Raw genomic sequence first — 57136 nt, 5'->3', positions numbered from 1 at the left:
GTCGTCGAGCGAGATCTGCACGAAATCGCCGGTCAGCGGGAAGCCGTCCTCGCGGCGCAGCGTGAGGTTGCGCGCGCCGACCGTGAAGCGTCCGCCGGTCGCCATCGCGTCGCGCGCGTTGACCGCGAGGTTGATCACCGCGAGCTCGAGCTCCGCGACGTCGACGCGGACCGGCCAGACGCCCGGCTCGATCGCGACGACCAGCGACGACTTCGACCCGAGCGACGTCTTCAGCAGCTCGCGACACGTGCCGAGCCATTGCCCGATGTCGATCGTTTCGTTGTGCAGCGGCTGCTTGCGCGCGACGCCGAGCAACTGGCGCGTGAGCGACTGCCCGTTCTTCAGCGCGCGTTCGATCGCGCCGAGCTCCTTGTCGAGATGCTGGACGCCGCGCCGCCGCGCGATCTGCACGTTGCTCGAGATGATCATCAGCAGGTTGTTGAAATCGTGCGCGACGCTGCCCACGAGATTGCCGAGCGCCTGCATCTTGCGCGACTGCCGGTACGCCGATTCGATCGAGCGCCGCATCGACGCTTCCGCCTGCCAGCGGTCCCACGCCTCCTCTTCCGCCTTCAGCCGCTTGAGCGACAGCCAGATCACGGACCACAGCGCGACCGACGGCGCGAACATCGAGATGAACAGCACGCTCAGGTGTTCGTACCATTCATGCCAGATCGCCGACGTGCGATATGCGCACGTCACGTAGACGGGATAGCTGCCGACCTGGCGATACGCGACGATCTCGCTGCTCGTGCCGTCGTGGCCCACGCGCACGATGCCGGCGCGCGGATCGTTGTGCGCGTTGCCGAACGTGAGCGAGCGATCGGTGTGCGCCAGCGACGGCGGCGGCGGGTACGATGCGATCACCGCGCCGTCCGAGCGCGCGAGCGCCATCGTCATCGGCGTGCTCGCGCCGCCGAGCAGGTCGCGGTAGAACGCGTTGAAATACGACGATTTCAGCGCGATCGACACCATGCCGGCGAACGACCCGTCGCTATGGCGTCGCGCGACGCCCGTGTTGAATACGGGGATGTTCTCGAGCTTGAGCGGCCCCATCATCAGCTTCGAGATATGTTCGATGACCTTGCCGTCGCGGATGCCGGCGAAGTCGTCGCGGTTCGCGATCGACGCATACGGCGCCGGGTAGTAGAGGCTGTTGGCGAGCAGCATCCCGCTCGCGCCGAAGATCGACACGGCGGCCACTTGCGGATAGCCGCCGCCGATCGTGTTCAGCGCCTCGTGGATGTCCGATTCCCTGCTGCGCACGGTCGCGTCGTCCATGTCCTGCACGAGATCGACGATGCGCGCATCGAGCGTTTCGCTCAGGTCGAACACCTTGAGCGCGTGCTCCTCGGCCACGCGCACCGTGCGCATCGTCACGTCGCTCGCGGCGGCCTCGCGCGCCTTCAGGTCGTTGTACGCCATCACCACCACGTAGATGCACGGCAGCACGATCGCCGCGACGAGCAGCACGATCAGCGTCACGCGGCGCACCGCGAAATCGTGCTCGGGTGCGCCGGACGCGTAGCTGCCGTCGTCCTGCCAGTCGTCGGCGGGCGGGGGCGCGGGAGTGCGGGAGTCGGCAGGCCGTTCGGACGTCATCGAGGAAAGCGGGTGAGGCAGAGGTATTTGCCATCATAAACGAGTTGCCACGGGCCGCCGCGCGGCGCCGTACGTGCGCGATCCTGGGGCCCGTACAGGCGCGCTCCTGCCGTATATGACAGCGGTAAACCGTCAGATTGAAAACGCGACGAATCCGGCAGCGCAAACGTACACAAGGAAAAATTTTGCGTACTTATCTCGAAAATGGTCGAGGCTGTTTTCGGAATCGCGTTCGATCGGACCAATTCTGTTCGAAATGGTGAAAATGGCGAGTTGCATTGCCTCCGGTTTACTCCGAGAATCGCGCCTTGCTTTCCCTATGACAGATACATGCGCCCGCCGGCGATTGCCGCGCGGTGCGTCGCGCGCACCTGCGTCGCGGCGCCCGTGCGCGGCCGCAAGGCGGTTGCCCGCGCCGAAACGCATGGCCCTAAAGAAATGCGCCGCGCGGTCGTTAACGCGAGAGAGACCATTCCGTATACCGCATCGCCCCATGCCTTTGCCAATTGTAATTGCCGACGATTCGCTGCTCGCTCGCAAACTGCTGACAAAGGCGCTGCCGGGAGATTGGGACATCGACATCGCGTATGCAGCGAATGGTCGCGAGGCCTTGGCGCTCTATCGTGACGGCAAAGCTTCCGTGATGTTTCTGGATCTGACGATGCCCGACATGAGCGGATATCAGGTCCTGGAAACACTGCGCCACGAAGATCTGAACACGTTCGTGATCGTGGTATCCGCCGATATTCAGCCGCAGGCGCAAGCACGCGTGCGCGAATTGGGCGCGATCGCATTCGTTGCCAAGCCCGTGACGTCGGAGGCATTGCTGCCCATTCTCAAGGAGTATGGGTTGTATGCCTGAATCGGTGTTCACGGCGGAGCAACGCGACGCGTTGCAGGAAATCGCCAACCTTGCAATGGGCCGCGCCGCCGCGCGGCTTGCATTGCTGCTCGGGCACTTCATCGAGCTGTCGGTGCCGCGCGTGCGCGTCGTGAAAGCGGCCGACGCGAGCGATGCGCTGCGCGAGATGACGGGCATCCACGACAACGTGACCGCCGTGCGCCAGGGCTTTCGCTCCGACATCAAGGGCGAGGCGATCGTGCTGTGCCGCACGGCGGGCGTCGCGCGGCTCATGTCGGTCGTCGACCGCACGTTCGGCGACGGTGTGTACGGCGGCATGGCGACGCCGGACGAGCTCGTGTTCGACGTCGCGAACGTGCTGATGGGCGCCTGCGTCGCGTCGATCCTCGACGAACTCGGCCGCAAGCCCGTGTTCTTCCCGCCGGGGCTGCTCGGCGCGAACGTGTCGTTCGACGACGTCTTCCAGCCGAACGAACTGGGATGGAGCGTCGCGCTGCTGCTCGAGGTGAACTTCGGGCTCGAGAACCACATGTTCCGCGCGCATTTCGTGATGCTGATGGCCGAGGATTCGATCCGGCTGATGGGCGACGCGCTCGACGCGTTGCTGTCCGCGCTATGACGGCCGCCGCTCCGTCGCTGAGCGACCTCGTGATCGAGCGGGTCGGCTTCGGCCTGTTCGTGCTCGACCGTTCGATGACCGTCCTGATGTGGAATCGCTTCATGCAGGACCACAGCGGGATCCCGGCCGCCGACGTGATCGGCCGCAACATCTTCGACCGCTTTCCCGACCTGCCGCGCGCGTGGCTGTCGCGCAAGCTCGAGAGCGTGTTCCAGCTCGGCAGCTTCGCGTTCAGCTCGTGGGAGCAGCGGCCCTACCTGTTCCGCTTCGAGCACGACCGGCCGATCACGGGCGGCGTCGACTACATGCAGCAGGACTGCACGTTCATGCCGCTCACGCGCGGCCGCGACGTCGAGGCCGTGTGCGTGACGATCTCGGACGTCACGCATGTGAGCGTGATGCAGCGAGAGCGTGAGGAAGCGGTCGCGAAGCTGCGCGAGCACGCGAATCTCGACGGGCTGACCGGCATCGCGAACCGGCGCTTTTTCGAGGTGCGGCTCGGCGACGAATTCGCGCGCTGGCAGCGCTACGGCGGCGACCTGTCGGTGCTGCTGTTCGACCTCGATCATTTCAAGACGATCAACGACCGCTTCGGGCATGCGGTGGGCGACGCCGTGCTGCGCGAGACGGCGCGCCGCGTCGCGTCGATCGTGCGCGCGCAGGATACGTTCGGCCGGTTCGGCGGCGAGGAATTCGCGTTGCTGCTGCCGTGCACGAATCTCGACGAGGCGATGCGGGTGGCCGACAAGGTGCGCGAGGCGATCGGCAGCACACCGGTCGATGCGGAGGGTGTCAGCGTGCCGGTCACGGCGAGCGTCGGCGGCACGTGCGCGAAAGCCGGCGCGCTGACCGCCGACGTGCTCGTGAACGAGGCCGACGCCGCGCTCTATCGTGCGAAGCGGCTCGGGCGCGATCGATCGGTCGCGTACGCCTGACCGACCGCCCCCGCTGCGCTCAGATTTTCGCGATGTCGGCGAGCACGCCGGCCAGCACGGCCGGCTGCGACATGAACGGCGAGTGGCTGCTGTCGAGCTGGTGCACGTGGGTCGGGTTGCCGGGCGCGAACGCGTCGGCTTCGTCGATGAAGCGCTGCTGCAGCGCGGGCAGGATCACGCGATCGGCCAGACACTTGATGTAGTGACGGTCGATCGCGCCCCAGCGTGCGGCGGTCGTCGGGATCGCGGTCGCGAACGGCGTGGCCGGCACGTCGCAGCTCATCAGGTTCGTGACCGCGTCGAAGTCGGCCTGCGGCACGTCTTCGTACAGCGCGCGCTTCATCGATTCGCGATACGCGGCGTCGCCGCTGTGCGGATCGACGCGCAGCGCACCGGCCACGCGCGGGCTCGCGAGCATCAGCGGGCCGAGCAGCTCGCCGTTGTTTTCCGGCGCGCGTACGTAGTCGAGGCCCGGCACGCCCGACGCGGGCATGAAGGCCGCGAGATAGACGATCTTCGCGATCTTCTCCGGGGCGCGTTCGGCGGCCGCCGTGATCGCGAGGCCGCCCATGCTGTGCCCGACCAGCACGACCTTGCCGCGGCCGAGCGCGTACGCGTCGTCGACGGCCTGCATCACCTGGGTCGCGTAATCGTCGAGCGTCGTGTTCGCGACCGGCGACGGCTCGGCGCCGAACGCGTCCTTGTCGAGCGGCCGGGCGAGATACGACGCGGGAAAGCGCGCATGGATGCCGTGCGCGGGCAGGTCGCGCGCGATCGACAGGTAGCCGCGCGCGGCCAGCGCGGCCGCCACGTGGGCATAGCACCACGCGCCGTGCCACGCGCCATGCACGAGCACGAAAACGGGATGATCGGACTGCGGGGTGGCGGGGGCGTTCGTCTCCATGGTGTCCGTATTTTTTCGAGAAAGGTGTCATCTTAGACGAACGCGCCGCCATCGCGACGTGCTCGCGCGGAGCGTTTCTTGACCGGCAACGATCCGTCCCTTTGTATCGCACAGGCCACATTTCGTCCGGATCCGATTTGAATTTGTGCCGAAGCGCGCTAATTTGTTGCTTTGCCTGCGATTGCGCCCCATGAACGTCGATTATCTCTTCTACCGGAAGCCGAACAAACCCGGCCCCTATTCGCTCGACGACCTGGGCGACGTCGCTCCGCCGATCGGCCCGGGCGACGTGGTGCGCGCCGGGATCGCGCGCGTATTCGAGGAGATCGACTGGCAGGAATCGCCCGATGTGCCGGGCGCGTGGTTCGGCACGGGCGGCGCGGTTTTCCAGTTCACCGCCGAGCCCGACGGCCGCGTGACGAGCTTCATGGGCTCGCGCCTCGAGCGCCGCTCGATGCTGCAGCTCACGCGGGAAATGGGACTCATCGCGCTCGATCTGCAGCGCGACATCGTCTACGGCTGACGCGCGTTCGGGCGACCGTTCGCAAAGTCCGGCCGCACCGGCCCGCCGGCGGCGCTCGACACCCCGCCGGACATGGCGCGCGTCCGCCATCGAACTTCAAAGATTGCTATACTTTCGCCCAATTCCGGCTTCCGGCCGGTAATTTGTGCCTGTCTGCGTCGATCGTTCGCATATCTCGCACGCATTCGACGCCCTGACCATCCCAGCCGGGCATGGCTTCTTCAATCGCCCCGCGTGGGTGTCTCCGTGGAGCTTCGTCTTGGCCGTTTCCCATTCCGTCGTGGACGAACAAGAAACCGACGCCGCTGCCGTCACATCGGGCAGCTCCTTCTATCTGGCGATGCGCATCCTGCCGGCCGTGCAGCGCGATGCGATGTTCCAGGTCTACGCGTTTTGCCGCGCGGTCGACGACATCGCCGACAGCGATCTGCCGCGCGCCGAGCGCACCGCGGGCTTGAATCGCTGGCGCGCGGACATCGACGCCTGCTTCGCCGGCCGCCCGCCGCGCCACCTGGCCGCGCTCGATCGCGAGATTCGCGCGTTCAACCTGCAGCGCGACGATTTCCACGCGATGATCGACGGGATGGCGATGGACGCGGTGGAAGACATCTGCGCGCCCGACGAGCCGACGCTCGACCTCTTCTGCGATCGCGTGGCGAGCGCGGCCGGCCGGCTGTCGGTGAGGATTTTCGGGATGCCGGAAGCCGAAGGGATCACGCTGTCGCACCACCTCGGCCGCGCGCTGCAACTGACGAACATCCTGCGCGACATCGACGACGACGCGGCGATCAACCGGTGCTACCTGCCGCGCGAGCTGCTCGCGCGCGAAGGCATCGCGATCACCGATCCGGCGACGATCGTGCGCGATCCGGCGCTGCCGCGCGTGTGCGCGACGCTCGTCGAGCGCGCGCTCGAGCACTTCCGCCAGGCCGACGCGGTGATGGATACCTGCCCGCGTGCGCAGGTGAAGGCGCCGCGCATCATGTCGGGCGCGTATCGCTGCATTCTCGAGGCCGCGATCGCCCGCGGCTTTGCCGCGCCGCGCGCGCCGCTGCGCAAGCCGAAGGCGCGCATGCTGATGATCGCCGCGCGCTACGCGCTGTTCTGAGTCGATCGACGCGATGCCCAGAACCGTCCACGTGATCGGCGCAGGACTCGCGGGCCTGTCGGCCGCGGTCGAGCTGCAACGTCGCGGGCGGCGCATCGTGCTGCACGACGCGCATGCGCACGCGGGCGGCCGCTGCCGCTCGTGGTTCGACGGGACGCTGAACACGACGCTCGACAGCGGGCTGCACACGGTTTTCGCGGGACAGCCCGCGACGCAGCGCTACCTGCGCGCGATCGGCGCGGCCGATCAGCTCGCGGGGCCCGCGCTGGCTGAATGCCCGGTCATGGACATCGCGTCGCGGCAGCGCTGGACGCTGCGTTTCGGCAACGGCCGCTGGCCGTCGTGGCTGTTCGATGCCGCATCGCGCGCGCCGGGCACGACGCCGCTCGACTATCTCGCGCTGGCCCCGCTCGCGTTCGCCCGCACGGGCCGCTCGCTCGCGCAGACGATGCGATGCGACGGCGTGCTGTGGGATCGCTGGCTGCGACCGTATTTCCTCGGCGTGCTGAATATCGAGCCGCGCCACGCGAGCGCCGAGCTCGCGCGCGCCGCGCTGTTCGGCACGTTTGCCGCGGGCGGCCCCGGTTGCCGCCCGCTCGTCGCGCGCCGCGGGCTCTGCAGCGCGTTCGTCGAACCGGCGCTGCGGATGCTGCAATACGGCGGCGCGCAGATCCGGCTGAATTCGCGGCTCGACGCGTTCGAATTCGGCGCGCACGGCAATGCGGTCGATGCGGTGTCGGTCGGCGGCGAGCGCATCGATCTCGCGCCGGGCGACGCGGTCGTGCTGGCCGTGCCGCCCGAAGTCGCGCAGCCGCTCGTGCCCGAACTCGCCGCGCCCGACACGTTCAGCGCGGTCGCGACCGCGTATTTCGCGGTCGAATCGCCGGCCGGCAATCCGCTGCAGACGACCGTCGTCAACGGCGTCGTCGATGCGGTGCGGACCGGCGACGGCCTGCTCGCGGCGACGATCCGCGATGCGGGCCGCTGGCTCGACATGCCGCGCGACATGCTCGCGCGGCGCATCTGGGAAGACGTCGCGCGCGTGACCGGCGCGAACCCGGAAACCATCCCCGCGTGGCAACTCGTCGTCGAGCCGCGCGCGGGCTTCGCGGCGGTGCCGTCGCAGGAAATGAAACGTCCGGCCGTGCGTACGCGCTGGACCAATCTTGTACTCGCGGGCGACTGGATTGCCACCGGCCTGCCCGCCACGATCGAGGGCGCGATCCGTTCCGGCCAGCTGGCCGCGGACGTGCTCCAGACGCAATAAAGAGAGGGACCGATGAACGATCTCACCGAAATGGCTACCTTGTCCGCCGGCGCCGTGCCGGCCGACGTCGACGCGGCCGTCGCGCGCGCGACCGATGCGCTGCTGGCCGCGCAGCAGGCGGACGGACACTGGGTCTACGAACTCGAAGCGGACTCGACGATTCCCGCCGAATACGTGCTGCTCGTCCACTATCTGGGCGAGACGCCGAACCTCGAGCTCGAACAGAAGATCGGCAAGTATCTGCGCCGCATCCAGCAGGCCGACGGCGGCTGGCCGCTGTTCACCGACGGCGCACCGAACATCAGCGCGAGCGTGAAGGCGTATTTCGCGCTGAAGGTGATCGGCGACGACGAGAACGCCGAGCACATGCAGCGCGCGCGCCGCGCCATCCATGCGATGGGCGGCGCCGAGATGTCGAACGTGTTCACGCGCATCCAGCTCGCGCTGTACGGTGCGATTCCGTGGCGCGCGGTGCCGATGATGCCGGTCGAGATCATGCTGCTGCCGCAGTGGTTCCCGTTCCACCTGTCGAAGGTGTCATACTGGGCGCGCACGGTGATCGTGCCGCTGCTCGTGCTGAATGCGAAGCGTCCGCTCGCGAAGAACCCGCGCGGCGTGCGCATCGACGAGCTGTTCATCGACCCGCCCGTCAACGCCGGGCTGCTGCCGCGCCAGGGGCACCAGAGTGCCGGCTGGTTCGCGTTCTTTCGCGTGGTCGACCATGCGCTGCGCGCGGTCGACGGCCTGTTCCCGAGCTACACGCGCGAACGCGCGATCCGCCAGGCCGTGTCGTTCGTCGACGAGCGCCTGAACGGCGAGGACGGCCTCGGCGCGATCTATCCGGCGATGGCCAACGCAGTGATGATGTACGACGTGCTCGGCTACGCGGAAGATCATCCGAACCGCGCGCTCGCGCGCAAGTCGGTCGAGAAGCTGCTCGTCGTGCACGACGACGAAGCGTATTGCCAGCCGTGCCTGTCGCCCGTGTGGGACACGTCGCTCGTCGCGCATGCGCTGCTCGAGACCGGCGACGCCCGTGCCGAGCAAGCCGTGCTGCGCGGCCTCGAATGGCTGCGCCCGCTGCAGATTCTCGACGTGCGCGGCGACTGGATCTCGCGCCGCCCGAACGTGCGGCCCGGCGGCTGGGCGTTCCAGTACGCGAACGCGCACTACCCGGACGTCGACGATACGGCCGTGGTCGTGATGGCGATGGATCGCGCGCAGAAGCTCACGCAGTCGGACACGTATCGCGAATCGATGGCGCGTGCGCGCGAATGGGTCGTCGGCATGCAGAGCAGCGACGGCGGCTGGGGCGCGTTCGAACCGGAAAACACGCAGTACTACCTGAACAACATCCCGTTCTCCGATCACGGCGCGCTGCTCGATCCGCCGACGGCCGACGTGTCGGGCCGCTGCCTGTCGATGCTGTCGCAACTCGGCGAGACGCCGCTGAACAGCGAGCCGGCCCGCCGCGCGCTCGACTACATGCTGAAGGAGCAGGAGCCGGACGGCAGCTGGTACGGCCGCTGGGGGATGAACTACGTGTACGGCACGTGGACGGCCCTGTGCTCGCTGAACGCGGCCGGCCTGACGCCGGACGATCCGCGCATGAAGCGCGCGGCGCAGTGGCTGCTGTCGATCCAGAACAAGGACGGCGGCTGGGGCGAGGACGGCGACAGCTACAAGCTCAATTACCGCGGTTACGAGCAGGCGCCGAGCACGGCGTCGCAGACGGCCTGGGCGCTGCTCGGCCTGATGGCGGCCGGCGAGGTGAACAACCCGGCCGTGGCGCGCGGCGTCGACTACCTGGTCGCCCAGCAGAACGAAGAAGGCCTGTGGGACGAGACGCGCTTCACGGCGACGGGCTTCCCGCGCGTGTTCTACCTGCGCTACCACGGCTATCGCAAGTTCTTCCCGCTGTGGGCGCTCGCGCGCTACCGCACCCTGAAGCGCGCGAACGCGACGCGCGTGACGGTCGGGATGTAACGCGTGGCGACGACGCAGCACAACGGCGCATTGCCCGTCATCGCGGTGACGGGAATGGCGTTCGAGGCGCGCATCGCGCGCGGCGACGGCGTCGAAGCCGTGTTCGCCGCGCGGGCCGACCGGCTCGAGCGCGCGCTGGCCGAAGCGACCGCGCGCGGTTGCGCGGGCATCGTCAGCTTCGGCACGGCCGGCGGGCTCGCGCCCGACCTCGCGCCGGGCGCGCTCGTGATCGCGGACGCGATCGACGGGCCGTTCGGCCGCGTGCAGACCGATGCGGGCTGGAACGCGCGGCTCGTCGCCGCGCTGCACGACACGCCGGTGTGGGCGCGGGTCACGCGCGGCACGATGGCGGCGGTCGGCGCGCCGGTGGTCGGCGAGCAGGAAAAGACGTCGCTGCATCGTGCGAAGGGCGCGCTCGCCGTCGACATGGAATCGCATATCGCGGCGGCCTTCGCGGCCGCGCGCGGCGTGCCGTTCGCGGTGTGCCGCGCGATCGTCGATCCGGCGTGGCGCACGCTGCCGCGCGCGGCGACGGCCGGCCTGCGCGACGACGGCAGCACGGCGATCCTGCCGATCCTGCGCGAACTGCTGAAGCAGCCGTCGCAGCTCGGCCCGCTGCTGCAGGTCGCGGGCGATGCGCGGGCGGCGCGCACGACCCTGATTCAGGCCCGGCACGCGTTCGAGCGGGCGGGCGCGATGCGGATCGTCTGAGCGGCATTCGCCGCTGTCCTCGCCCCGTCCCGGTTTGCCGTTTCGTGCGGACAAAAAAAGAGCGCTGCATCGTGCAGCGCTCTTTGCTTTCGCGCGGCCGCCGTTGTGGCGTTACTGCGCGGCCGGGCTGCTCGCCGGCAGCGTCGGCATTGCCGGCGCGATCGGTGCACCGTTGGCGGCCGGCGCTGTCGTGGCGCCCGACGATGCGGGGGCCGATGCCGATGCGGCAGCCGGCGCGCTCGCCGGCATCGCATTGTCCGCACCCGGGTCGTCGTACTGCGGCAACCCCGGCGCGGCCGGCGCATTGTTCGGCGCCGCGCCCGATGCGCCGCCCGACTCGCCCGGATCCTCATAGTTCGGCAAGCCGCCCGGCGTGGCCGGCGTAGCCGCCGGCACCGCGCCGGCTTCACCCGGCTCCGCGTAGTTCGGCGCCGCGGCCGATGCCGACTGGCCGTGATACGTCAACGACTTGCGCTGCTGCAGATACGCGTCGCGCACGAACGAATACGGATCGAGCGCGGCCTGTTTCAGCAGGTCGGTCGCGCCGAGCAGGTCCGAACGCGCGCTGATGAACTGCGCGATGTACATCGGGTTGCGCGCGGCCGGCTCGATGTAGTTCAGCAGGTTGAAGCGCACGTCCACCGCGCGGCCGACGCCGTCGCGGATCGTGCTCGGCCCGAACACCGGCAGCACGAGGTACGGGCCGGACGGCATGCCCCAGCGCGCCATCGTCAGCCCGAAATCCTGGTGATGCTTCGGCAGCCCGGCCGGCGTCGCGATGTCGATCAGGCCGGCGACGCCGAACAGCGAGTTCATCGCCACGCGCATCAGATCCTGCGTCGCATCGGTGATGCGCAACTGCAGCAGGTTGTTCGCCATGTTGCCGAGATCGCCGAGGTTCGAGAAGAAGTTGCTGATCGCGGTGCGCACCGGCGTCGGCGTGACCTTCTGGTAACCCTTCGCGATCGGCTGCGCGATGTTCGTGTCGACCGTGTCGTTGAACTTGTACATCGCCCGGTTCATCGGCTCGAGCGGGTCGTTGGGATTGCGGTTCGGTCCCGTCGCGCAGCCGGTCAGCATCGCGCTGGCGGCGACGGTCGCCGCAATGATTCGCACCTTATTCATTGATTCCTTGCGATTGGTTCTTGGCGCGGTTGACGCGCGGTTTGCCCATCAGGACGGGCTGGAACACCACGGCGCCGATCAGCGTACAGGTCAGGGCCAGCGCGAGCAGCTTGCCCATGCTCGACGTGCCCGGATGGTGCGACAGCCACAGGCTGCCGAAGGCGGTCGCCGTCGTCGCGGCGCTGAACAGCACGGCGTGCGTGAGGCTCGAATGCAGCAGCCCCGTCTGCCCCGCGCGCCACGCCATCACGAAATACACCTTGAACGCGACGCCGACGCCGAGCATCAGCGGCAGCGCGATGATGTTCGCGAAGTTCAGCGACATGCCGAGCACGACGCACATCTCGAGCGTCACGATGCCCGACACGAGCAGCGGCACCAGCGTGCGCAGCACGTCGCCGAAGCGGCGCAGCGTGACCCACAGCAGGACCGTGATCGAGATGATCGACCACAGCGCCGCGTGCAGGAACGCGTTGATGATCGTGTCGGCCGAATGCAGGATCGAGATCGGCCCGCCGGTCGCACCCGGTTCCGCGGCCTTCACGGCCTTGGCGAAACGGCGCAGCATCGTGTCGTCGTTCGGATCGACGCCCTTCGGCACCTTCGGCGAGATTTGCACGAGCGCGTGGCCGTCCGGCGCGACCCAGTCGCGCACGATCTGCGGCGGCAGCGATTCGCGCGTGATGTCCTGCGGCTGCAGCAGCGCGGCGAGCTGGTTGAGCGCGATGCGCAGCGTATCGGAGAACGCGCGTTCGGCACGGTCGCGCGTCGCGCTGTCGGCGGCGGCGAGCTTCGCGAGCGACGCGGACAGGTGCTGCGCGGCCGCGGCGCCCGGGCCCGGGTGATCCTCGGCCGCATAGCCGAGCAGGTCGGACACGCGCTTGAGCGCGGCCACGCGTTGCGCGTCGGTCGCGGGCGGCGCGGCCGGCTGCGTGAGCGCGGGCAGCAGTTCGCTCGCGGCCGCGGCGATTGCCGCGCGCTTGGCCGGCTGGTCGGCGGGAATGAAGGTCGACAGCGTGGTCGTGCGGCCGACTTCGGGCAGCGCATCGAGGCGCTTCGCGGCCACATCGGCTTGCGCGAGCGATGGCGCGAGCAGCGTGACGTCGTTGACGGCCGCTTCCGGCGAATCCTTCAGTGCGAGCAGCGTCGCCATCGATTCGCTGTTCGGATCCTTCAGGTGCAGCGGGTTGAAGTCGAAATGCAGGAACGCGAGCAGCGGCAGCGCGCCGATCACGACCGCGAGCGTGCCGATCAGGATCGGCTTGCGATGGCGATCGAGGTAATCGTCGACCGGCGCGAGCCACGGGAAGCCGGGCGTCTTCGATTCGCCCGGCGGCGCGAACAGGCGCAGCAGCGCGGGCAGCAGCGTGAGCGTGGTCAGCAGCGCGACGAACATCCCGACGCCCGCGATCAGGCCGAGCTCGGACACGCCGCGATACGCGGTGGGGATGAACGAGAAGAAGCTCGCGGCGACGGCCGCGGTGGCGAGCGCGAGCGGCATGCCCATCGAATGCGCGGCGCCGATCAGCGCGTGATCGATGCGCTCGTCGCGGAAGCGTTCCTCGCGGTACTTCACGCCGTACTGGATCGAGAAGTCGACGCCGAGCCCCACGAACAGCACCATGAACGCGACCGAGATCATGTTCAGCGAGCCGACCATCGCGAGGCCGAGCGCGGCCGTCACGACGAGGCCGACGAACAGCGTGACGAGCACTGAGGCGATCATCCGCTTCGAGCGCAGCGCCAGCCACAGGATGACGAGCACGGCGAGCAGCGTGAGCACGCCATTGAGCGCGGCGCCGTCTTCGACCGACGCGAATTCGTCGTCGGCGAGCGGTTGTTCGCCGGTCAGGCGTACGGCCGCGCCGTAGCGCTTTTCGAGATCGAGCGAGCGGGCCGCGTCGCGGATCACCTGGCTCGTTGCCGCGCCGGCCTTCAGCGCACCGTAGTTGACCACCGGCTGCACGGTGACGAACGCGCGCGCGGGCTGCCGCGCGGCGTCGTTGTCGACCAGCGTGCGCCACGAGAACGCGGCCGGCTTGCCGGCCAGCACGTCGTCGACCGTCGCCGCGCTGCGCGCGAGCAGCTTCGCCATCGCGGGCAGCTTTACCTGGCCGGTCAGCAGCGGCTGGCCGAGCGTGGTGGACAGCGTGGTGGCGAGCCCGGTGAGGCTCGGGTTCTTTGCGAGTTCGTTGACGAGCGGGCGCGCGCTCGCGAGCTGCGCGGTCGTATCGGAGACTTCCTGCGGCGACAGGAACAGCAGCCCGTTGTGCTCGAAGAACGGCCCGCCGCCCGGTTCGGCGACCGGGCCGATGCGGCCGGCATCGGCGTCTTTCTGCAGCGCTTCGGTCAGCGCATGCGCGGCGGCAGTCGCGAATTCGGGCGCGGGCGCCTCGACGACCGCGAGGATCGTGCCGTTGCGTTGCGGGAACGCCTTGTCGATGGCCTGGCCGAGCGCGGCCCATTGCGGCTCCGCATCGACGAGCTTGCTGATGTCGGTGTTGATCTTGAAATGCTGTGCGACGTAGACCCCGCTGAAGGCGGCGATCGCGAGCGACAGGACGACGACCCAGACGGGGCGGCGCACCGACCACGCAACGAGTCGGACGATGAGAGATGTCACCATGTGGCGGTGGGGAGCGGCTGGCTAGGGCAAAGTAGCCAAGTATACCGGCGCAGCGCGGCGACGGTCGTGACGTTGCGGAGATTCGGGGCGGGAAGGATATTTGCTACCGGCGTGGCAATCGGATCGGGCGGGCTGGGTGATTTGTATGCGGATATTTACATCATCCCCGCGGCGGTGCGTCGACGGGCGCGCGAAGCGCCTGTGACAAACGGCGCTGAAAGGTAACAGTCGGTCACCGGCCGGCACCGCGGCGTTCGGCCCGGTATACTTTGCTCCACCGGCCGATGCAAAGAGCCGGCCGTTTTTTACCATCGAGTGCGAAATTCGTATGAAACGTCATCTGTTTGCTTTCGTCGCGGCGGCCGCCGTGTCGGTTTCCGCTTTCGCGCAGAGCGCGCCGGTCGATATCGTCCGCACGGCGGTCGAGGGCACCGTCAATGCGATGAAGGCCGATCCGGCCGCGCGCGGCGGTGACATGGCGAAGGTCACGCAGGTCGTCGAGCAGCGCTTCCTGCCCGCGACCAACTTCGAGCGTACGACCCGCATCGCGGTCGGCGACGCGTGGAAGCAGGCCACGCCGCAACAGCAGCAGGAGCTGTACAAGCAGTTCCGGCTGCTGATGACGCGCACCTACGCCGCGTCGCTCGCGCAGCTCGGCAACCAGGACGCGAAGTTCTCGTTCAAGGCTGGCGGCGCGTCGGGCGCCGACGCGCTCGTGCAGTCGACGGTGACGACGCCCGGCGACAGCCAGTCGGTCGGCTATCGTCTCGGCAAGGTCGGCAATGACTGGAAGATCTACGACATCGACATGTCGGGCGCGTGGTTGATCCAGGTGTACCAGGGCCAGTTCAAGAGCCAGCTCGCGACGGGCGGGATAGACGGGCTGATCGCGTATCTGCAGAAGCACAATTCGCGGACGAACTGAGCGCCGCTGCGCGTAGTTCGGATGCATGGAAGGCGCCTTCGGGCGCTTTTTCTATTCGTAGGGCGACCGAGCGGTAGAGAGGGGACTGCGATTGCGCGCTACTGACTCAGCGAATTACATACGAAGCGAAAAAAACAGCATCGTGGGGAATCAATGTGGCCAAGGAGCACAGTACCTTTTGCGGTGTCGCCCGTCGTCTCCCTACTCTCCAGCCCGCGAAGGCAAACCCAGGCGGTGGCCCAATCAGAAACCCGACTAGCAGAGCGACAAGCAGCCACGGCGGTGAGCACAGGTCGATCTCATGGCAACCGGGCCAGCCCGAAGGCAGTCGCAAGCCGATATGAATTCGCCCGTTGATCCGGCTTCCGATCCAGCATGCGAGCCATATAGTGATCAGGCCGGCGATCCAGTACAGGAGCAAGTATCCGACGCGTCTCATTTTGCGTTGCCGTCGGTCGCATGGTTAACGGGGTTTCCTGCGAGTCACGACAATTGCGCCGGCCATTGCGAAAACTAAAATCGATCCGCTCCATGTGACGAAAAATAGATTCGCGATCTCGGGGTTCGTGTCGAAGAGACTTCCCTTGCCACGCAGGACGAATGCTCCGTAAACGTAGAGCGTTCCCCAGCAGATCATTGTCGCGAGCGCTCCACCGACAAGTGCGCCTGCCACCACAGTCACGAGTTTCATTTGACGGGAAAAAACAAGATAGTTTTCGAATTTCGAAAATCCGACCAGATGCCCGGTAGGACTATATTCCATGAAATCCGCACGCCTGATCCGAAGCCGGTGAGTTTGCTTCCGTTCCAGAGGTCGACATGACCGCCACTCAAGTTGTCTGGCGGCTAAGGTCGTGACATTGCCTGCCCGATTCATGCCGGAAGTAACGGCGCCTTCTGCTTCCGCCTGGTCGTCGCACCATGAATTGCCGGAGAGCAGCGCGACGATGCGCGGTGGTGTCGCGCATCGACATTGAACGATGTCGCCGTCCGCTGCCGTTTCGCCCATAAACTTGATGCGCTTCGGCCCGCCAGTCTTGGCGATCTGGCCAGTGCTTTCACACGCTTCGCAGAACGCGAGGCCGCCGATCAGCGCAACCTGATGGCCGGCGTCGCCAAACGTGAATAGTGGCCCTGCGTAGGCAAGAATGTGTCCGCCGGTTTCCAGCTTGTCGCCGACAACGGCGATGCGGCGCATCATGATTTCGCTCCTCGGTCCAGGTCACCGATATCTACCGGCGATGCCGGGTGCCGCATGACGAGTTCACGCGCGTGTCATGCGAATCACGAGCACGGTGCTCGTTTCGGCAAGCGAAAGGATTCCATCGCTCCCAGGGCGAGGTCGATTGGACAAGTATGAATTCGAGGGTGAAGTGCGCAGCGCGCGAGTAATCCGCGCGTGTTCGCCGCTACCGCCGCCGATGCTCGACCGCGAACTTGATCAGTTCGGCCTGCCCTTCGATCTCCAGCTTGCGTTTCAGGTTGAGCCGGTGCGTCTCGACCGTGCGCACCGACAGCCCCGTCCGTTGCGCGATCTGCTTGCTCGACAGCCCTTCGGCCAGCGCGTCGAGGATGTCGCGCTCGCGCGGCGTCAGCCGGTCCAGCGGCGATGCCATCGCGCTGGCCTGGATCATCCGCGCGGCCAGCCCTTCGCTGAAGAACGTCTGCCCGGCCAGCACCGCGCCGATCGCGCGGACGATCTCGCTCGCCGGCGAGTCCTTCAGCAGGTAGCCGCTCGCGCCGGCGCGCACCGCCTGCGTCACGTACTCGATGTTGTCGTGCATCGACAGCATCAGCACGCGAATGCCCGGAAAGCGCTCGTGAAACACGGCCGCGAGCGTGATGCCGTTCATCCCGTTCATGCCGACGTCCATCAGCGCGAGATCGGGTTCGAGCGATGCGGCCAGCGCAAGCGCCTCGTCCGCGTTGCCGGCCTCGCCGACCACCGACAGGTCGGCCGCTTCGAGCCGCATCCGCAAGCCGTCGCGCACGAGCGGGTGATCGTCGACGAGCAGCAGTCGGGCGGCGGGCCGGGCGGTATCGGGGGCGCTCATGGGCAAAGGTCTCCGGTTATGGTGCGCATGCTCAGGCGGCGGCGCGCCGCAGCGGCACGCGCGCGGCGACGACGGTATGGCCGACCTGCGACGTGATCGTCAGCGTGCCGTCGAGCGCATCGAGGCGCTCGCGCATGTTGCGCAGGCCGATGCCGCGGCGCGCGTCGGCCTGCGAGCGTTCGGCGTCGAAGCCGCAGCCGTTGTCGGCGATGGTCAGCGTGACGAATTGCGCGCCGACGTCGAGCGTGACGGCCGCGCGCGACGCCCGCGCATGATGCACGATGTTGCTCAGCGCTTCCTGCGCGATCCGGAACAGCGCGGTGTTGACGGCTTCGGGCAGCGGCCGCGTGCCGCCGTGCGCGACCTGCGTATAGCCGATGTCGATGCCGCTTTCCGCGCCCAGCTCGCGCACGAGTTGCTCGAGCGCGGCCGCGAGACCGAGATCGTCGAGCATCGACGGACGCAGCGCATGCGAAATGCGCCGGACTTCGCGCAGCGTGTCGCCGAGCCGCCCGACGCCCGACGCGAGCGCCTGCTCGGCTTCGGGCACGCGCGACGCGCCGCGCTCGAAACGCGCGAGCGCGGATTCGAGTATCAGCTTCGCGGACACCATCATCTGGCTGATCCCGTCGTGCAGTTCGCGCGACAGCCGCGCACGCTCCTGCTCCTGCGATTCGACGACGCGCTGCGCGAGCAGCTTGAGCTTCGCGTCGGCGCTGCGCGACTCGCTGACGTTCAGCACCAGCGCGCACACGGCGATCGCCGCCGCGCCGGTGAGCGCGATCGCGGTGAGCCAGCTCATCGTGCGCTCGATGTTCGCGGACGCGCGCGCGTCGATGCGCTGCAGCGCGGTGTCGACGTCGTCGAGATAGATGCCGGTGCCGACCATCCAGCCCCAGCGCTCGAGCGCGACGACGTAGCCGAGCTTCGGCGCGACGCGGCCCGTCGATGGCCGCTGCCACGCGTAACGCACGTAGCCGCCGCCCTGCGAAGCCGCGCCGATCAGCTTCTGGATCGTCAGCGCGCCCTGCGGGTCGCGTATCGACCAGAAGTTGTGGCCGACGCGCTCGGGCTCGCGCGGATGCATCAGCGAATTGCCGTGCAGGTCGTAGACGAAGAAATAGCCGTCGGGGCCGAAATTCATCTTCTGCAGCATCGCGAGCGCCTGCGTGCGCAGCAGCGCGTCGTCGCGCGCATTGCGGCCGCTCGCGTCGTAGAGCGGCATGATCGCGCTCGTCGCGAGCTCGACGTAGTGTTTCAGCTCGACTTCCTTGCTCGACAGGTACGCGGCCTGGATCGTCGCGTGCTGCGTGCGCGCGAGCGACGTCGCCTGCTGACGCACGCCGAAACCGATGCCGGCGATCGCGAGCAGGAACGGCACGATGGCCAGAAGGAAGATCTTTGCCTTGAGTCTCATGGGGGTGCGAAGCGGCTGGCGTGGCGCGGCCGGCCAGGCGCGGCCGTCCGGGCGCATCGGTCGCGCGGTGGCGTATCGAGCCGGTATTGTCGGCGATTTTGCGGGCGGGGGCAGCGGCCCGGCGGTCGCCCGGCCGCTGCCCGTGCGCTCAGGCCCGCCGCGATGCGAGATTGGCGGGCGACGGGGCGGCCTGCACGGCGATACGGTTGCGCCCGCCTTCCTTCGCCCGATACAGCGCATCGTCGGCCCGTTTCAGCGCGGCCTGGATGTTGTCGTCGTGCTCGGGGTAGCTGGTCGTCACGCCGATGCTCACCGTCAGGCGGCCGACCGTGCCCGCGTCGTGCCGGATGCCGAGATCGAGGATGCCCGTGCGGATGGTTTCGGCGATCGTCACCGCGCCGTCCGTGTCGATGTCCGGCAGCACCACGACGAATTCCTCGCCGCCGTAGCGCGCCGCATAGTCGGCCGGGCGACGCAGGCAGCCGGCGATGCAATGGCCGACCGCGGCGAGTGCGTCGTCGCCGGCCTGGTGGCCCTGCGTGTCGTTGTAGCGCTTGAAGTCGTCGACGTCGATGAACAGCAGCGACAGCGCATGTTGCGAGCGCGCGGCGCGGCGCCATTCGCGCCCGAGCGTGACGTCGAGCATCCTGCGGTTGTCGAGGCCCGTCAGGCCGTCGGTGCGCGCGAGCGCCTGCAGCTCGGTTTCCGCGCGATGGCGTTTGCGCAGTTGCTCGTCGAGCAGCAGCGACAGGCCGACGAAGCCTATCGCGAGGGCGACCATCGCGGAGCCGATCGGGATCGCGCGGTCGTACCACGCGGCGTAGGTGTCCGCTTCCGAGCGCGCGACCATGACGATGAGCGGCAGGTGCTCGAGGTGCCGGAACACGTACAGGCGCCGCACGCCGTCGATCGATGCGGTATCGGCGAAGCTGCCTTCGCTGGCGGTCATGAATTGCCGGAACGTGCTCGCGCGGCTGATGTCGCGGCCGACGATCTTGGGGTCGTACGGCTCGCGCGCGACCATCCTGCCATCCGTGTTGATCAGCGCGACCGAACCGCGATCGCCGAGCGACAGGCGCGAGAACAGGTTCTGGAAATATTCGAGCCGGATCGACATCACCGCGACGCCGCCGAACGATCCGTCGGGCCGCGTGATCCGCCGGCTGAGCGCGATGCTCGGCGAGCCGCCGCGCAGCCGCGAGTGATACGGGGGGCTTACGTACAGGCCGACGTCGGGGCTGTCGCGGTGCACGGTGAAGTACGGTTCGTTGCGGAAGTTGGCCTTGCGCGGCACGTCGCTCATGCCGTCGACCGCGATGTCGCCTTTCGCGTCGAGCACGTAGATGCCGCCGAGATACTTGGCCGTCGTCGATCGGTCGAACAGCACCTGGCGGCGCAGCGCCATCGGCAGCCGGGCCACCGCGGGGTCGTTCACGCCCTCGACGACGGCCTGCAGCGACAGCGAATAGATCTCGATGTTGCGTTCGATGTCCCACGACGCCATCAGCGCGAGGTTCTGCTGCATGCTGCGCGAGCGGTCGCGCGCGTCGATGCGGCCTTCGTACAGCACGATTCCGCACAGCAGCAGCAGGATCAGCGCGATCAGCAGCCCCGTATAGAAGATCAGGTGCGGCAGGAGGGACCGGCGCAGATGAGCGGCGACACGGCTCGTCACGCCGGATTCGCTGGGCATTGCGTAGTCGGTTTCTGCCATGGTCCGTGGATCGGGGGCATCGTCGCCGGGCGGCGGGCCGATGCGATTGTTCGTATGACTACCGGTGGCGACCCGGTGCGCGCCCTTCCCGTGCCTGCCTTCCGCTTGGCGGAGAAACCGGGCGCCGATTATCGACAATCGCGGCCCGAGAAACCGATAAACCAGGTATTCACAGGTAACATCTGCTGCAATTCGACCCTCTGACGAATCGCGACGCGAATTGAACGGAGTATAACGCGCGTGTTTGCGTGCGCGGAAAATGTTGCAACCCGTTGATCGGGATCAAATTTCCGTGTAATCCCGGGCTTGCAAATGTCGGGCGGAGCGTTACCGCGCAAGGCTTTGCGGCAGCGCGGAAAAGTCACGCGGCGCACGCCGGCGGACCCGCGCGGATTAACGTCGGATGCGTTCCGCACGCGAAAGCGCGCGATATGTACCGATTATCGGTTTCAACGGCCGGGTGCACGCGAATATGAAAACGGGCGGCCACGCGGGCTGCCCGTTTCGCACGGTCGGCGTACAACCGGCACCCGGCATGCGGGCGAGCCGCATGCGCGGGGTCAGGCGCCGTGCTGTTGCGCCTTGAACGCGAGCCGGAACCGATGCAGCAGCGGCTCGGTATAGCCGCTCGGCTGCGACGTGCCTTGCAGCGCGAGCGCGCACGCGGCCTTGAACGCGGTCGACTGGTCGTAGCCGGGCGCCATCGGGCGATAGTTCGGATCGCCGGCGTTCTGCTGGTCGACGACGCGGGCCATCCGCTTGAACACGTCGAGCACGAACGCCTCGGTGATCACGCCGTGGCGCAGCCAGTTCGCGATGTGCTGGCTCGAGATGCGCAGCGTCGCGCGATCTTCCATCAGGCCGACGTCGTGGATGTCCGGCACCTTCGAGCAGCCGACGCCCTGTTCGACCCAGCGCACGACATAGCCGAGAATGCCCTGCGCGTTGTTCTCGACCTCGCTCAGGATTTCGGCCTCGCTCCACGCGGCGTGCTCGACGACCGGCACGGTCAGCAGCCCTTCGAGCAGCGCGTCGCGCTCGCGCGCGTACGGCGTCTTTTCGAGTTCCTGCTGGACGGCCTGCACGTCGACGAGGTGGTAGTGCAGCGCGTGCAGCGTCGCGGCGGTCGGCGACGGCACCCACGCGGTGTTCGCGCCGGCGCGCGGATGCGCGATCTTCTGCTCGAGCATCGCATGCATCAGGTCCGGCATCGCCCACATGCCCTTGCCGATCTGCGCGCGGCCGCGCAGGCCGGCCGACAGGCCCGCGAGCACGTTGTTGCGCTCGTACGACTGGATCCACGCCGACGATTTCATGTCGCCCTTGCGGATCATCGGGCCCGCTTCCATCGCGGTGTGCATCTCGTCGCCGGTGCGGTCGAGGAAGCCGGTGTTGATGAACGCGACGCGCGCGGCGGCGGCTGCGATGCACGCGGCGAGGTTCACGCTGGTGCGGCGTTCCTCGTCCATGATGCCCATCTTCAGCGTGTTGCGCGGCAGGCCGTAAAGATCCTCGATGCGCGCGAACAGCGTATCGGCGAACGCGACTTCGGCCGGGCCGTGCATCTTCGGCTTCACGATGTAGATCGAGCCCGTGCGCGAATTGCGCTTGGCCTTCAGGTCGTGCAGCGCGCACAGCGTCGTGACGACGCCGTCGAGGATCCCTTCCGGAATCTCGTTGCCGTCGCGATCGAGCACCGCGCCGTTGGTCATCAGGTGGCCGACGTTGCGCACGAACAGCAGCGAGCGGCCGTGCAGCGACAGCGTGCCGCCGGCCGGCGTCGTGTATTCGCGATCGGCGTTCAGGCGGCGCGTGAAGGTCTTGCCGCCCTTCGCCACTTCCTCGACGAGCGTGCCCTGCATCAGGCCGAGCCAGTTGCGGTAGAGCTGGACCTTGTCGTCGGCGTCGACCGCCGCGACCGAATCCTCGCAGTCGATGATCGTGCTGACCGCGGCTTCGAGCACGACGTCCTTCACGTTCGCGAGATCGGCGCGGCCGATCGGCGTCGACGCGTCGATCTGGATCTCGAGGTGCAGGCCGTTGTGCTTCAGCAGAATCGCGGACGGCGCACCGGCCGCGCCCTGGTAGCCGACGAATTGCGCCGGCTGCGCGAGCGCGACGGTGCCCTGCGCGGTTTCGACCGCGAGCTGGCCGTCCTGCACGCGGTAGCGCAGCGCGTCGCGGTGCGAGCCGCTCGCGAGCGGCGCCGCGTTGTCGAGCACGTTGCGCGCATAGTCGATCACGCGCTGGCCGCGCGTCGGGTTGTAGGCTGCCGTGCGTTCGGCGCCGCCGTCTTCCGGCAGCGCGTCGGTGCCGTACAGCGCGTCGTACAGGCTGCCCCAGCGCGCATTCGCGGCGTTCAGCGCATAGCGCGCGTTCGACAGCGGCACGACGAGCTGCGGGCCGGCCTGCGTGGCGATCTCGCTGTCGACGTTCGCGGTGGCTGCCGCGACGTTCGACGGGACCGGCACGAGGTAGCCGATGTGTTCGAGGAACGCGCGATACGCGGCGTGGTCGCGTACCGGGCCGGGGTGGGCGCGATGCCACGCGTCGAGTTCCTGCTGCAGGCGGTCGCGCTCGGCGAGCAACGCGCGATTGCGCGGCGCGAGGTCGTGCACCAGCGCCGAGAAACCGCTCCAGAACGCGGCCTTGTCGATGCCGGTGCCCGGCAGCGCTTCGTTTTCAATGAACTGGCTCAGCGCTGGCGCGACTTGCAGTCCTGCTTGGTCGATCATCGTGATTCCTCCCGGGGAATGAAAAACGCGCGCGTTGGCTGTAGGGCCTGTTCACGCTAATAACGGGCTTGCGCTGGCCCCCAGAAGGGCCGAGCGCAAGGATTGCGACGAAGCGAATACTCGACGTATTCGCGAGGAGCATGACGCGGCGATCGGCCCTTCTGGGGGCCAGCCCCACGAACGATTTCTCCAAACAGGGGAACGTGCCTTTCCACCCGCATGGCGGCGTCGTTCGTCGTTGCAATAGCTACGGCTATTGCGCCTCCTCTCTCCTTGCCCTGCGGCTGGAAAGGCACGTTCGCAAGCCCGTTATTAGCGTGAACAGGCCCTAGGCCACGACGCTTTGTGTACCGGCGCGGGCGATCTGCGCGTCCTGTTCGGACTTTACGCCAGACACACCGATCGCGCCTGCAATCCGGCCGCCGACCGTGACCGGCACGCCGCCTTCGAGCAAGCCCGACAGCGGCGCGCTCAGGAACGCGGTGCGGCCACCGTTGATCATATCCTCATACGCCTTCGTTTCGCGACGGCCGAGCGCCGCCGCCCGCGCCTTGTCCTGCGCGATGACGCTGCTGGCCGGCGATGCGCCGTTCAGCCGCGCGAACGCAAGCAGATGGCCGCCATCGTCGACGACGGCGATCGACACGGCCCAGCCGTGGCGTTCCGCTTCCGCGCGGGCCGCGGCGAGCATGCGCTCGGCATCGGCCAGTTCGAGTTCGGGTTTCGTTTGCATGGCGTTCCTCCGGAATAGGCGGTCAGTCGACCAGCCGGTTGTCGACGAGTTCGATCCAGTGGCGCACGGGCGTGCGGCCCGCGCCGTTCAGGTGAGTCTGGCAGCCGACGTTGGCGGTGACAATCAGGTCCGGCTGCGCGGCTTCGAGCGCATCGAGCTTGTTGTCGCGTAATGTCGTCGCGAGCGCGGGCTGCGTCAGCGAATAGGTGCCGGCCGAGCCGCAGCACAGATGGCCATCGGCGACATTCGTCAGATCGAAGCCGAGCCGCGTGAGGATGCTTTCCACCGCGCCGCCCAGGCGCTGCGCGTGCTGCAGCGTGCACGGGCAGTGCACCGCGACGCGCCGTGGCGTCGCATCGGCGAGCGCGTCGAGCGGCTCGGTCGCGATCACTTCGGCCAGATCGCGCGCGAGTGCGCTGACGCGCCGCGCCTTCTCCGCGTAGACGGGGTCGGAGCGCAGCAGGTCGCCGTATTCCTTCACGAACGCGCCGCAGCCGCTCGCGGTCAGCACGATCGCTTCCGCGCCGGCCTCGATCGCCGGCCACCATGCGTCGACGTTGCGGCGGGCGCGCTGAAGGCCCGCTTCCTGCGCATTCAGGTGATATTCGGTCGCGCCGCAGCAGCCGGCTTCGCGCGCCGGCGTCACGCTGATGCCGAGCCGGTCGAGCACGCGCGCGGCGGCCGCATTGGTGTTCGGCGACAGCGCCGGCTGCACGCAGCCCTCGAGCATCAGCACGCGCCGCGCATGACGCACGGCCGGGCGCGGCGCGGCCGCGGGCACGGCGGCCGGGATCTTGTCCTGCAGCGCGCCGGGCAGCAACGGGCGCAGCGCGCGGCCGGCCTTCAGCAGCGCGGCGAACGTCGCCGGGCGCGGCACCGCGTGACGCAACCCCGCACGCAGCAGGCGCTCGCGCGCCGGCCGCCGCGCGCGCTTCTCGGCTTCCGCGCGGCCGATGTCGAGCAGCGTGTGGTAGCGCACGCCGGACGGGCAGGTCGTCTCGCAGTTGCGGCACGTCAGGCAGCGGTCGAGGTGCCGTTGCGTGCGTTCGCCGCACGGCTCCCCTTCGAGCAGCTGCTTGATCAGGTAGATGCGGCCGCGCGGCCCGTCGAGCTCGTTGCCGAGCACCTGATAGGTCGGGCAGGTCGCATTGCAGAAGCCGCAGTGCACGCATGCGCGCAGGATCGCTTCCGCTTCGTCGGCCCCGGCGAGGGCCTTGCTTGCTTCGCTGAGGTTGGTTTGCATCGGCGGGTCGAAGTCGGTTGGCGTCAGAAGTCGGCGTAGAGCCGGCCGGGATTGAAAATCGCGTGCGGGTCGAGCTGCGCCTTGAGTTGCCGGTGCACGCGGAGCAGCGCGGGCGGCAGCGGCTGGAACGGCTCGGGCGTCACGCCCGGCGTGAAGCAGGTCGCATGACCGCCCCATTGCACGGCGAAGCGCTGCACGTCGGCCGGCGCGGCATCGCTCTTGAGCCAGCGCTGTGCGCCGCCCCAGTCGACGAGCTGCGCACCGGCGAGCGCGTCGAGCGGCGCGGCGGCCGGCACCGACACGCGCCACAGCGGGCGCGGATCGTCGAAGAACGGCAGCGACAGGTCGCGCAGACGGGCCCAGAAGCCGTCGTCGCGATCGTCCATCCGGTCGCCGCCGATCGTGTCGCGCGCGGCCTTCACCGAGCCCTCGCCGCCTTCGAGCCGCACGCGCAGCACGCCGTCCGCATGGCACGCGCCGGCCAGCGGCAGCCCCGCGCGGCGCCACGCGGCGACGCGTTGCACGGCTTCGTCCGCCGGGAGCGTCAACGCGAGATCGCCGGTCGCACGCGGCTTCGGCAGCACCTTCAGCGATACCTCGGTCACGACGCCGAGGCAGCCGAAACTGCCGGCGAGCAGCCGCGACACGTCGTAGCCCGCGACGTTCTTCATCACCTCGCCGCCGAAGCGCAGATGCTTCGCGTGGCCGGTGATCACGCGGCAGCCGAGCACGAAATCGCGCACCGCGCCGGCCCACGGGCGGCGCGGGCCCGACAGCGCCGCCGCGAACATGCCGCCGACCGTCGCCGCGCCGCCGAACGACGGCGGCTCGCACGGCAGCATCTGGCCGGCCGTGTCGAGCATCGCGTCGAGATCGGCGAGCGGCGTGCCCGCGCGCGCGGTGATCACGAGTTCGGTCGGGTCGTACGACACGACGCCGCGATGCGTGCGCACGTCGAGCGTGCGGCCTTCGACCGGCCGCCCGACGAACGCCTTCGTGCCGGCGCCGCGGATGTGCAGCGGCTGGCGATCGTGGATCGCCGCATCGACCTGCGCGACGAGCGCCGCGCTGTCGTCGATCGATTCGGGTTCGCGTTCGCGTCGCATCAGAAGCGCTCCAGTTCGGGAAACGGCAGCTTGCCGTGATGGACATGCATCGCGCCGAATTCGGCGCAGCGGTGCAGCGTCGGGATGTTCTTGCCGGGATTGAGCAGGCGCTGCGGATCGAACGCGGCCTTCACCGCATGAAAGAACGTGATTTCGTCGGTGTTGAACTGCACGCACATCTGGTTGATCTTCTCGCGCCCGACGCCGTGTTCGCCGGTGATGCTGCCGCCCACGGCGACGCACAGCGCGAGGATCTTGCCGCCGAGCGCTTCCGCGCGGTCGAGCTCGCCGGGCCGGTTCGCATCGAACAGGATCAGCGGATGCATGTTGCCGTCGCCCGCGTGGAACACGTTCGCGACCGGCAGCCCGTATTCGGCGGACAGCGCGGCGATTCCTTCGAGCACGCGCGGCAGCTCGCGGCGCGGGATCGTGCCGTCCATGCAGTAGTAGTCGGGCGACATCCGGCCGACGGCCGGGAACGCGTTCTTGCGGCCGGCCCAGAAGCGCTGGCGCTCGGCTTCGTCGCGCGCGACGCGGATCTCGCTTGCGCCCGCGTCGCGCAGCAGCGCGGCGACGCGTTCGGCGTCTTCTTCGACATCGGCCGCGGCGCCGTCGAGTTCGCACAGCAGGATCGCCTGCGCGTCGACCGGATAGCCCGCGTGGATGAAATCCTCGGCCGCGCGGATCGCGAGGTTGTCCATCATCTCGAGGCCGCCGGGAATCACGCCCGCGCCGATGATCCGCGCGACCGCGGCGCCGGCCTCGGCGACGTCGTCGAAGCTCGCCATCAACACCTTCACGCTCGGCGGTTTCGGCAGCAGCTTCACGGTCACTTCGGTGACGATTCCGAGCATTCCCTCGGAGCCGGTGAACAGCGCGAGCAGGTCGAAGCCCGGTGCGTCGAGCGCATCGGCGCCGAGCGTGACCGTGTCGCCGTCGATCGTGAGGATCTCGACCTTCAGGATGTTGTGCACCGTGAGCCCGTATTTCAGGCAATGCACGCCGCCCGCGTTCTCGGCCACGTTGCCGCCGATCGAGCACGCGATCTGCGACGACGGATCGGGCGCGTAGTAGAGGCCGTGCGGCGCGGCGGCCTGCGAGATCGCGAGGTTGCGCACGCCGGGCTGCACGCGTGCGATGCCGGCATCGGGGTCGATGTCGAGAATCCGGTTGAACTTCGCCATCACCAGCAGGATGCCTTTTTCGAGCGGCATCGCGCCGCCCGACAGCCCCGTGCCCGCGCCGCGCGCGACGACCGGCACGCCGTGCGCGGCCGCGACGCGCAGCACCGCGCGCACCTGGTCGACCGTATCGGGCAGCACGACCGCGAGCGGCACCGTGCGGTACGCGGCGAGGCCGTCGCATTCGAACGGCTTCAACGCCTCGCGTTCGTGCAGCACGTCCAGGCCGGGCGCCGCCGCGTGCAGCGCGGCGACGAGCGTGGCACGGTCGACGCCCGTCAGTGGGCCGTCGATCCGTTCGTCGTAGATGAAACTCATCGTGTGTCTCCGTCTCCACCTTGCGGCTGGCCGCGCGATGCGCGACACGCCGGATGGACGGCATTCTTGGCGGGACGCGCGGGCCTGTCCAGCCGTGTTGAAGGTGGTCGTACCAGTTTTTGGAAAGTCGTCGGGTGCGATTTCTTTAATGAACGATAAAAACCAATGACAACAAGGCTTTGTGAGAAAATCGACGACGTTCGTCCAGAGTGGTCATACCAGTATGGAAATGCAGGATCGAGAGCGGCCGGCGCGGCGCGTGGCCGACGTCGTCGCCGAGCGGATCGAGCAGTTGATCGTCGACGGCGTGCTGAAGGCCGGGCAGGCGCTGCCGTCGGAGCGGCGGCTGACCGAGAAGCTCGGTGTGTCGCGCACGGCCGTGCGCGAAGGCATGAAGCTGCTGCACGCGCGCGGGATCATCGACACGACGCACGGCAAGGGTTCGTTCGTCGCGAGCCTGACCCCGCAGCGCGCGATCACGCCGATGATGCATCTGCTCGGCTCGCAGCCGCGCACGCTGTACGACCTGTTCGAGGTGCGCGGGATGCTCGAGGCCGAAGCCGCCCGGCTTGCGGCGCTGCGCGGCACGCCGGCCGATTTCATCCTGATCCGGCGCCGCTACGAGGAAATGACGGCGGCCGACGCGCAGGATCTCGATCCCGCCGCGCGCGCGAAGCTCGACCACGCGTTTCATCTGGCGATCTGCGAGGCATCGCACAACCCGGTGCTCGTCAATACGCTGCAGTCGCTGACCGACCTGCTGCTCAGCTCGGTGTTCGCGTCGGTGAACAACCTCTATCACCGCGAACCGCTGAAGAAGCAGATCGACCGCCAGCATGCGCGGCTTTACAACGCGGTCACCGGCCGGCTGCCCGATCAGGCGCGCAAGGCCGCGAGCGAACATATCCGTCAGTGCGTCGACTATCTGCGCGAGATCGAGCAGGAGGAACAGCGGCTCGTGCGCTCGACGTTGCGGCTCGAAGGGTGGACGTGAGCGGGCGGGCTTGGCCGGCGCGGTAACCGCTAGAATTGCGGTTTTAGCCCGGAACACGTCCATGTCTTTTGCCTCGCTTGGCCTGATCGAGCCGTTGCTGCGTAACCTGCAGGGCCTCAATTACCAGACACCCACGCCGGTGCAGGCCAAGGCGATTCCCGTCGTGCTCGGCGGCAAGGACGTCATGGCCGCCGCACAGACCGGCACCGGCAAGACGGCCGGCTTTGCGCTGCCGCTGTTGCAGCGGCTCGTGCAGCACGGCCCGGCGGTATCGAGCAACCGTGCGCGCGTGCTGGTGCTGGTGCCCACCCGCGAACTGGCCGAGCAAGTGCTGCAAAGCTTCGTCGAGTACGGCAAGGGCCTCGATCTGCGATTCCTGGCCGCCTACGGCGGGGTGAGCATCAATCCTCAGATGATGAAGCTGCGCAAGGGCGTCGACGTGCTCGTGGCGACGCCCGGCCGCTTGCTCGACCTCAATCGCCAGAACGCCGTGCAGTTCGACCAGGTCCAGACACTGGTGCTCGATGAAGCCGACCGCATGCTCGATCTCGGCTTCGCGCGCGAACTCGACGCGGTGTTTGCCGCGTTGCCCGCCAAGCGCCAGACACTGCTGTTCTCCGCGACGTTCTCCGACGAAATCCGCGCGCTGGCGGCCGGCATTCTGCGCAGCCCGGTCGACATCAGCGTCAGCCCGCCCAACGCCACGGCCAGCAAGATCAAGCAGTGGGTTGTGCCCGTCGACAAGCGGAACAAGCCCGACCTCTTCATGCACCTCGTGGCCCAAAACAAGTGGGAGCACGCGCTGGTGTTCGTCAAGACCCGCAATGGCGTCGATTATCTGGCGGTCATGCTGGAGAAGGCCGGCTATGCGGTCGATACGATCCACGGCGACAAGCCGCAGCCCGCGCGTCTGCGCGCGCTGGAGCGCTTCAAGACGGGCGAAGTGCAGATGCTGGTCGCCACCGACGTGGCGGCGCGCGGGCTGGATATCGACGATCTGCCGCTGGTGATCAACGTCGATCTGCCGATCGTTGCGCAAGACTACGTGCACCGTATCGGCCGCACCGGCCGCGCGGGCGCGAGCGGCGTCGCGGTGTCGCTCGTGTGCGCCGACGAAGCGCCGCAACTGGCCGCGATCGAAGCGCTGATCCGGCAGACGCTGCGGCGGGAAGAGGAGCCGGGTTTCGAAGCCGACCACCGCGTGCCGGAAACCAGCGCGACGGGTCAGCTCATCAAGAAACCCAAAAAGCCGAAGAAACCCAAGGTGCCGCAAGCTGCGCCGGCGGCCCGACAGGCGCCGGGCAAGAAGCCGCATACGCAAGGTGGCGGAGGCAAGCGCACGTCCGGGACGCAGCACGCGGTGGCCAATGGTGCGGGTCAAGGCCCGGACTACACCATCGGCAGCCCGTTCAGCGTGCAGAAGCCGCGTAGCAAACCGGCGGCCAAGCCGGCTGCGGGGAAGGCCGCCGGCAAATCTGCCGGGGGGCGCGGCAAACCGGGCAAGCCGTCCCGGTAGATTGAACCCTTCCCTTTTCGACGTGCCCGATACGATTGAACCGCCCGATGAAGTGAACGCAAACGGGCGGCTCGGAACAGCGCTGCCGGTTTTCTCGTTCGCGGCGTGAAACCGCGCACGACAGCGGCTTCCCCGCATGACCCATGATGTGCGATGACTGAAGTGAGAGACGGAATGACGATGACATTCGACGAGGCGACGACGGCGGCGATCGCCGCGTTTGCCCAACTGGATTTCTACACGGCCGTGCAAGCGATGCGCGCCGAAGCCGATTACGACCACGAACGGGACCAATGGATTTCGCGCTATATCGACGAACAGGGCGGCGGCATGGACGATGCGGAATACGACGCCCTGCACGCGCGGGCGCAGGCCACCCCGGAATACGCGGCGTTCATCGACGGGGTTCGCCGGGAAATTCTGGCGTACTTCGGCGTGACCGACGAGCAGCTGGACTGGATGATCGTGCTGCGCGAGGACGACAGCGATGAACTGTGGGCGGAGGTCAACCGGCAGCGCAGCGCGTTGGGAACCGGCGAAGTGCGCGGGGATCTCTGACCAGGCCCGTCATTCGTCGGTACGATGGGGGCGCCATTTGAAGGTCGGCTCCGCACCACGTACTGGACACTCGCCTATCCATCAATCCTCTCGCGCCAGTCGCAGCAAGATATCGGCGAGGGCCCGAATTTTCGGTTGTGTCGCCCGTTGGGGCGGATAGACGAGGAAGTAGGAAAGGCCGTCTTCAGCCACATCGTCAAACGGTGTCACCAGCGATCCGGCACGGAGCCGGTCTCTCGCCATTCGCGGGTCGCCGATTGCAATGCCGTGCCCTTCCATCGATGCCGCGAGCGTCAATTCGAGGGTATCGAACACGAGCCCGCGCCCCGCGTCGATCTGGCGCGCCCCCACGTGATCGAGCCAGCATCTCCACTCTGCGCGGCTGGGCCCGGGATGGAGCAAATCGACGTGCGCCAAGTCGGCAACCGATCGCAGCGATGTCGCCAACGCGGGCGAGCACATCGGCGTGAGCCGCTCGGGAAACAGCGGTACGGCTTCCATACCGGTCCACTGTCCCGTGCCTCGCACGATGATGGCGTCGACGTCGGACGTCGTGAAATCGGGCGTGTCGTCCGCGGATGTCGAAATACGCAGCTCCGTCCCGCTCATTGCGCGTTGAATGTCCGGCAGCCGCGGGAGCAGCCAGCGAACGGCGAACGTGGACGGCAACTTCAACGTGAGCACCGAGGTCGCCCGTGCATGGGAATCCGCGTGCCGAACGAGTTGCGTGAGCACGTCGACCGCGACCGTCAGCAGTGCATTGCCTTCTGGCGTCAACGTCAGCCCCGATACATGGCGCACGAACAGTGCGCATCGATAGTGCGTCTCCAACTGCTGTATCTGGCGGCTCACGGCGCCTTGCGTGCGGCATAGATGATCCGCGGCCTTGCTGACGCTGCCCAGCTGCGCCGCGGCGACGAACGACTGAATCGCCGCCAACGGCGGGAGCGGCCGCGTCAGGTCAGCGAGCGGATATGCATGCGCCGCATACCCGGGTTGCGAATTTTTCGATTGTTCGGTCATCGGTGCGTCGCTATCGTGCGTCTACCGGATGCCCCGTTCTTGCGAATGAACGGGGCTGTCGACGAATGATCGGAGGATAATTTTGGGCTCAACGTCGGAATCACTCTACACGGAACGGGTTCGCGCTTACCTGCGGGAACTGGAGCGCGGCGATGTCGGCGCCATCTGCGCGCTATTCACGCCGGACGCGCGGATTTTCTCGCCATTTCTCGGCTGGATGCACCCCGAGCCCTTCTTTTCGAAGGTCGCGGCCGCATCGGGAGAAAGCAGGATTACACCGATCGATATCTGCGTCAGCACGAGTGGGGCGCGACGTGCGACAGGTTACTTCATCTACGACTGGGCCCTGAAAGACGGTTCGGTGGCGCGCTTCGAGTGCGTCGACGTGTTCGAGTTCGACCCCGCCGGGCTGATCGAACGGATGATCATCGTGTACGACACCCATCCGATTCGCAGTACGGTCGGCGACAAATACGCGTAGTGGAATCGATGTCGCTCGATATCGAAGACTGGCGTCCGCGGAGGGCGGTTCCGCACGACGCCAAACTTCCGCGGACGCTGTCTCTCAGGCTTTGTAAGGAAGTCGAAGCATATTTCGAAGACCGATGTCGATCAAAGTCGCGCCCATGTGCGAAGCACGTCGAAATCCCGGCAAGCTACGCGTCTGCGTCGCGGTGTTCTCTGTCGAAATTCAGCCGTGCTTCCCGGAAGCGGTCCGCATTCTCGACGATCCAGGTCCACAGCGGGACCATCCTGACGAGCAGGTCCATGCCCGTGTCGGACAACTCGTATTCGACTCGAGGCGGGACTTCTTCGAAATCGTGACGGAGCACCAGGCCGTCACGTTCGAGCTGCCGTAACGTGCGCGTCAACATGCGCTGAGTCACCCCATGCATGCGCCTGCCGATTTCCGCATGGCGCAGTCGGCCGTACACGCCGAGCGTGTGGACGACACCGAGCGACCAACGGCTTCCGGCATGGGCGAGCACCTCCCGCCGCAACCCGTCATCATCGTCTCGCAGGCCGTCGCACACGGTCTGCGAATATCGGAGAAGTTCGTCTCGATCCAACTATCTCGCTCCCAGTATCACGCGTGTACCTTCTTTCAAACACAACCATGCATCGCTAGACTGCGTGCAACTCAATTCCTCAGCAGGCTAAACGATGAACCCAGCAGACCCTGACGCGACTTCCCGAAACATTCTCGTGCTCGGTGCTGGCGAACTCGGCCTCCCGGTACTACGCAATCTTGCACGTCGAGCGAAGGACATCGCCGGCGCGAAGATCAGCGTGCTGCTGCGCGCGAGTGCCCTCGAGTCCAGCGCACCCGCCAAGCGGCATGATATCGCGGAGATTCGGGCGCTTGGGATCGAGATCGTCGTAGGCGATTTCGTGAAGCATTCCATCGACGAACTCGCCGCCCTGTTCGCGCGATATGACACGGTAATCGGTTGCGCGGGCATTACAGCCGGCATCGATACGCCGATGAAGTTGGCGCGGGCTGCGTTGCAGGCGCGCATCCCGAGGTACTTCCCGTGGCAGTTCGGGGTCGATTTCGACGTGATCGGCCGCGGCAGTCCGCAGGACATCTTCGACGCCCAGCTGGACGTGCGCGAATTGCTGCGCAGTCAGCACCAGACCGAGTGGGTCATCATTTCGACCGGCATGTTCACGAGCTACCTGTTCGAGCCGGACTTCGGTGTAGTCGATCTGCAAAACGACGCGGTCCACGCGCTGGGCAGCCTCGACACCGCCGTGACGCTGACGACGCCCGACGATATCGGCGCGCTGACTGCCGCGATCGTGTTCGCGCAACCCCGTATCCGGAACGAGATCGTGTATCTGGCTGGCGACACCGTGACTTACGGGGAGGTCGCCGACAAGCTGGAAGCGGCCCTCGGCCGCCCCTTCAGCCGTTCGGTGTGGACTGAGCAGTACTTGCTCGATGAGCTGGCGCGCGACCCGAACAACATGATGCGCAAGTATCGCGCGGCATTTGCTCAAGGGCGGGGCGTCGCATGGGACAAGAGCGGGACGTTCAATCAACGCCACGCCATCCCGGTCACCGACGTGGCGTCGTGGATCAATGCCAACCTCGCTTCGGGCCGCAGCGACTAATCGCGAACCCGACCATCCGGGCAAACGGCATCGACGACAGGCGATCGTCGATGCCGTTGACGCCGGGATGGCGGATCAGGGCTCGCCAACCGACATGCACCCACCTTCACGAAGCATGAAAAAAGCCCGCCGAAGCGGGCAACCTCACGATGCGGAGGGGGAGATGCGAAAACGCGATCGGCGGGCGGTCAGCCTTTCGTCGCGCCGAACGTGAGCCCCGCGACGAAGTGCTTCTGCATCGCGAAGAACATCGCGACCGACGGCAGCGCGGCGAGGATCGACCCGGCCGATACGAGATTCCACGACGTCGTCCATTGCCCCTTCAGCGCCGCGACACCCGCCGTGATCGGCGCCGCCTCGTCGCCCTGCGTGAGACACAGCGCCCAGAAGTAATCGTTCCACACGAACGTGAACACGAGAATCGCGAGCGCGGCCAGCGCGGGCCGGATCAGCGGCAGCACGATGCGCCAGAACACCGTCCATTCGCCCGCGCCTTCGATGCGCGCGGCCTCGATCAGCTCGAACGGCAACTGCTTGATGAAGTTGCGCAGGAACAGCGTGCAGAACCCCGTCTGGAACGCGACGTGAAACAGGATCAGCGCTTCGACGGTATTGAACACGCCGAGCCGCAGCGACAGGTCGCGCACCGGAATCATCAACACCTGCACGGGCACGAAGTTGCCGGCGACGAACGTGCCGAACAGTGCGGTATTGCCGCGAAACCGGTAGGTCGCGAGCGCGAAGCCGGCCATCGCCGCGAGCGCGATCGAGCCGATGACCGACGGCACCGTGATCTGCACGCTGTTCCAGAAGTAATGCAGCATCGGCGACGTGGTCAGCGCGTCGCGATAGTTCTCGATCATCGAGAAATGCCGCGGCCAGCCCCAGTAGTGGCCTTCGACGAGCTCCTCGGTCGAGCGCACCGACGTGACGAACACGGCGATCATCGGCAGCAGCCAGATCACGAGCGCGACGGGCAGCGACAGCTTGTACAGCCGGCGCGATACCGGCTTCCACCGGGCAACGGGTGTCGGAAACATGATGAGTGCACTCCCGAAAATCACTGTTCGTTGCGCAGCATGCGGCGCAACTGGAACGCGATGTAGACGAGCATGATCGCGAACAGCACGACGGCGATCGACGCGGAATAGCCGAGCCGGTAGTACTTGATCGCCTGGTCGTACATGTAATACGCGAGCACGGTCGAGCTCTCGAACGGGCCGCCGCCCGTCATCACCGAGATCAGGTCGAAGCTGCGCAGCGCGCCGATCACGGTGACGACGATCGCCATGAAGGTGGTCGGCCGCAGTTGCGGCAGCACGACGTGCCACAGCAGCGCGAAGCCGCGCGCGCCTTCCATCCGCGCGGCTTCGATCTGTTCCGGATTGACCGACGTGAGGCCGGTCAGGTACAGGATCATGCAGTACGCCGTTTGCGGCCACAGCGCGGCGAACACGATGCCGAAGGTCGCGTAGCGCGCGTCGCCGAGCACCGGGATGCCGTGCCCGGCGATGAGCGCGAGCAGCCCGAAGGTCGGATCGTAGAACCACGAGAAGATCAGCCCGACGACCACGCCCGACAGCACGAATGGCGCGAAGAACAGCGACTTCACGAGCCGGATGCCGCCGACCGCCTGGTTCAGGTACAGCGCGAGCGCGAGGCCGAGCGGCGGCGCGAGCATGAACAGCACGAGCCAGATCACGTTGTTGCGCAGCGCCGTGTAGAACGTCGGCGCCTGCAGCAGCTCCGCGTAGTTCGCGAGACCGACGAAGGTGCGCTCGGTCATCCCGTCCCAGTTGTACAGGCTCAGCCACAGCGTCGACAGGATCGGCCAGATCACATAGACGGCCACCATCGCGCAGGCCGGCGCGAGAAAGAGCCACGCGGCGCGCCGTTGCCGCCGCACGGCGGGCGACGGGCGGCGCGCGGGCAATGTGCTGGCGGATGAGCCGCGCGGCGGCGCGGTGCCGGCGGGCGGGGGGGACGCGATCGGACTGGACACGGCAAGCCTCCTGAAACGGACACGGCGGCGCGCGGCCGCCGGTTGGGTCACGCGCTCACTTCTTGTAGATCCGCTTGCGGGTCTGTTCGAGTTGCGCGAGCACCGTATCGAGCTGTGCGGGATTCGCGAGAAACTGCTGCATGCCCTTCATCCCCTCGTCGGCCATTTCCTTGGTCATGTCGCGGTCGTAGAACTGCGCGACGCCGCCCTTCGTGTCGGCGAGGATCCGGAAGCCGATACGCGAGATCGGATCGGCCGGCTCGGGCGACTTGCTGTTGGCCGACAGCGAGCCGAGCCCTTCGGCGAGTTTCGCGCCGATCTCGGGCGTTTCGACGAATGCGAGGAACGTGTGCGCGTCGGCCTTGTTCTTCGCCTTGGTCGGGATGTGCAGCGATTCGACCGGGCCGTCCTCGGCGGTCGGCACCTTCGGGTCGATGATCGGGAAGCGGTAGTAGCCCATTTCCTGCTTCACGTTCGGCGGGAAGCCGGCCGCGATGAAGGTGCCCATCAGCATCATCGCGGCCTTGCCCTGGAACAGGAACGGCTGCGCGCCGTCGAGATCGTAGGACAGCGCGTTGTCGATGAAGTAGCCCGAATCGATCAGCGATTTCCACGTCGTATAGACCTTCTTCACGCGCGGGTCGGTGTACGGCACGTCGCCGGCCATCAGCTGCTGGTGGAACGCGTTGCCGTTCAGGCGCAGGTCGAGATAGTCGAACCAGCCGGCGAGCGTCCACGCGTCGCGGCCGCCGATCGCGATCGGCGTGATGCCGGCCGCCTTCAGCTTCTTGCACGCGTCGAGAAACTGGTCCCAGGTCTTCGGTTCGTCGGCGATGCCGACCTTGCGGAACAGATCCTTGCGGTAGAACAGCCCCCACGAGTAGTAGACGGTCGGCGCCGCGTACTGCTTGCCGTTATAGGACGACGCGCTGCGCGTCGACGCATACATCGCATCCCAGCCGTTCTTCGTCCAGTCGCCGCTCAGGTCCTCGAACAGCCCGCGCTTCGCGTAGTACGCCATTCGCTCGCCCGCATGCCAGTTCACGACGTCCGGCGCGACGGTCGTGAGCCATGCCGGCAACTGCACCTTGTACGCTTCCTCGTCGACGAAGGTGGGCTTCACGTCGATGTCCGGATGGGCCTTGTGGAACGCTTCGATCGTCGATTGCCACACCGCGCGCTGGCTTGCGCCCTTGAACGCGATGTTGATGGTCAGCGTGCCGGCATCGGCGGGCGTCGTCGCGCCGAACGATGCGAACGCGATGGCGGCGGCGCTCGCCAGGCGGGCAGCGACGCGAAGGGGGCGATGGGTCATGAGTGTCTCCAGTCCTGTGTGTCGTTGTTTGTGCGTGACCGGCGCGTGGCGGCGCCGGGGGCGGTTGCTACGAACGGCTTCGATACACGGCCACGCCTTGCGGCTCGACCTGCGCGGCGCCGAACACGAATGCGGACGGCGCTACGCCGTCGATCGCATGCGGCGTGTCGCGATAGTTGAATACGTAGGTCAGGCCGCCGCGCCGGCTCACGCGCACGCCGTCGGCCAGCGGCGTCGGCGCGAGACCCGCAACGGCTGCGACGTCGGCGAACAGGCGCGCGGTGGTCGCGTCGTCGAACAGCGTGGCCCAGTAGTGCAGCGTGCCGTGCGACACGCAGGCCGGATGGCCGTCGGCGAAGCGTGCGTGCACGACGCTGCGTGCGCCGTCGTCGTTCAGTTCGACGAGGTCGCGCCAGTGACGCGCTTCGCCCGCGAGCGGAGAACCGTCGCGCAGCGTGCCGTCGATCGGCTCGGTCACGTTCGGCCGCAGCGATTCGACGCGCCACACGCGTACCGGCAGGATCGACGCGAGCGGGCCGGGCGGCAGCGCCGGCGGAATCTGCAGGTCGGCGGTCTTCGAGCCGGTGCGCGGGCCGAACACCGCGTGCGCACCCGACGCGGCGAGCCGCGACGCGAAATCGTCGGGCACGACCGGCAGCGGCGGCACGACGACGAGGCGATAGCCGTCGAGCGGCGCATGCGCGGACACGATGTCGACGTCGAGCCCGAGCGAGCGCAGCGCCGAGTAGTATTCGAACGCGAAACGCGGGTAGTGGAAATCGGCGCCTTGCGGCTGCACTTCGAACAGCCACTTCGCGTCGTAGTCGAACACCAGCGCGACGGGTGCGCGCACCGCGCCGTTCGCGTCGGCATCCGCGCCGGCGTCGAACACGGCGGCGATTTCCTGCGCGACGCGCTGCGCTTCGCGGCCGCCTTCGTCGAGCTGGTTGTCGGGGGTGTTCAGGCCCGCGTGCATCTGTTCCTGCGCGAACGGCGCCTGCCGCCAGCGGAAGTACGACACGCAGCCGGCGCCGTGCGCGAACGCTTCCCAGCTCCACAGCCGCACCATGCCCGGCAGCGGCGCGGGATTCCAGTGCGCCCAGTTCACCGGGCCCGGCTGCTGTTCCATCACCCAGAACGGCAGCTTCGACATGCCGCGATACAGGTCGTGATTGAACGACGCGAAATCCGGATGGCCGGTGCGCAGCCAGCGCGCCTTCACGTCGGGCGCGAACCACAGCTCCTCGAGCGCGCCGAGCGGATAGCTGTCCCACGTCGCGACGTCGAGGTCGCGCGCGACTTCGTAGTGATCGAATTCGGTGAACAGTTGCATGAAGTTGTGCGCGACCGGCCGGCCCGGCGAGTGCGCGCGGATCACGTCGACCTGCATCCGGTGATAGCGCGCGAGCTCGTCGGACGCGAAGCGCCGGTAGTCGAGGCGGTGCGACGGATGGGCTTCGGTCACGGTGCCCACCGGCGCGTCGACTTCGTCGAAATGGCGATACTCCATGCTCCAGAACACGGTGCCCCACGCGCGGTTCAGCGCGTCGATCGTGCCGTAGCGCGCTTTCAGCCATTCGCGAAAGCGCACGAGCGCGGCCGGCGAATAGCTGACGACGGTCTGGTGGCAGCCCAGTTCGTTGTCGGTCTGCCAGTAGCGCACGGCCGGGTGGCGGCCGTAGCGTTCGGCGACCGCCGTGCAGATCTGGCGCGACGCTTCGAGATAGACCGGCGACGAGAAATCGTAGTGGCGGCGCGAACCGAACGCGCGCGGGCGGCCGTCCGCGCCGATCGCGAGGATGTCGGGATGGCGGTCGACCAGCCATTTCGGCGGCGTCGCGGTCGGCGTGCACATCACGATCTCGAGGCCGGCCGTGCCGAGCACGTCGACCGCGCGATCGAGCCAGCCCCAGTCGTATTCGCCCGGCGACGGCTCGATGCGGCTCCATGCGAATTCGGCGATCCGCACCTGTTCGATGCCGAGCGCTTTCATCCGGCGGGCGTCGTCGGCCCACATCGATTCCGGCCAGTGTTCCGGGTAGTAACAGACTCCGAGGCGCATGCCCGATCCTTATGCGTAGTGGTGGACGGGAAGATCGGCGCACGCGGGCACCGCGCGGCCGTCTTCGGTGAACAGGTGGCAGGCCGCGGCCGGCGCGTGCACGTGCACGCGTTCGCCGGTGCGCACCTGCGCGTCGCCGGGCACTTTCGCGATCAGCGGCGTCGCGTTCGGCTGGCCGGCCGGATCGAGGTGCACGTAGGTCTGCTCGCCCAGGCGTTCGACGAGCGCGACGTCGCGCGCGAGCGTCGTCGCGTCGGGCACGGCGCCGAGCGTCAGGTGTTCGGGGCGGATACCGAGCGTCACGGCGGCGCCGGCGGAGAGCGACGAGCCGTCGCGCGGCAGCACGAAGGTTTCGCCGGACGGTACGAGCGTGACGGTCGTGCGACGCGCGTCGCACGCGGCCACGACGGCCGGCAGGAAGTTCATCCGCGGCGAGCCGATGAAGCCGGCGACGAAGCGGCTGGCCGGATGGTGGTAGAGGTCGAGCGGCGCGCCGACCTGCGCGATGCTGCCGTGCTGCGCGGTATCCGCGCCGGCGTGCAGCAGCACGATCTTGTCGGCGAGCGTCATTGCCTCGGTCTGGTCGTGCGTCACGTAGACGACGCTCGCGCGTTCGAACTGCCGATGCAGCCGCGCGATCTCGATGCGGGTCTGGCCGCGCAGCGCTGCGTCGAGGTTCGACAGCGGTTCGTCGAACAGGAACACGCCGGGCTCGCGCACGATCGCGCGGCCGATCGCGACGCGTTGCCGCTGGCCGCCGGACAGCGCCTTCGGCTTGCGTTCGAGCAGCGTGTCGAGCTGCAGGATGCGCGCGGCGTCGCGCACCTTCCGGTCGATCTCGGCCTTCGGCACGCGCGCGAGCTTCAGCCCGAACGCCATGTTCTCGTACACCGTCATGTGCGGAAACAGCGCGTAGCTCTGGAACACCATCGCGACGCCGCGCTCGGCGGCCGGCACGTCGTCGACACGGCGGCCGTCGATCGACAGCTCGCCCGCGCTCAGATCCTCGAGCCCGGCGATCATGCGCAGCAGCGTCGATTTCCCGCATCCGGACGGCCCGAGAAATACGCAGAACTCATGCGCGCCGATCTCCAGATCGACGTCGCGAATGACCGGCGCGTGCTCGCCATAGGCTTTCTGCACGCGCCGCATCGAGATGCTCGCCATTGTCTCCGCTCCATGTTTTAATGCGCCGTACTGCCTGATTAAGCGCTTAATCATCGCGATCAAAAAAAGGGCGATGCGATCGCGGCCGAGTCGCGCCCGTCGGTCGGGCGGCAAGGTGTGCGGCGATAGTGCGCCGCTTCGGTGAGCGAAGCAAATACTGGATCGACGTCTCATATAGTGAGCAAACGATGGCAACACTGGATGAAGTGGCGCGCCGCGCCGGCGTGACGGCCGCGACGGTGTCGAACGTGCTGCGCGGCCGCGGCCGGGTGGGCGATGCGACGCGGGCGCGGGTGCTCGAAGCGGTCGACGCGCTCGGCTATCGTCCGCATCTCGCCGCGCGGGCGCTGGCGGAAGGGCGCGCGCCGACGGTCGCGCTGATGGTATCGAGCATCGCGAACCCGTTCTATCCGGAGTTCGCGCTGGCGGTCGAGCGCGCGGTGCGCCGCAACGGGCAGTTCCTGATCGTCTGCAACACGAACGAAGATCCGTTGCAGGGGCGCGCGTATCTCGACCAGATCGCCGGCACGATCTCCGAAGGGATTCTCGTGACCAACGCGAACCTGCACCTGCCGGATCTGGTCGACGTCGCGCGGCGCGGCGTGCCGGTCGTGCTGTGCCTGTGGGAGCGGCCCGAGGCGCCGCCCGACGGGTTGCCGTGCGTGGCGATCGATTTTCGCGAGGCGGGGCGGATCGCGACGCGGCATCTGCTCGAACTCGGCCATCGCGAGATCGGCGTGATCGTCGGCGGGTCGGCAAACGGCGTGCAGGCCGCGCGCTACGACGGCTGCGTCGACGTGATGCGCGAAGCCGGGCTGGATGCGTCGCGCGTCGGCGCCGGGCACGATTCGATCGAGGGCGGCGTGCGCGCGGCCGGGCAGTTGCTCGATGCGCATCCCGAGTTGACCGCGCTGGTCGCGACCAACGATCTACCCGCGATCGGCGCGATGCATGCGGCGGCCGATCGCGGCCGGCACGTGCCCGACGATCTGTCGATCGTCGGCATCACCGACATCCATCTCGCCCGCGACACGCGACCCACGCTGACGACCGTCGCGATCCCGACCGCCGAGGCGGCTGGCATCGCGGTCGAATTGCTCAATACGTTGCGCGAAGCCGGCGGGCAGGGCGACGACGCGTCGCGCGTACGGGGCGCGTCGCTGCCGAAGCTCGTGGTGCGCGGCACGACCGGGCCGGTGCCGCGCGCGGTGTAGCGAAGCGCGAGCGGTCGCGCGCCGGCCTCAACCGCCTTCGACGCGCCGCAGCACGATGCGTCGCGCCGAATCGAGATGCGCGACGGTCATCGCGCGTGCCGCCCGCGCATTGCGTTCGCGGCAGGCCTGCAGAATTTCTTCGTGCTCGACCTGGAACGACGGCGTATCGGCGAGCAGCGTGGCCTGCAGGCGTTCGTAACGTTCGACCTGGCTGCGCAGTTCGGCGATCGACTTCAACTGCCGCGCGTTGCCGCAGCACGCATACAGCAACGCGTGGAATTCGCGGTTCAACTCGCCTTGCCGGCGCGGCACGGTTGCATCGCCGAGCAGCCGATGCACGAGTTCGGCGCGCGCGAGCGTTTCGTCGTCGAGCCGCTTCACGCCGCGGTAGATCGCATCGCCTTCGAGCAGCACGCGCAGATCGTAGATTTCCTGCACGTCGGACGCGCTCAGCATCCGCACGACCGCGCCGCGATTCCTGAAGATATCGAGCAAGCCTTCGCGTTCGAGCCGCTGGATCGCCTCGCGCATCGGAATCCGGCTGATGCCGAACCGCTCGGCCAGATCGCGCTCGACGAGGCGCTCGCCGGCCGCCAGCTCGCCGTTGATGATCATGTCGCGCAGCGACGCGGCGACCGCGTCCGCGGTGGAGTCGAGTTTGGCTTCCATGCTTGCGTATTTCGTCAATTTGGAATAATGGTATACCAAACGACGATCCGGTGCCAGAATAGCGACCACCGGCGGGTCTCACGCAATGGCGTCCGGCCCGCTCGGCCCGGTCAAGGCAACCGACATCAATGGAGAGCGAGATGGCATCGAGCGAACATCACTATCGCGTCGCAGTGGAGTGGACGGGCAATCGCGGCACCGGCACGTCGGGGTATCGCGAGTACGGCCGCGATCACGTGATCCGCGCCGGTTCCAAGCCGGATATCCCCGGTTCGTCGGACCCGGCGTTCCGCGGCGACGCGGCGCGCTGGAACCCCGAAGATTTGCTGCTCGCGTCGGCGTCGGCATGTCACAAGCTCTGGTATCTGCACCTGTGTTCCGAGGCCGGCATCCGCGTGCTGGCCTACGTCGACCACGCGGAAGGCACGATGCTCGACGGCGCGGGAGCGGGGCGCTTCACCGAAATCGTGCTGCGGCCGCGGGTGACGATCCGGGCCGGCGACGATCGCGAACGGGCGGCGCATCTGCATCATGATGCGCATGCGCAGTGCTACATCGCGAATTCGGTCAACTTCCCGATTCGCTGCGAACCGGTGATCGAGTGGGCCGCCGCCTGACGCCGACACCCGCCAAACGAAATCGACGATGAAACTGTTCTACTACCCCGGCAATGCCAGCATGGCGCCGCACTTCGTGCTTGAAGAAATCGGCCAGCCGTTCGAGCTCGCGTACGTCGACCGCACGCACGACCAGCACAAGTCGCCCGACTATCTCGCGCTGAATCCGAACGGGCTCATCCCGGTACTGGTCGACGGCGATCTCGTGCTGTACGAAACCGCCGCGATCTGCCTGCATCTTGCCGATACGCATCCCGAGCAGCGGCTTGCGCCTGAACTCGGCACACCGGAACGTGCGCAGTTCTACAAGTGGCTCATGTGGCTCACCAACACGCTGCAGGCGACGCTGATCGCGTATTTCTATCCGGAGCGCTGGGTCGATGCGGGCAATGCGTCGGGTGCCGCGCAAGTCAAGGCGCATGCGGAAGCGAAGATCGCGACGCTGCTGAATCAGCTCGAGCAGCAACTGCAAACGAGCGGCGGCCCGTGGCTGCTCGGTGCGCACTACACGGTGCTCGATTCTTACGCGCTGATGCTGTGCCGCTGGACGCGCGGTTTTGCGGCGCCGGCCCGCCAGCGGCCGGTACTCGGCGGTTATCTGCAGCAGGTGCTCGCGCGCCCGGCGATCCAGCGGGCGTTGAAGACGGAAGGGCTCGCGGCGCCGTGGGTGTAACCGCGAGTGCGGCAGCATGCGCGCCGCGGCGGCGCGCATGCATTTCGGGTGATAGGGCAATCCGGCAAGCCGATTGCCGCCGTGTCGTCACGGCGCGACGCCGTACACCTCCCGCGCCGCGGCCCGAATCGCATCGACCATCACCGCGACGGCCGGCGAATGCAGCCGGTCGGTGCGCGTGATGAGCCCGAAATCGTCCATCCGGCAATCCATCTCCAGCGGCAGCACGGTGACGATGCCGTGCCGCGCGTAGTAGTGCGCGACGTCCTCGGCGAGCACCGCGATCATGTCGCTCTGCTCGATCAGTTGCGTGATGAACAGCAGCGCGGCCGTCTCGACGACGTTCGCCGGCGGCGCGAGGCTCGCGCGCTGGAACACGAGCTCGAAGCGGTGGCGCAGCACGCTGCCGGCCGGCGGCACGACCCACGCGGCGCGCTGCACGTCCGCGAGCGACAGCGGCGCCTGGGCGAGCAGCGGGTGGCCGGGCCGCACGACCGTAGCCACCGATTCGCCGGTCAGCGGCTCGTAGCGCAGGCGCAGCTTGTCGTGTTCGGCGGACAGCCGGCCGAGCACGATGTCGATCTTTTCCTGCGCGAGATGTTCGAGCAGCACGTTGCTGGTGTCGATCTCGACCGACACGTGCAGGCCCGCGTGCGTGCCCTTCACCGCGGCGACGGCCGGCGGCACGAGCCGCAAGCCCGGCGACGTGATCGCCCCCACGGCCACGTGGCCGAGATGGCCGGCCTTCAGCGCGGCCAGCTCCTCGCGCGCCTGGTCGAGGCTGCCGAGCGCCGCGCGCGCGTGGCGGATCAGCGCGTCGCCGTACAGCGTCGGCCGCATCCCGCGCGGCAGCCGCTCGAACAGCACCGCGCCGATCGATTCCTCGAGTTCGCGCAGCAGTTTCGACGCGGCCGGCTGCGTCATGTTCAGCGCGGCCGCCGCGCGGTGAATGCTGCCTTCGTCGGCGAGCGCGACGAGCAGCAGCAACTGGCGCGTCTTCAGGCGGGCGCGGTTTCCCCACGGGCTGGCTTCGGTCATCGTACGGGTTTATATCGATATCTGAATCGATATCGTAATCGCCTAAATCGTCATTAGCCAGTTATCAAAATTCTGCCTAGACTGCGCCGGTATCCCGTCACCACAGGACTGACGATGTCGGCAACAAAACCCAGGCTGCGTTCCGCTCAATGGTTCGGCACGAACGACAAGAACGGCTTCATGTACCGGAGCTGGATGAAGAACCAGGGCATTCCCGATCACGAATTCGACGGCCGGCCGATCATCGGCATCTGCAACACGTGGTCCGAACTGACGCCGTGCAACGCGCACTTCCGCAAGCTCGCCGAGCACGTGAAGCGCGGGATCTCGGAGGCGGGCGGCTTCCCGGTCGAGTTCCCGGTGTTCTCGAACGGTGAATCGAACCTCCGGCCGTCCGCGATGCTCACGCGCAATCTTGCGTCGATGGACGTCGAGGAAGCGATTCGCGGCAACCCGATCGACGCGGTGGTGCTGCTCGCCGGCTGCGACAAGACGACGCCCGCGCTGCTGATGGGTGCGGCGAGCTGCGACGTGCCGGCGATCGTCGTGTCGGGCGGCCCGATGCTGAACGGCAAGCTCGAGGGCAAGAACATCGGTTCGGGCACGGCCGTGTGGCAGTTGCACGAAGCGCTGAAGGCCGGCGAGATCGACGTGCATCATTTCCTGTCGGCCGAAGCCGGCATGTCGCGCTCGGCCGGCACCTGCAACACGATGGGCACCGCGTCGACGATGGCGTGCATGGCCGAGGCGCTCGGCGTCGCGCTGCCGCACAACGCGGCGATTCCGGCCGTCGATTCGCGCCGCTACGTGCTCGCGCACATGTCGGGCATCCGCATCGTCGAGATGGCGCTCGAAGGGCTCGTGCTGTCGAAGATCCTGACGCGCGCGGCGTTCGAGAACGCGATCCGCACGAACGCGGCGATCGGCGGCTCGACCAATGCGGTGATTCACCTGAAGGCGATCGCCGGCCGCATCGGCGTGCCGCTCGAACTGGAAGACTGGATGCGCATCGGCCGCGACACGCCGACGATCGTCGACCTGATGCCGTCGGGGCGCTTCCTGATGGAGGAGTTCTATTACGCGGGCGGGCTGCCGGCCGTGCTGCGCCGGCTCGGCGAAGGCGGGCTGCTGCCGCACCCGGACGCGCTGACGGTGAACGGCAAGTCGCTGTGGGACAACGTGCGCGAAGCGCCGAACTACGACGACGAAGTGATCCGCCCGCTCGACCGGCCGCTGATCGCGGACGGCGGCATCTGCATCCTGCGCGGCAATCTCGCGCCGCGCGGCGCGGTGCTGAAACCGTCGGCGGCGAGCCCCGAGCTGCTCAAGCATCGCGGCCGCGCGGTGGTGTTCGAGAACCTCGACCACTACAAGGCGACGATCAACGACGAAGCGCTCGACATCGACGCGAGCTCGGTGATGGTGCTGAAGAATTGCGGCCCGCGCGGTTATCCGGGCATGGCCGAGGTCGGCAACATGGGGCTGCCGCCGAAGCTGCTGCGCCAGGGCGTGAAGGACATGGTGCGGATTTCCGATGCGCGGATGAGCGGCACCGCGTACGGCACGGTCGTGCTGCACGTCGCGCCGGAAGCCGCGGCCGGCGGCCCGCTCGCGGCCGTGCGCAACGGCGACTGGATCGAGCTCGACTGCGAGGCCGGCACGCTGCATCTCGACATTACGGATGAAGAACTGCAGCGCCGCCTGTCCGACGTCGATCCGACCGCCGCGCCCGGCGTGGCCGGCCAACTCGGCAAGGGCGGCTATGCGCGGCTGTATATCGATCACGTGCTGCAGGCCGACGAGGGGTGCGACCTCGACTTCCTGGTCGGCATGCGCGGCGCGGACGTGCCGAGCCATTCGCATTGAGCGGCGGGCGGTCATCGCCGGTTGTGCAGAGATACGGCCCGCGTCGGCGTTGAAGCGCTGACGTGGGCCGACCGCGAAGGATGGGGCCGTCGCAAGCGCCGAAGCGCTGACGGCGACCGACCGCGAAGGATGGGGTGTGCGTAACGCCAAAGCGCTGACGCACACCGACAGGAGACAAGATGACGACGCAGTACACGCCCGCGCAGGCCGCGGCGGAACAGTCCGATTCGCCGGCAGCCGTCGACGAACGGCAACTGACCCGCCTGCTCACGCGCAAGCTGGTGCCGTTCCTCGCGCTGATCTACGTGGTCGCGTACGTCGACCGTACCGTCGTCGGCTTCGCGAAGCTTCACATGAACGCGGCGATCGGCCTCGGCGACGCCGCGTACGGGCTCGGCGCCGGACTGTTCTTCATCGGCTACTTCCTGTGCGAAGTGCCGAGCAACCTCGCGCTCGGCCGCTTCGGCGCACGCGTGTGGTTCGCGCGCATCCTCGCGACGTGGGGTGCGATCACGATGGCGATGGCGCTCGTGCAGGGGCCGACCAGCTTCTACGTGCTGCGCTTCCTGCTCGGCGCGGCCGAAGCCGGCCTCTATCCCGGCATCCTCTACTTCCTCACGCAATGGTTCCCGATGCGCGATCGCGCCCGCGTGATCGGCCTGCTCGTGCTCGCGCAACCGCTCGCCGGTATCGTGACCGGCCCGCTCGCCGGATGGCTGCTGTCGACGCACGGGTGGTTCGGCCTGTCGGACTGGCAGACGCTGTTCGTCGTCAGCGGCTTGCCGGCCGTGCTGCTCGCGTGGCCGACGCTGCGGCTGTTGCCCGAATCGCCCGCGCATGCGCGCTGGCTGAACGACGACGAACGCCGCTGGATCGCGCGGCAGCTCGCCGCCGACCGCGACGCCTATCGCCCCGATTCGCACCGCCATCCGCTCGCCGCGTTGCGCGACCGCCGCGTGCTGCTGCTCGCCGCGCTGTTCCTGCCGTTTCCGCTGTGCATCTACGGGCTGTCGCTGTGGCTGCCGACGATCATCCACGCGTTCGGCGCCGGCGATGCGACGACCGGCCTGCTGTCCGCCGTGCCCTACCTGTTCGCGGTGGTCGGCCTGCTCGTCGTGCCGCGCCATTCGGACCGCAAGCGCGAGCGCTACTGGCACATCGTCGTCGTGTCGGCGGCCGCCGCCGCGACGATGGCCGCGAGCGCGTGGGTGCGGCAGCCGGCGCTGCAGTTCCTGTTCATCTGCCTGACCGCGTTCTCGCTCTATTCGATCCAGGCCGTCGTGTGGGCGCTGCCCGGCGAATTCCTGGCCGGCACGAGCGCCGCGGTCGGCATCGCCGCGATCAACTCGCTCGCGAATCTCGGCGGCTACGTCGGGCCGTACGGGATCGGGCTGATCAAGGCATCGACCGGCAGCCTCGCGGCCGGCCTGTACTTTCTCGCGGCGACGCTGCTGTTCGCGGTGCTGATGACGTTCGTGGTCCGGGCCGCGCTGCGCGCGCCCGAGCCGGCCGCGGGCGCGTTCGCCCGCGAATCCTGAACGCCTTGTTTTCCGGCTGAACGCCGATTCGACTGACGCAGGACCCACCATGACATCGAGCAGCACACCGCGCTATCGCGGCATCTTCCCCGTCGTTCCGACGACGTTTTCCGACACCGGCGAGCTCGACCTCGCGAGCCAGAAGCGCGCGGTCGATTTCATGATCGACGCCGGCTCGGACGGGCTGTGCATCCTCGCGAACTTCTCCGAGCAGTTCGCGATCACCGACGACGAACGCGACGTGCTCACCCGCACGATCCTCGAACACGTCGCCGGCCGCGTGCCGGTGATCGTCACGACCTCGCACTACAGCACGCGGATCTGCGCGGCGCGCAGCCTGCGCGCGCAGCAGCTCGGCGCGGCGATGGTGATGGCGATGCCGCCGTATCACGGCGCGACGTTCCGCGTGCCCGAAGCGCAGATCTTCGATTTCTTCGCGCGCGTGTCCGATGCGATCGACATCCCGATCATGATCCAGGACGCGCCGGCGAGCGGCACGCCGCTGTCTGCGCCGTTCCTCGCGCGAATGGCCTGCGAGATCGAGCAGGTCGCGTACTTCAAGATCGAGACGCCGGGCGCCGCGAACAAGCTGCGCGAGCTGATCCGGCTCGGCGGCGACGCGATCGAGGGGCCGTGGGACGGCGAGGAGGCGATCACGCTGTTCGCCGATCTCCATGCGGGCGCGACCGGCGCGATGACGGGCGGCGGCTTTCCGGACGGCATCCGGCCGATCCTCGAAGCATGGCGCGACGGCCGCCACGACGATGCATTCGCGCATTACCAGGCGTGGCTGCCGCTGATCAATCACGAGAACCGCCAGTCCGGGATCCTCACCGCGAAGGCGCTGATGCGCGAAGGTGGCGTGATCGCGTGCGAGCGGCCGCGGCATCCGATGCCGGAACTGCACCCGGACACGCGCGCGGAATTGCTCGCGATCGCGCGCCGGCTCGATCCGCTCGTGCTGCGCTGGGCGCGCTGAGCGAATGTCGAAGGAGAAACGCAAATGAGCAAGGTGATTTCGCTGGGCGTGATCGGGATCGGCAAGATCGCGCGCGACCAGCATTTGCCGGCGATCGCCGCCGAACCGGGCTTCGCGCTGACTGCCTGCGCGAGCCGTCACGCGGAAGTCAACGGCGTGCGCAATTATCCGGATCTGAACGCGCTGCTGGCGGCCGAGCCCGAGCTCGACGCGGTATCGCTGTGCGCGCCGCCGCAGGTGCGCTACGCGCAGGCGCGCGCGGCGCTCGAAGCCGGCAAGCACGTGATGCTCGAGAAGCCGCCGGGCGCCACGCTCGGCGAAGTGGCCGCGCTGGACGCGCTCGCGCGCGAGCGCGGCCTCACGCTGTTCGCGACCTGGCATTCGCGCTGCGCGAGCGCGGTCGAGCCGGCGCGTGCATGGCTCGCCACGCGCACGATCCGAGCGGTGCAGGTGCGCTGGAAGGAAGACGTGCGGCGCTGGCATCCGGGGCAGCAGTGGATCTGGGAGCCGGGCGGTCTCGGCGTGTTCGATCCGGGCATCAACGCGCTGTCGATCGTCACGCGCATCCTGCCGCGCGAGCTCGTGCTGCGCGAGGCGACGCTGATCGTACCGAGCGACGCGCAGATGCCGATCGCGGCCGAACTCGATTGCGCGGATACCGACGGCGTGCCGGTGCGCGCGGAATTCGACTGGCGGCACGGCCCGGTCGAACAATGGGAGATCGCGGTCGACACGGCCGACGGCGTGCTCGCGATCAGCCGCGGCGGCGCGCAATTGTCGATCGCGGGCGAGCCGGTCGAGATCGGGCCGGAGCGCGAGTACCCGGCGCTGTATGCGCACTTCCACGCGTTGATCGCGCGTGGCGAAAGCGACGTCGACGTGCGGCCGCTGCGGCTCGTCGCCGACGCCTTCCTGTTCGGCCGGCGCGTGCAGACCGACGCGTTCGGCCGCTGAACCTGCGTGCGCTTCGGCATGAAGCGCACGCGACGAGTGATTGATATTTCGACACGCATCACGGCATCAGCCGATACCAAGGAGACACCCATGAACCGCACGACTCACACGATCCGTCGACACACCTTGCGCGCGCTGCTGGCCGCGCTTTGCATCGCGCCGCTCGGGATGACGGGCGCCGCGCATGCCGACGCGCCGCTGAAGATCGGCTTCCTCGTCAAGATGCCCGAGCAGGCGTGGTTCATCAACGAGCAGAACGCGGCGTCCGCGCTCGGCCAGAAGGAGAACTTCTCGGTCGTGAAGATCGGCACGCCGGACGGCGAGAAGGTGCTGGCCGCGATCGACAATCTCGGCTCGCAAGGCGCGCAGGGCTTCGTGATCTGCGCGCCGGACGTGCGCCTGGGGCCGGCGATCGCGTCGCGCGCGAAGCGCTACAACATGAAGTTCGTGACCGTCGACGACCAGCTCGTCGATTCGAGCGGCAAGCCGCTGCCGAACGTGCCGCACCTCGGGATGTCGGCGACCAAGATCGGCAACCAGGTCGGCCAGGCGATCTCCGACGAGATGAAGCGGCGCGGCTGGAAGCCGGAGGAAGTCGGCGCGCTGCGCATCACGAACTACGAGCTGCCGACCGCGAAGCTGCGCACCGACGGCGCGACGCAGGCGCTGCTCGCGAACGGCTTCCGCAAGGAGAACATCTTCGACGCGCCGCAGAAGACGACCGACGACGAAGGCGGCTTCAGCGCGGCCGCACCGGTGCTCGCTCGCCATCCGAACGTGAAGAAATGGGTGATCTACGCGCTGAACGAGGAAACCGTGCTCGGCGCGGTGCGCGCGACGGAACAGCTGCACATCCCGGCGGCCGACGTGATCGGCGTCGGCATCAACGGCGCGGGCGAGGCGTTCGCCGAATTCCAGAAGAAGGAGCCGACCGGCTTCTACGGGACGATCGCGGTCAGCTCGACGAACCACGGCAAGGAAAGCACGCAGAACCTCGTCGACTGGATCCGCAACGGCAAGATGCCGCCGGCCGACACGCAGACGAGCGGCAAGCTGATGACGCGCGCGAACTGGCAGGCCGTGCGCGCCGAACTCGGTATCTGAGCGGGGCGAGGCGAGAACGCGATGACGATGCAGACGATGACGGCCGTGCCCGGCCACGACGCCGAAGCGGGCATGCCGCCGCCGGACGGCCCGCTGCTTGCGCTCGACGGCATCACCGTGACGTTTCCGGGCGTGCGTGCGCTCGACGCGGTGTCGCTGTCGGTGCGCGCGGGCGAAGTGCACGGGCTGATGGGCGAGAACGGCGCGGGGAAATCGACGCTGCTGAAGGTGCTGTCCGGCGTGAACCAGCCGCAGGCCGGCACGCTGACGCTGAACGGAGCCGAGCAGCGCTTCGCGTCGACGCGCGCGGCGCTCGAGGCCGGCATCGCGATCATCTACCAGGAGCTGCATCTGGTGCCCGAGCTGACGGTCGCGGAAAACCTGATGCTCGGGCAGTTGCCGAGCCGGCTCGGCGTGGTCGACGAGCGCACGCTCGCCGCGCGCGCGCTCGATGCGCTGGAGCGGCTCGGCGAGCACATCGATCCGGGCATTCCGGTGAAGTACCTGTCGATCGGCCAGCGCCAGATGATCGAGATCGGCAAGGCGCTGATGCGCGATGCGCGCGTGATCGCGTTCGACGAGCCGACGAGTTCGCTGTCCGCGCGCGAAACCACGCAACTGTTCCGGATCATCCGCGCGCTGCGCGCGGAAGGCCGCGCGATCATCTACGTCACGCACCGGATGGAGGAAGTGTACGAACTGTGCGACCGCGTGACGGTGTTTCGCGACGGCCGCCGCATCGACACGTTCGATTCCGTCGCCGATCTCGACCGCGACCGGCTGATCGGCTGCATGGTCGGCCGTTCGATCGAGGACGTGTACGGCTACCGGCCGCGCCCGGCCGGCGACGTGCTGATCGAAGCGAAGGGGCTGACGGGGCCGGGGCTGGCCGAGCCCGTGTCGTTCACCGCGCGGCGCGGCGAGATCGTCGGCTTCTTCGGGCTCGTCGGCGCGGGCCGCTCGGAGCTGATGAAGCTGCTGTACGGCGCGGTGCGGCCGAGTGCCGGGCACGTCGAGCTGAACGGCAAGCGCGTGGCGTTCGGCAGCCCGCGCGACGCGGTGCGCGCCGGCATCGCGCTGTGCCCGGAAGACCGCAAGCACGAAGGCATCGTCGCGATCGCGTCGGTAGCCGACAACCTGAACATCAGCGCGCGCCGTCATTTCAGCCCGGCGCGCATGCTGCTCGACGGGCGACGCGAACGCGAGCTCGCGCAGAAATACATCGAGCGCCTCGCGATCAAGACCCGCGACGGCGAAACGCCGATCGGCGCGCTGTCGGGCGGCAACCAGCAGAAGGTCGTGCTCGCGCGCTGGCTGGCCGAGCGCATCGACGTGTTCCTGATGGACGAGCCGACGCGCGGCATCGACGTCGGCGCGCGCGCGGAAATCTACAACCTGTTCTACGAACTCGCGGAAGCGGGCCGCACGGTGATCCTCGTGTCGAGCGATCTGGCCGAGGTGATCGGCGTGTCGGACCGGGTCATCGTGATGAAGGAAGGACGGATCGCGGGCGAGGTCGAGAAGGCGCACGCGACGCCCGACGCGCTGATCAAGCTCGCGCTGCCGCGCTAGCGGCCCGCAGTCAACCGGAAAGCAAACGTTATGAGCCAGGCAATGCAACCCCAACGTACTTCCCCCTCCCCGGATACGCCCGCCGTGCCCGCACGCCCGCGTGGCGGCCTATGGCAGGTGATCAACCGCTCCGGCATCGTGATGGTGTTTGTGGTGCTGTTCGCGGCGCTGTCGCTGACCGTGCCGGACTTCCTCACTTCCCGCAACATCCAGGGCCTGCTGCTGTCGGTCACGCTGATCGGCTCGATCGCGGTGACGATGATGTTCGTGCTCGCGCTCGGCGAGGTCGATCTGTCGGTTGCATCGATCGTCGCTTTTTCGGGTGTGGTCGCCTCGACGCTGATCACCGCGACGCACAGCGTCGTGCTCGGTATCGCGGGCGGCGTGCTGGCGGGCGGCGCGGTCGGGCTCGTGAACGGCGTGCTGATCGCGCGCTGGCGGATCAACTCGCTGATCGTCACGCTCGCGATGATGGAAGTCGTGCGCGGGCTCGCGTTCATCACGTCGAACGGCGACGCGGTGATGATCTCGGAAGAGCGCTTCTTCGATCTCGGCGGCGGGTCGTTCCTCGGTATCTCGTATCCGATCTGGAGCAACATCGTCGGCTTCGTCGTGTTCGGTTTCCTGCTGCGCAAGACGGTGTTCGGCAAGAACGTGCTGGCCGTCGGCGGCAACGGCGAGGCCGCGCTGCTCGCGGGGCTGCCGGTGATGCGCATCAAGATCACGGTGTTCGTGCTGCAGGGGCTCGTGACCGGCTTCGCCGGCGTGATGCTCGCGTCGCGGATGAGCCTCGGCGACCCGAAGACGTCGGTCGGCCTCGAACTCGGCGTGATTTCCGCGTGCGTGCTCGGCGGCGTGTCGCTGACCGGCGGCGTCGCGACGATTTCCGGCGTGCTGGTCGGTGTGCTGATCATGGGCTCCGTGCAGGACGCGATGAGCCTGCTGAACGTGCCGACCTTTTACCAATATCTGATACGCGGCGGAATTCTGTTGCTCGCGGTGCTGTTCGACCAGTATCGTCGCAACCAGCGGCGCGCGATGAAGATCTGACTTCGATCCCGCGCGGCCGCCTGCATAGACGACGAATATCGGGAGACGGCATGCAACAGACTCATCCGGCCGCGTCGGCGACGCTGCTGGCCGACAGCCGCAACACGCTCGGCGAAGGCGCGACGTGGTGCGACAGGACCCACGCGCTGTACTGGGTCGACATCGAAGGCGCGCGGCTGTGGCGCTGCCGCGCGGACGGTTCGGATCTCGCGCAGTGGGCGATGCCCGAACGGCTCGCGTGCTTCGCGCTGACCGACGATCCGGACGTGCTGCTCGTCGGGCTCGCGACGCATCTCGCGTTCTTTGACTTGCGCACCGGCGCATTCACAAGGATCGTCGACGTCGAGCCCGATCTGCCGACGCGGCTGAACGACGGGCGCTGTGATGGTGCCGGCGCATTCGTGTTCGGGATGAAGGACGAAGGCGCCGAGCCGCCGCGCGCGGTCGGCGGGTTCTATCGGCTCAATCCGGACCTCACGCTCGAACGGCTCGCGCTGCCGCCGGCCGCGATCGCGAACAGCATCGGGTTCTCGCCGGATGGGTCGAAGATGTATTTCTGCGATTCGCTGGTGCGCGAGATTTTCGTGTGCGATTACCGTGCGGGCGGCGATGTGGCCAACGTGCGGCAGTTCGCGCGGCTGACCGATGCGGACGGCGATCCGGACGGCTCGATCGTCGATCGTGACGGCGGGCTGTGGAATGCGCAGTGGGGCGGGCGAAGGGTGGTGCGTTATGGGCCGGACGGGGTCGAGACGGATCGCGTTGAGGTGCCGACCGCGCAGCCGAGTTGCGTTGCAATTGACGGTGACGGCCGGCTGTATGTGACGAGTGCGCGTGTCGGGCTGAGCGATGACGCGCTGGCCGGCGATGCGCACGCGGGTGGTGTGTTCGTCGCGCAAACGCGCTACGCGGGGTTGCCGACGGCGCGGTTTGCAGGGGCACGTACTGGATGAATGGTGGGTATGGACGACAGGTTCTATCGGCTGGCAACCCGAAGTGGCGCAGAATGACGAAAGCCCCCGGCTTGTGAAGGTTCGGGGGCTTTTCTTTTGCACACGATCACCACAATTAAAATAAAGGTAGTCGGGCGCGAATCCAATCCCATTTGGTAGGCGGAATCGCGAGCAACTGCATCACATCACTGCTCGAGCTATCGTAATATACGATTCCGCCGACACCATCTGCCAGTTCTCGCTCAGTTGCCGAATTTACGTAGTATGAAAAATAGCGTTGAGCGCGCAATTCCCCAGTTCCGTCAAAAAGCTGAAGTCTCACTTCATGCCCATTCTGAACATTCGCGCCACACAACTTTGCATAATATTCCACACCTCCAAATTCTTTATTCCCTCCATTCAATTCTTTTTCAAAAAAATCACACCGACGATAATTTGGCCTGGTCATATGAATGGAAAAGCCAATCAGAAAAAATACGAGAATGGCTAACCCAGTGATTCGGCGGAGGCCGGTCTGCGTATTTCGTCCTATGTTAGCCATTGTTGGTTCCAGCATCGCAGTCACTCCACCCGGTGAAGATTTGGTTGAAGCTGTTCTTTTACCCCATCGTGAAATGATGAACCGTTTTCAAGATGAGAATCGATTGTTTTTGGTAATTTAATTAGTGTGCCGACCGATAATTTCGTACTTATACGAGGCAACTGAGAACATGGAGGGACACAGAGCGTGATGGCGCGACTATGCGTTCGCCCCCCGACCTGCTGGTAAGATGGCCCGCAATTCCTCCCAGTCCGCGCCATGAGTTCCACTCCGACCAAGCCCGCGAAACCGAAAAACGCCGCGACGAGCGCCACGGCAGGCGCCGTGAAGAACCCCGCGAAGAACGCCCGCACCCCGGGCGACAAACCGAAGCCGCGCGTGCAACAGCGCCTGACCTACGTGATCGGCGGCCTCGACCGGCTGCTGCGCCGCCACATGACCGACGCGCTCGCGCCGCTCGGCATCACGCTCGCGCAATACACGGCGCTGTCGGTGCTCGAAGCGCGCGGCGCATCGTCGAACGCGCAGTTGGCCGAGCGCTCGTGGATCACGCCGCAATCGGCGAACGAAGTGATGAGCGTGATGGCCGCCCGCGGTTTCGTCACGCGCGAAGCCGACCCGTCGCACGGCCGCATCATCCTGCTGACGCTGACCGACGCGGGCGCGGCGATGCTGCGCGAATGCGAAGCCGTGCTGCGCCCGCTGGAGGCGCGCATGCTCGGCGACATCCCGGCCGACGACGCCGCGCACGTGCAGCGCGCGCTCGAACTGTTCTCCCGCAACCTGCGCGGCTGACCGCTTCCCGCATGTTCACGACGCGGGCCCGCCAGGCCCGCGCGCGCTTCGTACGCGCCATCGACGGCCGCCCCACCGCTCCCTGATTTCCCCCCGCTTTCTCCGCGTTCCGCTCCGGGTTTACACCGGCGCTCGTGCCGCTTGCAATATCAGGTAGCCTGATATTAAATGAAGCCGTCCGCAGCAGGAACGCTGCGCACCGAATCGCACTGGAAACGAACGACAGGAACAGACATGAGCAAGTACGACAATCGCTGGCAGACCGTTGAAGTGAAAGTGGAGGCCGGCATCGCGTGGGTCACGCTGAACCGCCCCGAGAAGCGCAACGCAATGAGCCCGACGCTGAACCGGGAGATGCTGGACGTCCTCGACGCGGTCGAGTTCGACGACGAGGCGAAGGTGCTGGTGCTGACCGGCGCGGGCGCCGCGTGGACGGCCGGCATGGATCTGAAGGAATATTTCCGCGAGATCGACGGCGGCTCCGACGCGCTGCAGGAAAAGGTGCGCCGCGACGCGTCGGAATGGCAGTGGCGCCGTCTGCGGATGTACAACAAGCCGACGATCGCGATGGTGAACGGCTGGTGTTTCGGCGGCGGGTTTTCGCCGCTCGTCGCGTGCGACCTCGCGATCGCGGCGGACGACGCGGTGTTCGGGCTGTCGGAGATCAACTGGGGCATCCCGCCGGGCAACCTCGTCAGCAAGGCGATGGCCGATACGGTCGGCCACCGCCGCGCGCTGCACTACATCATGACGGGCGATACGTTCACCGGCGCGCAAGCGGCCGAGATGGGCCTCGTGAACAGCAGCGTGCCGCTCGCCGAACTGCGCGACGCGACGATCGCGCTCGCCGCGCGGCTGATGGACAAGAACCCGGTCGTGCTGCGCGCGGCGAAGCACGGCTTCAAGCGTTCGCGCGAACTCACGTGGGAGCAGTGCGAGGATTACCTGTATGCGAAGCTCGACCAGGCGCAACTGCGCGATCCGGAGCGCGGCCGCGAGCAGGGTCTGAAGCAGTTCCTCGACGACAAGACGATCAAGCCGGGCCTGCAGGCATACAAGCGCTGATACAAGCGCGGACGCAGCCGCCGGCTTCACCGCCGGCGTAATCGCAAGAGACAGGCAAG

The 57136-nt window shown here is 67.5% G+C and carries 50 protein-coding genes (1 of these 50 only partly in view); 27 read left to right on the top strand and 23 right to left on the bottom strand.

The window, feature by feature from the left end; all coding sequences use genetic code 11:
• Positions 1-1602 carry the 5' portion of a hybrid sensor histidine kinase/response regulator gene (locus CFB89_RS28785; protein ID WP_089470902.1) on the bottom strand. 648 nt of this gene lie to the left of the window's left edge, so only the first 1602 of its 2250 coding nucleotides appear in the window; its start codon is at positions 1600-1602; its stop codon lies beyond the left edge, outside the window.
• 493 nt (positions 1603-2095) lie between these two features.
• Between CFB89_RS28785 and CFB89_RS28780 the strand changes: the two genes are divergently transcribed.
• The 3 genes from CFB89_RS28780 to CFB89_RS28770 are packed head-to-tail and all read left to right on the top strand — an operon-like array spanning position 2096 to position 4018.
• Positions 2096-2464, top strand: coding sequence for a response regulator (locus CFB89_RS28780; RefSeq protein WP_089470901.1), 369 nt, complete (start codon positions 2096-2098; stop codon positions 2462-2464).
• Entirely contained in the window at positions 2457-3083 is a 627-nt protein-coding gene (locus tag CFB89_RS28775; RefSeq protein ID WP_050013469.1) for a chemotaxis protein CheC, read from the top strand. The genes CFB89_RS28780 and CFB89_RS28775 overlap by 8 nt, the downstream gene beginning before the upstream one ends.
• Complete coding sequence (locus CFB89_RS28770; protein WP_089470900.1) at positions 3080-4018, top strand: GGDEF domain-containing protein; 939 nt, start codon at positions 3080-3082, stop codon at positions 4016-4018. Before CFB89_RS28775 ends, CFB89_RS28770 begins: the two co-directional genes overlap by 4 nt.
• A 19-nt stretch (positions 4019-4037) precedes the next feature.
• Here CFB89_RS28770 and CFB89_RS28765 read toward each other — a convergent pair whose 3' ends face one another.
• Complete coding sequence (locus CFB89_RS28765; RefSeq protein ID WP_089470899.1) at positions 4038-4922, bottom strand: alpha/beta fold hydrolase; 885 nt, start codon at positions 4920-4922, stop codon at positions 4038-4040.
• A gap of 190 nt (positions 4923-5112) precedes the next feature.
• Between CFB89_RS28765 and CFB89_RS28760 the strand changes: the two genes are divergently transcribed.
• The 5 genes from CFB89_RS28760 to CFB89_RS28735 all read left to right on the top strand — a co-directional run bounded on the left by CFB89_RS28760 (position 5113) and on the right by CFB89_RS28735 (position 10517).
• Positions 5113-5445 carry a hypothetical protein gene (locus CFB89_RS28760; protein ID WP_089470898.1) on the top strand — a complete coding sequence of 111 codons (333 nt, stop codon included), beginning with the start codon at positions 5113-5115 and terminating at the stop codon, positions 5443-5445.
• Positions 5446-5704: 259 nt separating this feature from the next.
• Positions 5705-6553 (top strand): presqualene diphosphate synthase HpnD, encoded by an 849-nt coding sequence (gene hpnD / locus CFB89_RS28750; protein WP_089470897.1) that lies wholly within the window; start codon positions 5705-5707, stop codon positions 6551-6553.
• A gap of 13 nt (positions 6554-6566) precedes the next feature.
• Positions 6567-7820: a hydroxysqualene dehydroxylase HpnE gene (gene hpnE, locus CFB89_RS28745; protein ID WP_089470896.1), complete on the top strand. Its 1254-nt coding sequence runs from the start codon at positions 6567-6569 to the stop codon at positions 7818-7820.
• A 12-nt stretch (positions 7821-7832) separates the two neighbouring features.
• Entirely contained in the window at positions 7833-9806 is a 1974-nt protein-coding gene (shc, locus tag CFB89_RS28740) for a squalene--hopene cyclase (protein WP_089470895.1), read from the top strand.
• A 3-nt stretch (positions 9807-9809) separates the two neighbouring features.
• Positions 9810-10517 (top strand): phosphorylase, encoded by a 708-nt coding sequence (locus CFB89_RS28735; RefSeq protein ID WP_089470894.1) that lies wholly within the window; start codon positions 9810-9812, stop codon positions 10515-10517.
• Positions 10518-10628: 111 nt separating this feature from the next.
• On the opposite strand, the gene CFB89_RS28730 is transcribed toward CFB89_RS28735, so the two are convergent.
• Both CFB89_RS28730 and CFB89_RS28725 read right to left on the bottom strand, forming a co-directional pair.
• Entirely contained in the window at positions 10629-11642 is a 1014-nt protein-coding gene (locus CFB89_RS28730; protein WP_089470893.1) for a VacJ family lipoprotein, read from the bottom strand.
• Positions 11635-14268 (bottom strand): MMPL family transporter, encoded by a 2634-nt coding sequence (locus tag CFB89_RS28725; protein WP_089470892.1) that lies wholly within the window; start codon positions 14266-14268, stop codon positions 11635-11637. Before CFB89_RS28725 ends, CFB89_RS28730 begins: the two co-directional genes overlap by 8 nt.
• Positions 14269-14596: 328 nt before the next feature.
• Between CFB89_RS28725 and CFB89_RS28715 the strand changes: the two genes are divergently transcribed.
• Positions 14597-15193: a phospholipid-binding protein MlaC gene (locus tag CFB89_RS28715; protein WP_027781786.1), complete on the top strand. Its 597-nt coding sequence runs from the start codon at positions 14597-14599 to the stop codon at positions 15191-15193.
• Between the two features lie 463 nt (positions 15194-15656).
• Here CFB89_RS28715 and CFB89_RS35545 read toward each other — a convergent pair whose 3' ends face one another.
• The 9 genes from CFB89_RS35545 to glcD form a co-directional block, all read right to left on the bottom strand.
• Entirely contained in the window at positions 15657-16394 is a 738-nt protein-coding gene (locus CFB89_RS35545) for a PAAR domain-containing protein (protein ID WP_256979782.1), read from the bottom strand.
• Between the two features lie 208 nt (positions 16395-16602).
• Complete coding sequence (locus CFB89_RS28705; protein ID WP_089470891.1) at positions 16603-17247, bottom strand: response regulator transcription factor; 645 nt, start codon at positions 17245-17247, stop codon at positions 16603-16605.
• A 31-nt stretch (positions 17248-17278) separates the two neighbouring features.
• The gene (locus tag CFB89_RS28700) at positions 17279-18664 is read right to left on the bottom strand and encodes a cache domain-containing protein (protein WP_089470890.1); all 1386 of its coding nucleotides are present in this window, start codon (positions 18662-18664) and stop codon (positions 17279-17281) included.
• Between the two features lie 148 nt (positions 18665-18812).
• Positions 18813-20378, bottom strand: coding sequence for a sensor domain-containing diguanylate cyclase (locus CFB89_RS28695; RefSeq protein ID WP_089470889.1), 1566 nt, complete (start codon positions 20376-20378; stop codon positions 18813-18815).
• Between the two features lie 560 nt (positions 20379-20938).
• Positions 20939-23113 (bottom strand): malate synthase G, encoded by a 2175-nt coding sequence (locus tag CFB89_RS28690; protein ID WP_089470888.1) that lies wholly within the window; start codon positions 23111-23113, stop codon positions 20939-20941.
• 328 nt (positions 23114-23441) lie between these two features.
• Complete coding sequence (locus CFB89_RS28680) at positions 23442-23846, bottom strand: heme-binding protein (protein ID WP_089470886.1); 405 nt, start codon at positions 23844-23846, stop codon at positions 23442-23444.
• 22 nt (positions 23847-23868) lie between these two features.
• Positions 23869-25089: a glycolate oxidase subunit GlcF gene (gene glcF, locus CFB89_RS28675; protein WP_089470885.1), complete on the bottom strand. Its 1221-nt coding sequence runs from the start codon at positions 25087-25089 to the stop codon at positions 23869-23871.
• Between the two features lie 23 nt (positions 25090-25112).
• Complete coding sequence (glcE, locus tag CFB89_RS28670) at positions 25113-26195, bottom strand: glycolate oxidase subunit GlcE (protein WP_089470884.1); 1083 nt, start codon at positions 26193-26195, stop codon at positions 25113-25115.
• Complete coding sequence (gene glcD / locus CFB89_RS28665; RefSeq protein WP_089470883.1) at positions 26195-27694, bottom strand: glycolate oxidase subunit GlcD; 1500 nt, start codon at positions 27692-27694, stop codon at positions 26195-26197. Before glcD ends, glcE begins: the two co-directional genes overlap by 1 nt.
• Positions 27695-27917: 223 nt before the next feature.
• On the opposite strand from glcD, the gene glcC reads away from it, so the two are divergent.
• From glcC to CFB89_RS28650, 3 genes are all read left to right on the top strand, one after another.
• Positions 27918-28688 carry a transcriptional regulator GlcC gene (gene glcC / locus CFB89_RS28660; protein ID WP_050013449.1) on the top strand — a complete coding sequence of 257 codons (771 nt, stop codon included), beginning with the start codon at positions 27918-27920 and terminating at the stop codon, positions 28686-28688.
• Positions 28689-28749: 61 nt separating this feature from the next.
• Positions 28750-30204: a DEAD/DEAH box helicase gene (locus CFB89_RS28655; RefSeq protein ID WP_089470882.1), complete on the top strand. Its 1455-nt coding sequence runs from the start codon at positions 28750-28752 to the stop codon at positions 30202-30204.
• Positions 30205-30378: 174 nt separating this feature from the next.
• Positions 30379-30762, top strand: coding sequence for an ATP-dependent protease (locus tag CFB89_RS28650; RefSeq protein ID WP_089470881.1), 384 nt, complete (start codon positions 30379-30381; stop codon positions 30760-30762).
• An 81-nt stretch (positions 30763-30843) separates the two neighbouring features.
• Here CFB89_RS28650 and CFB89_RS28645 read toward each other — a convergent pair whose 3' ends face one another.
• Complete coding sequence (locus tag CFB89_RS28645; protein ID WP_089470880.1) at positions 30844-31785, bottom strand: LysR substrate-binding domain-containing protein; 942 nt, start codon at positions 31783-31785, stop codon at positions 30844-30846.
• Between the two features lie 82 nt (positions 31786-31867).
• Between CFB89_RS28645 and CFB89_RS28640 the strand changes: the two genes are divergently transcribed.
• Positions 31868-32266, top strand: a complete 399-nt coding sequence (locus CFB89_RS28640) for a nuclear transport factor 2 family protein (RefSeq protein ID WP_179233550.1) — start codon at positions 31868-31870, stop codon at positions 32264-32266.
• Positions 32267-32441: 175 nt separating this feature from the next.
• Here the strand turns inward: CFB89_RS28640 and CFB89_RS28635 are convergent, their stop codons facing one another.
• Positions 32442-32855, bottom strand: coding sequence for a helix-turn-helix domain-containing protein (locus CFB89_RS28635; protein ID WP_089470878.1), 414 nt, complete (start codon positions 32853-32855; stop codon positions 32442-32444).
• Positions 32856-32949: 94 nt separating this feature from the next.
• Between CFB89_RS28635 and CFB89_RS28630 the strand changes: the two genes are divergently transcribed.
• The gene (locus tag CFB89_RS28630; protein WP_089470877.1) at positions 32950-33903 is read left to right on the top strand and encodes an aromatic alcohol reductase; all 954 of its coding nucleotides are present in this window, start codon (positions 32950-32952) and stop codon (positions 33901-33903) included.
• Between the two features lie 188 nt (positions 33904-34091).
• Here CFB89_RS28630 and CFB89_RS28625 read toward each other — a convergent pair whose 3' ends face one another.
• The 5 genes from CFB89_RS28625 to CFB89_RS28605 all read right to left on the bottom strand — a co-directional run bounded on the left by CFB89_RS28625 (position 34092) and on the right by CFB89_RS28605 (position 40449).
• Positions 34092-34943 carry a carbohydrate ABC transporter permease gene (locus CFB89_RS28625; protein WP_089470940.1) on the bottom strand — a complete coding sequence of 284 codons (852 nt, stop codon included), beginning with the start codon at positions 34941-34943 and terminating at the stop codon, positions 34092-34094.
• Between the two features lie 20 nt (positions 34944-34963).
• Entirely contained in the window at positions 34964-35905 is a 942-nt protein-coding gene (locus CFB89_RS28620) for a carbohydrate ABC transporter permease (RefSeq protein WP_089470876.1), read from the bottom strand.
• Between the two features lie 55 nt (positions 35906-35960).
• Entirely contained in the window at positions 35961-37220 is a 1260-nt protein-coding gene (locus CFB89_RS28615) for an ABC transporter substrate-binding protein (RefSeq protein ID WP_089470875.1), read from the bottom strand.
• A gap of 67 nt (positions 37221-37287) precedes the next feature.
• Positions 37288-39282 (bottom strand): beta-galactosidase, encoded by a 1995-nt coding sequence (locus CFB89_RS28610; RefSeq protein ID WP_089470874.1) that lies wholly within the window; start codon positions 39280-39282, stop codon positions 37288-37290.
• A gap of 9 nt (positions 39283-39291) precedes the next feature.
• On the bottom strand, positions 39292-40449 hold the full coding sequence (locus CFB89_RS28605; RefSeq protein WP_089470873.1) for an ABC transporter ATP-binding protein: 1158 nt from the start codon (positions 40447-40449) through the stop codon (positions 39292-39294).
• 188 nt (positions 40450-40637) lie between these two features.
• On the opposite strand from CFB89_RS28605, the gene CFB89_RS28600 reads away from it, so the two are divergent.
• A complete protein-coding gene (locus tag CFB89_RS28600; RefSeq protein ID WP_089470872.1) occupies positions 40638-41663 on the top strand; it encodes a LacI family DNA-binding transcriptional regulator in 1026 nt (341 codons plus the stop codon).
• 27 nt (positions 41664-41690) lie between these two features.
• Here CFB89_RS28600 and CFB89_RS28595 read toward each other — a convergent pair whose 3' ends face one another.
• Positions 41691-42332, bottom strand: a complete 642-nt coding sequence (locus tag CFB89_RS28595; RefSeq protein ID WP_089470871.1) for a GntR family transcriptional regulator — start codon at positions 42330-42332, stop codon at positions 41691-41693.
• Between the two features lie 140 nt (positions 42333-42472).
• Between CFB89_RS28595 and CFB89_RS28590 the strand changes: the two genes are divergently transcribed.
• Together CFB89_RS28590 and CFB89_RS28585 are read left to right on the top strand one after the other, a co-directional pair.
• Complete coding sequence (locus CFB89_RS28590) at positions 42473-42949, top strand: OsmC family protein (RefSeq protein WP_089470870.1); 477 nt, start codon at positions 42473-42475, stop codon at positions 42947-42949.
• 28 nt (positions 42950-42977) lie between these two features.
• Positions 42978-43622: a glutathione S-transferase family protein gene (locus tag CFB89_RS28585; protein WP_089470869.1), complete on the top strand. Its 645-nt coding sequence runs from the start codon at positions 42978-42980 to the stop codon at positions 43620-43622.
• A gap of 87 nt (positions 43623-43709) precedes the next feature.
• Here CFB89_RS28585 and CFB89_RS28580 read toward each other — a convergent pair whose 3' ends face one another.
• Entirely contained in the window at positions 43710-44660 is a 951-nt protein-coding gene (locus tag CFB89_RS28580; protein WP_089470868.1) for a LysR substrate-binding domain-containing protein, read from the bottom strand.
• 114 nt (positions 44661-44774) lie between these two features.
• On the opposite strand from CFB89_RS28580, the gene CFB89_RS28575 reads away from it, so the two are divergent.
• The 8 genes from CFB89_RS28575 to CFB89_RS28540 all read left to right on the top strand — a co-directional run bounded on the left by CFB89_RS28575 (position 44775) and on the right by CFB89_RS28540 (position 54676).
• Positions 44775-46526 (top strand): IlvD/Edd family dehydratase, encoded by a 1752-nt coding sequence (locus CFB89_RS28575; protein WP_089470867.1) that lies wholly within the window; start codon positions 44775-44777, stop codon positions 46524-46526.
• Positions 46527-46705: 179 nt separating this feature from the next.
• Positions 46706-48064, top strand: a complete 1359-nt coding sequence (locus CFB89_RS28570; protein WP_089470866.1) for an MFS transporter — start codon at positions 46706-46708, stop codon at positions 48062-48064.
• A 49-nt stretch (positions 48065-48113) separates the two neighbouring features.
• Complete coding sequence (locus tag CFB89_RS28565) at positions 48114-49043, top strand: dihydrodipicolinate synthase family protein (protein WP_089470865.1); 930 nt, start codon at positions 48114-48116, stop codon at positions 49041-49043.
• A 24-nt stretch (positions 49044-49067) separates the two neighbouring features.
• Positions 49068-49997, top strand: a complete 930-nt coding sequence (locus CFB89_RS28560) for a Gfo/Idh/MocA family protein (RefSeq protein WP_089470864.1) — start codon at positions 49068-49070, stop codon at positions 49995-49997.
• A 90-nt stretch (positions 49998-50087) separates the two neighbouring features.
• Positions 50088-51101 (top strand): arabinose ABC transporter substrate-binding protein, encoded by a 1014-nt coding sequence (locus CFB89_RS28555; protein ID WP_089470863.1) that lies wholly within the window; start codon positions 50088-50090, stop codon positions 51099-51101.
• A gap of 21 nt (positions 51102-51122) precedes the next feature.
• The gene (araG, locus tag CFB89_RS28550; protein WP_089470862.1) at positions 51123-52673 is read left to right on the top strand and encodes an L-arabinose ABC transporter ATP-binding protein AraG; all 1551 of its coding nucleotides are present in this window, start codon (positions 51123-51125) and stop codon (positions 52671-52673) included.
• Positions 52674-52703: 30 nt separating this feature from the next.
• Positions 52704-53723, top strand: a complete 1020-nt coding sequence (gene araH / locus CFB89_RS28545; RefSeq protein ID WP_089470861.1) for an L-arabinose ABC transporter permease AraH — start codon at positions 52704-52706, stop codon at positions 53721-53723.
• Positions 53724-53773: 50 nt separating this feature from the next.
• Positions 53774-54676 carry an SMP-30/gluconolactonase/LRE family protein gene (locus CFB89_RS28540; protein ID WP_089470860.1) on the top strand — a complete coding sequence of 301 codons (903 nt, stop codon included), beginning with the start codon at positions 53774-53776 and terminating at the stop codon, positions 54674-54676.
• A gap of 115 nt (positions 54677-54791) precedes the next feature.
• On the opposite strand, the gene CFB89_RS34560 is transcribed toward CFB89_RS28540, so the two are convergent.
• Positions 54792-55232, bottom strand: coding sequence for a hypothetical protein (locus CFB89_RS34560; RefSeq protein ID WP_144030173.1), 441 nt, complete (start codon positions 55230-55232; stop codon positions 54792-54794).
• A 243-nt stretch (positions 55233-55475) separates the two neighbouring features.
• Here CFB89_RS34560 and CFB89_RS28535 point away from each other — a divergent pair, with 243 nt between their 5' ends.
• Positions 55476-56012, top strand: coding sequence for a MarR family winged helix-turn-helix transcriptional regulator (locus tag CFB89_RS28535; protein ID WP_089470859.1), 537 nt, complete (start codon positions 55476-55478; stop codon positions 56010-56012).
• A 234-nt stretch (positions 56013-56246) separates the two neighbouring features.
• The gene (locus tag CFB89_RS28530; protein ID WP_089470858.1) at positions 56247-57077 is read left to right on the top strand and encodes a p-hydroxycinnamoyl CoA hydratase/lyase; all 831 of its coding nucleotides are present in this window, start codon (positions 56247-56249) and stop codon (positions 57075-57077) included.
• Positions 57078-57136: the final 59 nt, after the last annotated feature.

Source organism: Burkholderia sp. AU16741 (assembly GCF_002223345.1).
Classification (GTDB): domain Bacteria; phylum Pseudomonadota; class Gammaproteobacteria; order Burkholderiales; family Burkholderiaceae; genus Burkholderia; species Burkholderia sola.
Note: the sequence above shows the minus strand (reverse complement) of the source record. Positions and strands in the feature narration are given on the sequence as shown.

Coding starts and splice junctions, on each gene's coding strand:
- CFB89_RS28780 (WP_089470901.1), top strand. CDS start 2,096: ATGCCTTTGCCAATTGTAATTGCCGACGATTCGCTGCTCGCTCGCAAA.
- CFB89_RS28580 (WP_089470868.1), bottom strand. CDS start 44,660: ATGACCGAAGCCAGCCCGTGGGGAAACCGCGCCCGCCTGAAGACGCGC.
- shc (WP_089470895.1), top strand. CDS start 7,833: ATGAACGATCTCACCGAAATGGCTACCTTGTCCGCCGGCGCCGTGCCG.
- CFB89_RS28700 (WP_089470890.1), bottom strand. CDS start 18,664: ATGAGACTCAAGGCAAAGATCTTCCTTCTGGCCATCGTGCCGTTCCTG.
- CFB89_RS34560 (WP_144030173.1), bottom strand. CDS start 55,232: ATGCTGGAACCAACAATGGCTAACATAGGACGAAATACGCAGACCGGC.
- araG (WP_089470862.1), top strand. CDS start 51,123: ATGACGATGCAGACGATGACGGCCGTGCCCGGCCACGACGCCGAAGCG.
- CFB89_RS28570 (WP_089470866.1), top strand. CDS start 46,706: ATGACGACGCAGTACACGCCCGCGCAGGCCGCGGCGGAACAGTCCGAT.
- CFB89_RS28690 (WP_089470888.1), bottom strand. CDS start 23,113: ATGATCGACCAAGCAGGACTGCAAGTCGCGCCAGCGCTGAGCCAGTTC.
- araH (WP_089470861.1), top strand. CDS start 52,704: ATGAGCCAGGCAATGCAACCCCAACGTACTTCCCCCTCCCCGGATACG.
- CFB89_RS28540 (WP_089470860.1), top strand. CDS start 53,774: ATGCAACAGACTCATCCGGCCGCGTCGGCGACGCTGCTGGCCGACAGC.
- CFB89_RS28575 (WP_089470867.1), top strand. CDS start 44,775: ATGTCGGCAACAAAACCCAGGCTGCGTTCCGCTCAATGGTTCGGCACG.
- CFB89_RS28655 (WP_089470882.1), top strand. CDS start 28,750: ATGTCTTTTGCCTCGCTTGGCCTGATCGAGCCGTTGCTGCGTAACCTG.
- CFB89_RS28730 (WP_089470893.1), bottom strand. CDS start 11,642: ATGAATAAGGTGCGAATCATTGCGGCGACCGTCGCCGCCAGCGCGATG.
- CFB89_RS28645 (WP_089470880.1), bottom strand. CDS start 31,785: ATGACCGAACAATCGAAAAATTCGCAACCCGGGTATGCGGCGCATGCA.
- CFB89_RS28760 (WP_089470898.1), top strand. CDS start 5,113: ATGAACGTCGATTATCTCTTCTACCGGAAGCCGAACAAACCCGGCCCC.
- CFB89_RS28775 (WP_050013469.1), top strand. CDS start 2,457: ATGCCTGAATCGGTGTTCACGGCGGAGCAACGCGACGCGTTGCAGGAA.
- glcE (WP_089470884.1), bottom strand. CDS start 26,195: ATGCGACGCGAACGCGAACCCGAATCGATCGACGACAGCGCGGCGCTC.
- CFB89_RS28695 (WP_089470889.1), bottom strand. CDS start 20,378: ATGGCAGAAACCGACTACGCAATGCCCAGCGAATCCGGCGTGACGAGC.
- CFB89_RS28535 (WP_089470859.1), top strand. CDS start 55,476: ATGAGTTCCACTCCGACCAAGCCCGCGAAACCGAAAAACGCCGCGACG.
- CFB89_RS28725 (WP_089470892.1), bottom strand. CDS start 14,268: ATGGTGACATCTCTCATCGTCCGACTCGTTGCGTGGTCGGTGCGCCGC.
- CFB89_RS28770 (WP_089470900.1), top strand. CDS start 3,080: ATGACGGCCGCCGCTCCGTCGCTGAGCGACCTCGTGATCGAGCGGGTC.
- CFB89_RS28590 (WP_089470870.1), top strand. CDS start 42,473: ATGGCATCGAGCGAACATCACTATCGCGTCGCAGTGGAGTGGACGGGC.
- hpnE (WP_089470896.1), top strand. CDS start 6,567: ATGCCCAGAACCGTCCACGTGATCGGCGCAGGACTCGCGGGCCTGTCG.
- CFB89_RS28565 (WP_089470865.1), top strand. CDS start 48,114: ATGACATCGAGCAGCACACCGCGCTATCGCGGCATCTTCCCCGTCGTT.
- CFB89_RS28705 (WP_089470891.1), bottom strand. CDS start 17,247: ATGAGCGCCCCCGATACCGCCCGGCCCGCCGCCCGACTGCTGCTCGTC.
- CFB89_RS28605 (WP_089470873.1), bottom strand. CDS start 40,449: ATGGCGAGCATCTCGATGCGGCGCGTGCAGAAAGCCTATGGCGAGCAC.
- CFB89_RS28585 (WP_089470869.1), top strand. CDS start 42,978: ATGAAACTGTTCTACTACCCCGGCAATGCCAGCATGGCGCCGCACTTC.
- CFB89_RS28680 (WP_089470886.1), bottom strand. CDS start 23,846: ATGCAAACGAAACCCGAACTCGAACTGGCCGATGCCGAGCGCATGCTC.
- CFB89_RS28555 (WP_089470863.1), top strand. CDS start 50,088: ATGAACCGCACGACTCACACGATCCGTCGACACACCTTGCGCGCGCTG.
- CFB89_RS35545 (WP_256979782.1), bottom strand. CDS start 16,394: ATGATGCGCCGCATCGCCGTTGTCGGCGACAAGCTGGAAACCGGCGGA.
- CFB89_RS28650 (WP_089470881.1), top strand. CDS start 30,379: ATGACGATGACATTCGACGAGGCGACGACGGCGGCGATCGCCGCGTTT.
- CFB89_RS28615 (WP_089470875.1), bottom strand. CDS start 37,220: ATGACCCATCGCCCCCTTCGCGTCGCTGCCCGCCTGGCGAGCGCCGCC.
- glcF (WP_089470885.1), bottom strand. CDS start 25,089: ATGCAAACCAACCTCAGCGAAGCAAGCAAGGCCCTCGCCGGGGCCGAC.
- CFB89_RS28715 (WP_027781786.1), top strand. CDS start 14,597: ATGAAACGTCATCTGTTTGCTTTCGTCGCGGCGGCCGCCGTGTCGGTT.
- CFB89_RS28630 (WP_089470877.1), top strand. CDS start 32,950: ATGAACCCAGCAGACCCTGACGCGACTTCCCGAAACATTCTCGTGCTC.
- CFB89_RS28625 (WP_089470940.1), bottom strand. CDS start 34,943: ATGTTTCCGACACCCGTTGCCCGGTGGAAGCCGGTATCGCGCCGGCTG.
- glcC (WP_050013449.1), top strand. CDS start 27,918: ATGGAAATGCAGGATCGAGAGCGGCCGGCGCGGCGCGTGGCCGACGTC.
- CFB89_RS28765 (WP_089470899.1), bottom strand. CDS start 4,922: ATGGAGACGAACGCCCCCGCCACCCCGCAGTCCGATCATCCCGTTTTC.
- CFB89_RS28560 (WP_089470864.1), top strand. CDS start 49,068: ATGAGCAAGGTGATTTCGCTGGGCGTGATCGGGATCGGCAAGATCGCG.
- glcD (WP_089470883.1), bottom strand. CDS start 27,694: ATGAGTTTCATCTACGACGAACGGATCGACGGCCCACTGACGGGCGTC.
- CFB89_RS28595 (WP_089470871.1), bottom strand. CDS start 42,332: ATGGAAGCCAAACTCGACTCCACCGCGGACGCGGTCGCCGCGTCGCTG.
- CFB89_RS28530 (WP_089470858.1), top strand. CDS start 56,247: ATGAGCAAGTACGACAATCGCTGGCAGACCGTTGAAGTGAAAGTGGAG.
- CFB89_RS28610 (WP_089470874.1), bottom strand. CDS start 39,282: ATGCGCCTCGGAGTCTGTTACTACCCGGAACACTGGCCGGAATCGATG.
- CFB89_RS28600 (WP_089470872.1), top strand. CDS start 40,638: ATGGCAACACTGGATGAAGTGGCGCGCCGCGCCGGCGTGACGGCCGCG.